At 39.7% G+C, this 57671-nt stretch carries 51 protein-coding genes, 4 tRNA genes and 3 pseudogenes (1 of these 58 running past the window's edge); 32 read left to right on the top strand and 26 right to left on the bottom strand.

The genetic code is table 11. The features are described from left to right. The first annotated feature begins 54 nt into the window (after window positions 1-54). Window positions 55-973 (top strand): annotated as a pseudogene (locus AC5YD2_RS01410) (IS5 family transposase). A gap of 235 nt (window positions 974-1208) precedes the next feature. On the opposite strand, the gene AC5YD2_RS01415 reads toward AC5YD2_RS01410, so the two are convergent. Continuing rightward, window positions 1209-1299, bottom strand: a tRNA-Ser gene (locus tag AC5YD2_RS01415). A gap of 123 nt (window positions 1300-1422) precedes the next feature. Between AC5YD2_RS01415 and AC5YD2_RS01420 the strand changes: the two genes are divergently transcribed. Then, window positions 1423-3303, top strand: a complete 1881-nt coding sequence (locus tag AC5YD2_RS01420; RefSeq protein ID WP_496124606.1) for a potassium transporter Kup — start codon at window positions 1423-1425, stop codon at window positions 3301-3303. A gap of 158 nt (window positions 3304-3461) precedes the next feature. Here the strand turns inward: AC5YD2_RS01420 and AC5YD2_RS01425 are convergent, their stop codons facing one another. Beyond that, on the bottom strand, window positions 3462-3821 hold the full coding sequence (locus tag AC5YD2_RS01425) for a hypothetical protein (protein WP_496124607.1): 360 nt from the start codon (window positions 3819-3821) through the stop codon (window positions 3462-3464). A 403-nt stretch (window positions 3822-4224) separates the two neighbouring features. Between AC5YD2_RS01425 and AC5YD2_RS01430 the strand changes: the two genes are divergently transcribed. Together AC5YD2_RS01430 and AC5YD2_RS01435 are read left to right on the top strand one after the other, a co-directional pair. After that, window positions 4225-5301, top strand: a complete 1077-nt coding sequence (locus AC5YD2_RS01430) for a DNA/RNA non-specific endonuclease (protein ID WP_496124608.1) — start codon at window positions 4225-4227, stop codon at window positions 5299-5301. A 72-nt stretch (window positions 5302-5373) separates the two neighbouring features. Continuing rightward, complete coding sequence (locus tag AC5YD2_RS01435) at window positions 5374-5619, top strand: hypothetical protein (protein WP_496124609.1); 246 nt, start codon at window positions 5374-5376, stop codon at window positions 5617-5619. Window positions 5620-5749: 130 nt separating this feature from the next. Here the strand turns inward: AC5YD2_RS01435 and aqpZ are convergent, their stop codons facing one another. The 4 genes from aqpZ to hisF all read right to left on the bottom strand — a co-directional run bounded on the left by aqpZ (window position 5750) and on the right by hisF (window position 9519). Beyond that, a complete protein-coding gene (aqpZ, locus tag AC5YD2_RS01440) occupies window positions 5750-6442 on the bottom strand; it encodes an aquaporin Z (RefSeq protein ID WP_496124610.1) in 693 nt (230 codons plus the stop codon). Window positions 6443-7272: 830 nt separating this feature from the next. Then, window positions 7273-8073, bottom strand: a complete 801-nt coding sequence (locus AC5YD2_RS01445) for a hypothetical protein (RefSeq protein ID WP_496124611.1) — start codon at window positions 8071-8073, stop codon at window positions 7273-7275. Window positions 8074-8150: 77 nt separating this feature from the next. After that, window positions 8151-8612: a hypothetical protein gene (locus AC5YD2_RS01450; protein WP_496124612.1), complete on the bottom strand. Its 462-nt coding sequence runs from the start codon at window positions 8610-8612 to the stop codon at window positions 8151-8153. 148 nt (window positions 8613-8760) lie between these two features. Continuing rightward, the gene (hisF, locus tag AC5YD2_RS01455; protein WP_496124613.1) at window positions 8761-9519 is read right to left on the bottom strand and encodes an imidazole glycerol phosphate synthase subunit HisF; all 759 of its coding nucleotides are present in this window, start codon (window positions 9517-9519) and stop codon (window positions 8761-8763) included. 113 nt (window positions 9520-9632) lie between these two features. Here hisF and AC5YD2_RS01460 point away from each other — a divergent pair, with 113 nt between their 5' ends. The 4 genes from AC5YD2_RS01460 (at window position 9633) to AC5YD2_RS01475 (ending at window position 12140) form a co-directional block, all read left to right on the top strand. Beyond that, on the top strand, window positions 9633-10583 hold the full coding sequence (locus AC5YD2_RS01460; protein WP_496124614.1) for a homoserine kinase: 951 nt from the start codon (window positions 9633-9635) through the stop codon (window positions 10581-10583). Between the two features lie 37 nt (window positions 10584-10620). After that, window positions 10621-11250: a DUF1294 domain-containing protein gene (locus AC5YD2_RS01465; RefSeq protein WP_496124615.1), complete on the top strand. Its 630-nt coding sequence runs from the start codon at window positions 10621-10623 to the stop codon at window positions 11248-11250. A 123-nt stretch (window positions 11251-11373) separates the two neighbouring features. Next, window positions 11374-11766: a DUF4870 family protein gene (locus tag AC5YD2_RS01470; protein ID WP_496124616.1), complete on the top strand. Its 393-nt coding sequence runs from the start codon at window positions 11374-11376 to the stop codon at window positions 11764-11766. A gap of 56 nt (window positions 11767-11822) precedes the next feature. Next, on the top strand, window positions 11823-12140 hold the full coding sequence (locus AC5YD2_RS01475; protein WP_496124617.1) for an antibiotic biosynthesis monooxygenase family protein: 318 nt from the start codon (window positions 11823-11825) through the stop codon (window positions 12138-12140). A gap of 1 nt (window position 12141) precedes the next feature. Here the strand turns inward: AC5YD2_RS01475 and AC5YD2_RS01480 are convergent, their stop codons facing one another. The 3 genes from AC5YD2_RS01480 to AC5YD2_RS01490 form a co-directional block, all read right to left on the bottom strand. Further along, window positions 12142-13032, bottom strand: coding sequence for a DMT family transporter (locus AC5YD2_RS01480; protein ID WP_496124618.1), 891 nt, complete (start codon window positions 13030-13032; stop codon window positions 12142-12144). A gap of 110 nt (window positions 13033-13142) precedes the next feature. Continuing rightward, window positions 13143-13874 (bottom strand): 1-(5-phosphoribosyl)-5-[(5-phosphoribosylamino)methylideneamino]imidazole-4-carboxamide isomerase, encoded by a 732-nt coding sequence (gene hisA, locus AC5YD2_RS01485; protein WP_496124619.1) that lies wholly within the window; start codon window positions 13872-13874, stop codon window positions 13143-13145. A 68-nt stretch (window positions 13875-13942) separates the two neighbouring features. Then, window positions 13943-14632, bottom strand: coding sequence for a 3'-5' exonuclease (locus tag AC5YD2_RS01490; protein WP_496124620.1), 690 nt, complete (start codon window positions 14630-14632; stop codon window positions 13943-13945). Between the two features lie 98 nt (window positions 14633-14730). On the opposite strand from AC5YD2_RS01490, the gene AC5YD2_RS01495 reads away from it, so the two are divergent. Continuing rightward, window positions 14731-15138: a helix-turn-helix domain-containing protein gene (locus AC5YD2_RS01495; RefSeq protein ID WP_496124621.1), complete on the top strand. Its 408-nt coding sequence runs from the start codon at window positions 14731-14733 to the stop codon at window positions 15136-15138. Window positions 15139-15176: 38 nt separating this feature from the next. Here the strand turns inward: AC5YD2_RS01495 and AC5YD2_RS01500 are convergent, their stop codons facing one another. From AC5YD2_RS01500 to hisB, 4 genes are all read right to left on the bottom strand, one after another. After that, window positions 15177-15698: a DUF805 domain-containing protein gene (locus tag AC5YD2_RS01500; protein WP_496124622.1), complete on the bottom strand. Its 522-nt coding sequence runs from the start codon at window positions 15696-15698 to the stop codon at window positions 15177-15179. A 79-nt stretch (window positions 15699-15777) separates the two neighbouring features. Next, the gene (locus tag AC5YD2_RS01505; RefSeq protein WP_496124623.1) at window positions 15778-16323 is read right to left on the bottom strand and encodes a DUF805 domain-containing protein; all 546 of its coding nucleotides are present in this window, start codon (window positions 16321-16323) and stop codon (window positions 15778-15780) included. Between the two features lie 151 nt (window positions 16324-16474). Further along, the gene (gene hisH / locus AC5YD2_RS01510; RefSeq protein ID WP_496124624.1) at window positions 16475-17092 is read right to left on the bottom strand and encodes an imidazole glycerol phosphate synthase subunit HisH; all 618 of its coding nucleotides are present in this window, start codon (window positions 17090-17092) and stop codon (window positions 16475-16477) included. Beyond that, a complete protein-coding gene (gene hisB / locus AC5YD2_RS01515; RefSeq protein WP_496124625.1) occupies window positions 17092-17685 on the bottom strand; it encodes an imidazoleglycerol-phosphate dehydratase HisB in 594 nt (197 codons plus the stop codon). The genes hisH and hisB overlap by 1 nt, the downstream gene beginning before the upstream one ends. Before the next feature lie 94 nt (window positions 17686-17779). On the opposite strand from hisB, the gene AC5YD2_RS01520 reads away from it, so the two are divergent. The 4 genes from AC5YD2_RS01520 (at window position 17780) to AC5YD2_RS01535 (ending at window position 19706) form a co-directional block, all read left to right on the top strand. Further along, window positions 17780-18157, top strand: a complete 378-nt coding sequence (locus AC5YD2_RS01520) for a GNAT family N-acetyltransferase (protein WP_496124626.1) — start codon at window positions 17780-17782, stop codon at window positions 18155-18157. Between the two features lie 246 nt (window positions 18158-18403). Further along, window positions 18404-18479: transfer RNA gene (locus AC5YD2_RS01525), tRNA-Phe, on the top strand. A gap of 141 nt (window positions 18480-18620) precedes the next feature. Beyond that, a tRNA-Phe gene (locus tag AC5YD2_RS01530) sits at window positions 18621-18696 on the top strand. Between the two features lie 188 nt (window positions 18697-18884). Continuing rightward, complete coding sequence (locus AC5YD2_RS01535; RefSeq protein WP_496124627.1) at window positions 18885-19706, top strand: class I SAM-dependent methyltransferase; 822 nt, start codon at window positions 18885-18887, stop codon at window positions 19704-19706. An 87-nt stretch (window positions 19707-19793) separates the two neighbouring features. On the opposite strand, the gene scpC is transcribed toward AC5YD2_RS01535, so the two are convergent. From scpC to ompR, 3 genes are all read right to left on the bottom strand, one after another. Next, window positions 19794-21311, bottom strand: coding sequence for a succinyl-CoA:acetate CoA-transferase ScpC (gene scpC / locus AC5YD2_RS01540; protein WP_496124628.1), 1518 nt, complete (start codon window positions 21309-21311; stop codon window positions 19794-19796). A gap of 198 nt (window positions 21312-21509) precedes the next feature. After that, on the bottom strand, window positions 21510-22976 hold the full coding sequence (locus AC5YD2_RS01545; RefSeq protein ID WP_496124629.1) for an ATP-binding protein: 1467 nt from the start codon (window positions 22974-22976) through the stop codon (window positions 21510-21512). Between the two features lie 269 nt (window positions 22977-23245). Continuing rightward, window positions 23246-24010 carry an osmolarity response regulator transcription factor OmpR gene (gene ompR / locus AC5YD2_RS01550; protein ID WP_496124630.1) on the bottom strand — a complete coding sequence of 255 codons (765 nt, stop codon included), beginning with the start codon at window positions 24008-24010 and terminating at the stop codon, window positions 23246-23248. Between the two features lie 529 nt (window positions 24011-24539). On the opposite strand from ompR, the gene AC5YD2_RS01555 reads away from it, so the two are divergent. Next, a complete protein-coding gene (locus AC5YD2_RS01555; protein WP_496124631.1) occupies window positions 24540-26903 on the top strand; it encodes a Tex family protein in 2364 nt (787 codons plus the stop codon). A 68-nt stretch (window positions 26904-26971) separates the two neighbouring features. Here AC5YD2_RS01555 and AC5YD2_RS01560 read toward each other — a convergent pair whose 3' ends face one another. Further along, window positions 26972-27286 carry a hypothetical protein gene (locus AC5YD2_RS01560; RefSeq protein ID WP_496124632.1) on the bottom strand — a complete coding sequence of 105 codons (315 nt, stop codon included), beginning with the start codon at window positions 27284-27286 and terminating at the stop codon, window positions 26972-26974. Between the two features lie 334 nt (window positions 27287-27620). Between AC5YD2_RS01560 and AC5YD2_RS01565 the strand changes: the two genes are divergently transcribed. Then, window positions 27621-29804, top strand: a complete 2184-nt coding sequence (locus tag AC5YD2_RS01565; protein ID WP_496124633.1) for a SulP family inorganic anion transporter — start codon at window positions 27621-27623, stop codon at window positions 29802-29804. Window positions 29805-29955: 151 nt separating this feature from the next. Here the strand turns inward: AC5YD2_RS01565 and AC5YD2_RS01570 are convergent, their stop codons facing one another. From AC5YD2_RS01570 to AC5YD2_RS01580, 3 genes are all read right to left on the bottom strand, one after another. Further along, on the bottom strand, window positions 29956-30189 hold the full coding sequence (locus AC5YD2_RS01570; protein WP_496124634.1) for a hypothetical protein: 234 nt from the start codon (window positions 30187-30189) through the stop codon (window positions 29956-29958). Window positions 30190-30324: 135 nt separating this feature from the next. Beyond that, window positions 30325-31212 carry an SDR family NAD(P)-dependent oxidoreductase gene (locus AC5YD2_RS01575; protein ID WP_496124635.1) on the bottom strand — a complete coding sequence of 296 codons (888 nt, stop codon included), beginning with the start codon at window positions 31210-31212 and terminating at the stop codon, window positions 30325-30327. A gap of 282 nt (window positions 31213-31494) precedes the next feature. Next, complete coding sequence (locus tag AC5YD2_RS01580; protein WP_496124636.1) at window positions 31495-32772, bottom strand: O-acetylhomoserine aminocarboxypropyltransferase/cysteine synthase family protein; 1278 nt, start codon at window positions 32770-32772, stop codon at window positions 31495-31497. Between the two features lie 312 nt (window positions 32773-33084). On the opposite strand from AC5YD2_RS01580, the gene ettA reads away from it, so the two are divergent. Beyond that, window positions 33085-34746, top strand: coding sequence for an energy-dependent translational throttle protein EttA (gene ettA, locus AC5YD2_RS01585; protein WP_496124637.1), 1662 nt, complete (start codon window positions 33085-33087; stop codon window positions 34744-34746). 70 nt (window positions 34747-34816) lie between these two features. Here ettA and AC5YD2_RS01590 read toward each other — a convergent pair whose 3' ends face one another. After that, a complete protein-coding gene (locus AC5YD2_RS01590; RefSeq protein WP_496124638.1) occupies window positions 34817-35200 on the bottom strand; it encodes a tetratricopeptide repeat protein in 384 nt (127 codons plus the stop codon). 384 nt (window positions 35201-35584) lie between these two features. On the opposite strand from AC5YD2_RS01590, the pseudogene AC5YD2_RS01595 reads away from it, so the two are divergent. Continuing rightward, window positions 35585-36382, top strand: a pseudogene (locus AC5YD2_RS01595) (cation diffusion facilitator family transporter). Between the two features lie 94 nt (window positions 36383-36476). Here AC5YD2_RS01595 and AC5YD2_RS01600 read toward each other — a convergent pair. The 4 genes from AC5YD2_RS01600 to AC5YD2_RS01615 form a co-directional block, all read right to left on the bottom strand. After that, window positions 36477-36818 carry a zinc-ribbon domain-containing protein gene (locus tag AC5YD2_RS01600; RefSeq protein WP_496124639.1) on the bottom strand — a complete coding sequence of 114 codons (342 nt, stop codon included), beginning with the start codon at window positions 36816-36818 and terminating at the stop codon, window positions 36477-36479. Between the two features lie 103 nt (window positions 36819-36921). Continuing rightward, a tRNA-Glu gene (locus AC5YD2_RS01605) sits at window positions 36922-36997 on the bottom strand. A 112-nt stretch (window positions 36998-37109) separates the two neighbouring features. Further along, window positions 37110-38618: a glutamate--tRNA ligase gene (gltX, locus tag AC5YD2_RS01610; protein ID WP_496124640.1), complete on the bottom strand. Its 1509-nt coding sequence runs from the start codon at window positions 38616-38618 to the stop codon at window positions 37110-37112. Between the two features lie 136 nt (window positions 38619-38754). Continuing rightward, entirely contained in the window at window positions 38755-39072 is a 318-nt protein-coding gene (locus AC5YD2_RS01615; RefSeq protein WP_496124641.1) for a DUF4179 domain-containing protein, read from the bottom strand. Window positions 39073-39722: 650 nt separating this feature from the next. Here AC5YD2_RS01615 and AC5YD2_RS01620 point away from each other — a divergent pair. The 8 genes and pseudogenes from AC5YD2_RS01620 to AC5YD2_RS01655 all read left to right on the top strand — a co-directional run bounded on the left by AC5YD2_RS01620 (window position 39723) and on the right by AC5YD2_RS01655 (window position 49059). Next, a complete protein-coding gene (locus tag AC5YD2_RS01620) occupies window positions 39723-40739 on the top strand; it encodes a sulfate ABC transporter substrate-binding protein (protein ID WP_496124803.1) in 1017 nt (338 codons plus the stop codon). A 288-nt stretch (window positions 40740-41027) separates the two neighbouring features. Beyond that, window positions 41028-41942: a 16S rRNA (cytosine(1402)-N(4))-methyltransferase RsmH gene (rsmH, locus tag AC5YD2_RS01625; RefSeq protein WP_496124642.1), complete on the top strand. Its 915-nt coding sequence runs from the start codon at window positions 41028-41030 to the stop codon at window positions 41940-41942. A gap of 9 nt (window positions 41943-41951) precedes the next feature. Next, window positions 41952-42287, top strand: a complete 336-nt coding sequence (gene ftsL / locus AC5YD2_RS01630; protein ID WP_496124643.1) for a cell division protein FtsL — start codon at window positions 41952-41954, stop codon at window positions 42285-42287. Between the two features lie 9 nt (window positions 42288-42296). Continuing rightward, window positions 42297-44131, top strand: a pseudogene (ftsI, locus tag AC5YD2_RS01635) (penicillin-binding protein PBP3). A gap of 3 nt (window positions 44132-44134) precedes the next feature. Then, entirely contained in the window at window positions 44135-45628 is a 1494-nt protein-coding gene (locus tag AC5YD2_RS01640) for a UDP-N-acetylmuramoyl-L-alanyl-D-glutamate--2,6-diaminopimelate ligase (RefSeq protein ID WP_496124644.1), read from the top strand. 12 nt (window positions 45629-45640) lie between these two features. Beyond that, the gene (locus AC5YD2_RS01645; protein ID WP_496124645.1) at window positions 45641-47050 is read left to right on the top strand and encodes a UDP-N-acetylmuramoyl-tripeptide--D-alanyl-D-alanine ligase; all 1410 of its coding nucleotides are present in this window, start codon (window positions 45641-45643) and stop codon (window positions 47048-47050) included. Further along, window positions 47051-48169 (top strand): phospho-N-acetylmuramoyl-pentapeptide-transferase, encoded by a 1119-nt coding sequence (gene mraY / locus AC5YD2_RS01650; RefSeq protein ID WP_496124646.1) that lies wholly within the window; start codon window positions 47051-47053, stop codon window positions 48167-48169. 74 nt (window positions 48170-48243) lie between these two features. Continuing rightward, window positions 48244-49059: a putative RNA methyltransferase gene (locus tag AC5YD2_RS01655; RefSeq protein ID WP_496124647.1), complete on the top strand. Its 816-nt coding sequence runs from the start codon at window positions 48244-48246 to the stop codon at window positions 49057-49059. Window positions 49060-49142: 83 nt separating this feature from the next. Here the strand turns inward: AC5YD2_RS01655 and ponA are convergent, their stop codons facing one another. After that, window positions 49143-51689: a penicillin-binding protein PBP1a gene (gene ponA, locus AC5YD2_RS01660; RefSeq protein WP_496124648.1), complete on the bottom strand. Its 2547-nt coding sequence runs from the start codon at window positions 51687-51689 to the stop codon at window positions 49143-49145. Between the two features lie 160 nt (window positions 51690-51849). On the opposite strand from ponA, the gene AC5YD2_RS01665 reads away from it, so the two are divergent. The 7 genes in view from AC5YD2_RS01665 to aroB are tightly spaced (at most 36 nt apart) and all read left to right on the top strand, a layout consistent with a single transcriptional unit that may run on beyond the window. Next, the gene (locus AC5YD2_RS01665; RefSeq protein ID WP_496124649.1) at window positions 51850-52908 is read left to right on the top strand and encodes a pilus assembly protein PilM; all 1059 of its coding nucleotides are present in this window, start codon (window positions 51850-51852) and stop codon (window positions 52906-52908) included. Beyond that, window positions 52908-53531, top strand: a complete 624-nt coding sequence (locus AC5YD2_RS01670; protein ID WP_496124650.1) for a PilN domain-containing protein — start codon at window positions 52908-52910, stop codon at window positions 53529-53531. Before AC5YD2_RS01665 ends, AC5YD2_RS01670 begins: the two co-directional genes overlap by 1 nt. Then, the gene (locus AC5YD2_RS01675) at window positions 53528-54265 is read left to right on the top strand and encodes a type IV pilus inner membrane component PilO (RefSeq protein WP_496124651.1); all 738 of its coding nucleotides are present in this window, start codon (window positions 53528-53530) and stop codon (window positions 54263-54265) included. Before AC5YD2_RS01670 ends, AC5YD2_RS01675 begins: the two co-directional genes overlap by 4 nt. Beyond that, the gene (locus tag AC5YD2_RS01680) at window positions 54265-54792 is read left to right on the top strand and encodes a pilus assembly protein PilP (protein WP_496124652.1); all 528 of its coding nucleotides are present in this window, start codon (window positions 54265-54267) and stop codon (window positions 54790-54792) included. Before AC5YD2_RS01675 ends, AC5YD2_RS01680 begins: the two co-directional genes overlap by 1 nt. Before the next feature lie 14 nt (window positions 54793-54806). Continuing rightward, the gene (locus AC5YD2_RS01685; protein ID WP_496124653.1) at window positions 54807-56987 is read left to right on the top strand and encodes a type IV pilus secretin PilQ; all 2181 of its coding nucleotides are present in this window, start codon (window positions 54807-54809) and stop codon (window positions 56985-56987) included. 36 nt (window positions 56988-57023) lie between these two features. Continuing rightward, window positions 57024-57572 (top strand): shikimate kinase AroK, encoded by a 549-nt coding sequence (gene aroK, locus AC5YD2_RS01690; RefSeq protein WP_496124654.1) that lies wholly within the window; start codon window positions 57024-57026, stop codon window positions 57570-57572. 20 nt (window positions 57573-57592) lie between these two features. Further along, window positions 57593-57671, top strand: partial view of a 3-dehydroquinate synthase gene (aroB, locus tag AC5YD2_RS01695; protein WP_496124655.1) — the start only. 1001 nt of this gene lie beyond the right edge of the window; 79 of the gene's 1080 nt are visible here — the first part of the coding sequence; the start codon lies at window positions 57593-57595; the stop codon falls past the right edge of the window.

Raw genomic sequence — 57671 nt, forward strand, 5'->3', positions numbered from 1 at the left:
GGCTTTGTTGCACAAACCTAGCATAGAAGGCTTATTGGGCAATATAATTTCAAAATGAATAAGCCTGTCCCTAAAATTTATCGTACAACCAATTGGTCCTCCTATATGAGCAGTATACTGCGAAGACTGATTAACCGAGGCAATATTTCCATTTGGTTTGATCCAAAGACTCAGTGGTATGCACAGTCACAAGGCAAACAAGGTCGAAATCAAATCTCTATTTCGACTCTCTTTACGTATGGTCACAGGTCTTGTTCAGTGCCTCATTAGACTTAATGGGGTAGATTGGACAGCCCCAGATTACACGACGATTTGTAGAAGACAAAAGCATATTGATATTGCGATTAGCTATCAAGAAAGTCGTGATGGACTTCCTTACGCAGTACACTGCTCATCATGGACTCTACTGGTTTGAAGTTTCTAGGTGAGGGCGAATGGAAGTGTAAGAAACACGGGCCTGAATATCGTCGCCAGTGGCGTAAACTTCATATTGCTATAGATGCTGAAACCCTTCAAATACGTGCTGTACAACTCACCACAAATAATGTCAGTGATTCACAAGTACTCGAAGATTTACTTGCTCAAATTCCACTGGATGAGCAGATTCATTCAGTCTATACAAGCTGGTGCTTATGACACAAAGCACTGCCGACAAGTCATTTTAGATCGAGATGCACATGCGACCATTCCACCAAGAAAGAATGCAAAGCCATGGAAAGATCAGCAACTAAGGTCTATAGAGCGGAATGAGTTATTGAAAACAGTCAAACGTTTAGGAAGATCCCTTTGGAAAAAGTGGTCTGGTTATCATCGTCGAAGTTGGGTGGAAACCAAAATGCATTGCATCAAATTATTGGGCGATACATTAATATCAAAGAGTTTCCCTAGTCAGGTGAACGAGATTCTTGCAGGCGTAGGAGTACTCAACAGATTTACAGAATTAGGTCGCCCTCATACTCAAGTTGTCACTTAAATTTGGCTCACTTAGGTTAGCTCTGCCTTGCAAGCCTTTGTGCAACAAAGCCGTTGTTGGTACAAAATCAGTACTTCTCTGGATTGGTGGTCAAAATTTAGCTGATTTGAACGTATACCGAGAAAGTTGTCGGTATACTACCGTAATCCACCGTATTGTATCGGACGTAAAAAAGGCTTAATCCTTTTAGAATCAAGCCTTTTGCACTACGGTAAACTACTATAAAAATCGAATTTGGCGGTGAAAGAGGGATTCGAACCCTCGAAACGCTATAAACGTTTACACACTTTCCAGGCGTGCTCCTTCAGCCACTCGGACACTTCACCAAGGCGAGCGATAATAACCAATATTTTAGCTTGTGCCAAGCTGAAACAATTGATTTGCAGAAAAAGTTTAATCGCAGTGTTATGATGGCGAAAAAATCCTGTCTAAAATTTGAAGACAACACTATGCAAAGTACTGCAAAAAAAGCGGCCTTACCTGCCATCACACTGGCAGCACTCGGCGTGGTATTCGGTGATATTGGAACCAGTCCACTCTATGCACTCAGACAATGTTTTCTCACAGCACATATTGCGATTACCGATGCGACTGTATTGGGCATCTTGTCACTCATATTTTGGTGCATGATGCTGACCATCAGCTTTAAGTACGTCAGTGTGATTATGCATGCGGATAACAATGGTGAAGGTGGGATCATGTCATTATTGGCATTGAACCTGCGTTCGACCCGCATCGCAGATCAAAAGAAAATTTACCTGATTGCTTTAGGTTTTATTGGTGCGTCACTATTTTTTGGTGACGGGATTATTACACCAGCCATTTCAGTACTTTCTGCAATTGAGGGTTTGAGCATTGCAACGCCAATGTTCAATCAATGGTTAACCCCTTTAGCAATTGGTATTTTAGCAGGGCTATTTTTGGTACAACGCCATGGTACAGGAACGATGGGTAAGCTCTTTGGTCCATTAACTTTGGCATGGTTTCTGTCCATCGGTGTGTTGGGACTTTGGAGCGTGATGCAAACTCCATTTGTATTGGCAATGGTGAGTCCACATTGGGCAATTAACTTTGTCGTACAACAGCCCTATGTTGCATTTTTAACAATGGGTGCTGTGATTCTCACCATTACAGGTGGTGAAGCTTTGTATGCAGATATGGGACATTTTGGACGACTGCCGATTAAATTGGCATGGTTTATTATTGTACTGCCGTGTTTATTGCTGAATTATGCAGGACAGGGGGCATTATTACTGCGTGATCCAGCGGCATTGGAAAACCCCTTTTATTTACTGATACCAGATTGGGCTTTATACCCAATGATTGGTTTGGCCACTGCTGCAGCGGTAATTGCCTCTCAGGCAGTCATTACAGGCGTTTTTTCAATGGTCAATCAAGCCATTCAATTGCGCTATTTACCACGTTTAACGGTTCAACACACCTCGCAGGTTGAGCGTGGGCAGATTTACGTCCCTTTCATTAATTGGGTATTGTTTATTTCCGTTGTGATTCTGATTCTATTGTTTGAAAACAGTGCCAACTTAGCCAGTGCTTATGGGGTCGCAGTGACCATGACCATGCTGTGTGGGACAGTTTTGATCAGTATCTTGGCTTATGGTGTTTGGCGTTGGCCGATGTGGAAAGTCGCATTATTTGCAATTCCATTGTTATTGATCGATTTGATTTTTGTCGCTTCAACCTCGTTAAAAATCATGGATGGTGGATGGGTGCCGATTTTGATTGGCGCTGTGGTATATACCATTTTGATGACATGGAAAGATGGACGCCAAATTGTGTTGAATCGTCTTGAGTCTGATGCATTGCCGATGGATTTATTCATTAAAAGCGTGAGTATGAGTAATGAAACACCCATCGTTCCAGGGGATGCTATTTTCTTAACAGGAACGCCGAATATTGTGCCACATGCGATGTTGCACAATATTAAGCACAATAAAGTTTTGCATGAACGCAATATTATGGTCACGGTAGTGACACGAGATGTTCCTTTTGTATCGGATCAAGAACGGATCAATGTTGAAAAAATGGATGATCGATTCTTTAGAATCTTTGTCTATTATGGCTTTAAAGATCAGCCGAATATTCCGCAAGCGCTACAGCAAGCTTATGAAGATGCAGGTGTCGAATTTAACATGATGCGGATCAGTTTCTTTATTTCGCGGGATCGCCTGATTCATACGGTGGGTGATGGTATGGCGCCGTGGCGGGAAAAATTATTCATTTCGATGCAACGAAATACCAGTCCTGTCAGTGATTTTTACCATATTCCACCGAACCGTGTGGTTGAGATGGGAAGTCAAATTGAGATTTAACCGAGGGGCTTGATTTTAGTCGTGCAGATTTTGATTTAACAGCGCTCAAAAAAGCCAAGGTTTAGAACCTTGGCTTTTTGTTTATTTTTCTATGTATAAAAGTCTAAATGTATTAAACCTGACTCAATACAATCAAAACTGGCACACTATATCTATGTTTAGTTGGTTGGCTCAGCAGGTTGAGGTGCTTCAGCATTTGCATCAGGCTGCGCGACAGCAGGCTCTACAGGCGCGATTTGTCCCTGAGCTTCAGTTGATGCACTCGGTACTTGAGTTGATATTTGATGAGGAGCAGGCTGCGCTACGTTGGCGTTTGGTTGCCCTTCAGCTAACTTAATTTGACCGCTTGATAACAGCTCATTTAAGGAACCCGGTTGACCATTTACAGTCGTGGTCACTTTAGCTTTTGATAAACTTTCAAGTGTTTCACCTGCCTGTACAGGTGGTTCAGCAAATGCTGAGAAACTAGCAGCAGATAAACCCGCTAAAAGACTGAAAGATAAAATTTGAGTACGCATAAGAAAAGACTCCTAAGATGAGAATTCAGATTTTGAAATTACCCATTCGATTTGTTAAATAATAAGTAATTTATTAAGTTAAGTTAAAACTCTGAATATCGATGCAAAAATCACAACTTACCTTGTCATAATGGTTTGTATCTAATCAATAAAAAATACTTAAACCCATCTATTTACCCCAACAAACACATTACAAACACAACAATTGGTTACGTGTGGTGCTGTTAATTTATACAAAAATTGCAGAAGCTTTATTCACTTGAAAATTCACTTGATATACTTGGTGTTGATTGCTTGTTAAGCTGTTTAAAATTGATCATTGACCAAATGTATCGTGCATACATGACTTGTTCATGCATCGAATAAATCATCAACTAAACGTGTTTCTATTGGGTAAAGTCGATTGAGTAATTTCGTGATAAAAGCTGTGTTAGGACTGGTTGCCGCAAGTAGTTTTGCGATTGCATTTGGTCAAGAAAAAATTTCACAATTCATTCCGTTTAGTGGAAGTACCAATAATGCGGCTTGTTTAAATCAATTTTATCGTGAAACGCCACCTTATTTAGTCAAAGAGAGCCTGACAAAAAATAGCTATCCGCTGTGCTATAACGGTTTTAACGTCATGTATTCTGGCGTGTCTAAAACGCCTCTATGGGTGGCAGAAAGCCTCAGCGTCAAAAGATTAAGTAGCAAAATTAAGCGAGAAGATAATTTTCACGAAGAAAGTCGCGTCAGTGCAAAACATCGTGCAACGTTATCAGACTACCGTGGTTCGGGCTATGACCGTGGTCATATGGCGCCGAATGCTGATATGTCGAATAAAGAAGCGCAGTTTCATAGCTTCTCACTGGCCAACATGGTGCCTCAGTCACCTAAAAATAATCAGCAAGTGTGGCGTGAACTGGAAGAAGCGACTCGTGCGATGGTCACTAAACATAAAAATGACGTATACGTGGTCACAGGCCCTGTATTTAGTGGTAAAAAACTCAAGACCATTGGGGATGGTGTGATCGTCCCCACTGCGGTCTATAAAGCGATTTATATTCCGAAAACGGATGTGATCGGCGTTTATTATGCACCCAATGACAACTCTTTAAAGGTGAAGATCATCAGTGTATGTCAATTGGAAGAAGAAACAGGGATCAATCTTTTTCCACAATTAACCGCAGAGCAGAAGCGCAACACCTATCAGTTGCCTTTAAAAGCGACTCAAGTCAAAGCCAATCAAAAAATCGAATATTTGCAGTGGGATGCAGAAAGTCAGTGCGCTGAAGACGTATCGAATGACAATTTAAAAGCATTACAAAAGAAATTTGAACCACCCAAGTCCACGAGCTTAAATGAAACTACATCAACAACAAATAGTTCAAATTCATCAAACCAAAATGAAGCACCAAAAATTGATGAAGACACACAAGATGCAATTGTGAAGCGATTGATCGAAATCGTGATGCAATTTCTTTTACAATTTTTTAAATAAAACACGCCATATTCTGCCTGAATCCATTATATTTTTAGGCAGAATATTGATGAACAATGAGAACAATAGCGTATGTTTAAACCTTTTGAAAATGGTACAGAATCACATTCGATTCACGACTTAACTTTAGAAAATGATTTAGATCGCGTCAATGTCTATGGCAATTTACAGATCGGAAAAGATCAAGCAGGTCTTGAAGCAGCCAAAGTATTACAACGCTATTTAAATGAGATTGTCACGTATTTGGAAAAGCAGACTGATTTACCTGCTCAAATCGAGAATACAGGTGACAACGAAATAGAAAATCCATTTCTTTAATATGTATTGATTCGAATTTAAAAATTAAAAAGCCTGCATTGCAGGCTTTTTAATTTTTGATTCTAAATTTTAACTTCTAGCGCTTAAATCTAATACTTAATTCTAGTATTTAGACTTAGCTTAGTAGATTCTATTGATCTTGATTACCAGCAAAGCCTTTATAGATCAGTGCACCAATCACCGCCCCGATTATTGGAGCAACCCAGAATACCCATAATTGACTTAAAGCAGCAGTTTCAGCAAAGAAAGCCACACCTGTACTACGTGCAGGGTTCACCGAAGTATTGGTCACTGGAATACTGATCAAGTGAATAAGCGTCAATGCAAGACCAATTGCGATTGGCGCAAAGCCTGCAGGTGCACGTTTGTCTGTTGAACCCATAATGATAATTAAGAAGAAAGCGGTTAGTACGATTTCAATTAAAATCACTGAAGTCAGTGCATATTGACCTGGAGAAAGTTCACCAAACCCGTTGGTTGCAAAACCACCCGTACCGACAAAGCCAGCTTGACCTTGAACGATGAGGTAAAGAACGAATGCTGCTGCTGTCGCCCCCACCACTTGAGAGATAATGTAGGGAACGAGATCTTTAGCATCAAAACGACCACCGACCCATAAGCCGATACTGACCGCGGGGTTAAAGTGACCACCTGAAATATGTCCGAGTGCATAAGCTGCTGTGAGTACCGTTAAGCCGAATGCTAGTGATACGCCAGCAAATCCGATGCCGAGTTCAGGGAATGCTGCTGCAAGCACTGCACTACCACAACCACCGAAGACCAGCCAAAACGTACCTAGAAATTCTGCAAAATATTTATTCATGTTATAGAACCTATATGGTTATTAATTTTAAAAATGATTTTTTTATTCATTTTAGTGATCTGGATTTTAATCTACTTTTAACCAAAAAGAAAAAAATAGGATAAATCACCCTAATTCTTGTTTAAACGGTTCATTCGCCATTATTGTAGCGGTAGTCCTATCCATTGTTTAAAGGCATGTTGAAATGCATATGATCATTGTATGCATTCGAATTAGTGATGCAAACAGGTGTGTCACCAAGCCATGGTTTCACTACATACTGGGACAAGTGTGATTTCATCTTCGGATTTACAAGAGCAGAATCTACTTGGCATTTGACTATCTATCAGTGATGAAGTCTACATGGGTAAATCGCTCAGTTCATTCTATTTTTCCTGCAAAATGGGGCGACGGAATCAATTACATTTCTGATTGGGCACGATCGAAAGTGCATAGAACACCCGACTTAACACATTATGAGTCAATTTTCTGGCGCGAATAGTCTATAAATCATTCAGGAATTGTCAGTATTTTTGAAATCTTTGGTGTTATAGTCAATGGGGGGGAGTAAATGAGCAGCTTAGTCAATGAGCAGCTTAGTCAATGAGCAGTTTAGTAATGTTGGATGAAAAGCCGAAGGTTTATTTTTAACTCACTGAATCATCTTGGTTTTTGGAGCTCTCGGGCTCTTTTTTTTGTGCAGAATATTCTATTATTTATCTCGATGATGTATAGCTTAGCGCATGATCATTACACTATTCAGTTAAACGAAAATCTAAGCACTGTACGTGAAAGAGATTAAAGTAGCAGGCTAGTTATACTGTTTCATTCACGTACATAGATGGGCAAACTCATTCAGTACACTCATACTTAATTGTAGCGTACTCAAGTATACTTTCATCTCCTTTATTTAGACCTTCATATTCTGTGACATTATCACTGCCATTCATAAATTGTATTGTTGAATTAATTCGCTCTTGCATATAAATCTTATAAGCTTCTTTAGCAGGAGCTAAACAATCACTTACTTCAATGGCATCTATTTCTTTACTTGTTTTTTGTAAATCTAATATCACAGGAAGTAGCCCAATACGAGGGGTAGAATAAACAACCTCCAATTTACTATCCCACATTTTTACAAATGTGATTAAGGCATCTGCTCCATTTTTATTAGCCTTTTTAATTTCTTCAGGTGTAAATGTAGCTAATTTTAATGGTGGTAAATTAAACGTAAATTGTTCTTTATTATTTTTTAAAGGGAGTTCAAGAGTCATACTATTTGCTTTTTCTAAAGATTTTACCAATGCTCTAGCAACTTCTTTATCCTGAATAAAAGCAGTATTTTTTGAAGATGAAGATAATTTCAGTGTTTGTGGTTCGTTATTATCCACTTTAATTACTGCGTAACAATTTGTATTGCAAGAATACTCATTATTATTAAGGGATAGTTTTACATTTGGTGCTTCTTGAGGTTTTTGCTCTAGTAAAATCTCTATGTCATTATTATTTGATGGAATAGATGCTAAATAAATTTTATTACTTCTAACCTCATCAATTTTCTCAGAATAAGACCATACATTTTCTTTATTACAACCAAATAGACCTATTGTTGAGATTAGAACGCAAGAAAGTAATTTAATATTGGATGGCATTATTTCTTATTCAAAGTTGTTATCGCATAAGTTAATGATATTACTTTATATAAATAAAAACACGTATTATCAAATAACTATGCGTTTTTGATCGGTTTAGACAGTTGAGTGAGGTAGTATCGTCCAGCCCAATCGGTAATATCTTTGGAATAACTAAAACAGAGAGGATCACCTTTTTTAACTTGAGCCAATAAAGGGTAGTAGTGCTGTGTTAAAGCATCCCCGTTGAATTCGATGATTTGGTTCTGATCTGTTTTGAATTGGTAGATGACATTGTCTGTTGGTATCAGTTGATCTAAGGGCAGACGTTGCTGGTAAGTGCCACATTCTTTCATTTGTTGATGTGATTGAAAGGCTGTTAAATTCTTATTGAGTTTGTAATGGTCGATGCCATAGCAATAGATCATCCCCAATAGAATCGTGGATAAGAACATTAAGGCGATCGAAAACTTCAGATCAAATTTGTAGTATCGACACATGATGGCAATAGCGCTAAGGCTCAATACAGCAACAATGAAGAAACTGGTTTCTAGAGTCATTATGATTATAATATCTGATAAAATGAAAGTTTAATGGTCAAAAAAAAGAGTGTGTTACTACACTCTTTTAATCATTCAAAATCGAACTGTCAATCAGATCTTGTCGTATTCAAGTTCAAAGCCTGAAGATAAAGACATTGATTTAGGCTTAGAGACGCATTTCAATCCCTTGATTTGCAAGATAAGCTTTTGCTTCAGGAATGGTGTGCTGACCAAAGTGGAAAATCGAAGCAGCCAATACCGCATCTGCGCCACCGTGAATAATACCGTCGGCTAAATGTTGTAAGTTACCGACTCCGCCAGAGGCAATCGTTGGAATGGTGACACGATCATTGATTTGACGCATGAGGGCTAAGTCATAACCTGCTTTGGTGCCGTCAGCATCCATAGAGGTAATCAGAAGTTCACCTGCACCGAAATCTGCCATTTTCACAGCCCATTCAATTGCATCAATACCTGTTTCTTTACGACCGCCATGGGTAAAGATTTCCCATTTATTGTCACCTGTTTTTTTAGCGTCAATGGCCACCACGATACATTGAGCACCAAAGCGTTGAGAGGCTTCTTGAACAAATTCAGGATTATAGATGGCAGCAGAGTTAATGCTGACTTTATCTGCACCAGCATTGAGTAGTAAACGAATATCTTCAACTTTACGGACACCACCACCGACGGTCAGTGGAACGAATACACTTTCCGCCATACGTTCAACGGTACGGTATGTGGTATCACGACCATTTGAGGTTGCTGTGATATCTAAAAAGGTAATTTCATCTGCGCCTTGTTCGTTATAGCGACGCGCAACCTCAACGGGATCACCAGCATCACGGATATCTAAAAACTGAACACCTTTCACTACTCGACCGTTATCTACGTCAAGACAAGGAATAATTCGTTTAGCAAGCATAATTTTTTCCAAAAATAACAGCCGATTATGAAACTTCCAGCTAGAGGTGCTACACCTTCTCAGTGGGAGAGGTTATTCTATCAAAATTATGTAAGTTTTTTTGCAGGTTTTGTATGTCGGTCTATACCACTTTGACTTTAAAGGAAGTTCAGGATTTTTCAGCGCCTTATGGATTAGAGGTGATTGACCTGATTCCGATTCAAGGAGGTATCCAAAATACAAACTATTTTTTGGTCTGTGACAATGCTCAGCAATATGTTTTAACGATTTTTGAAGAAATGGATCAGCAGGGGGCAGGCGAATTAATCCCTGTACTCGAACATTTAGGTAAAGTGGGTTTAGCGGTTCCAGTACCTCTCAGTCATAGCGGCCGTTCGATCCAAATCTTAAAAGATAAACCTGCACAAATCGCACCGCGTATGTTGGGTCAACATCCCATGCCATCGACCATTGGACAAGTCGCTGAAATTGGTCGTGCTCAGGCGCAAATCCATGTGGCGTTAAAAGATTTCCCATTGGAGCGTGCTGAATATCGTAATCATGCGTATTGGCGTAGTGTTGCTCGAGAGATCAAGCCGACGTTGAGCCCAGCAGATACAGTGCTTCTGAATAATGTATTGGGTTTATACGATGTGTTAACAGCGATGTATCCGAACCGCCCAACTGGTTTTATTCATTCGGATTTGTTCCGCGATAATACTTTATTTGAAGATGATCAATTGACCGGTATTTTAGATTTTTATGAGTTGAATAAAGACGAATGGTTATTTGATATTGCCATTAGCATCAATGACTTCTGTACCAATTATCCTAATGTCGATTTAAATGAAGCCAAGGCTCAAGCTTTCCTTGAAGCCTATGAAACAGTTCGTCCGCTGACTTCAGATGAAAAGTCTTGTTTAGAGCTGTATTTGGCGATGGCGGCAGGACGTTTTTGGATGATGCGTTTACAAGTGGCTCAAAAAAATGCAGCACTTGGGCGTACAGGTGAGGATATTTTGCAGAAAAATCCTTTAGAAATGCGTGATATGCTGGTTGAACGCTTAAAATTTGTTACTGCTTAATGGTTTAAACTGCTTTAAAATAGGAATAGAAAACACAATGCGCGATCAAGGTCGGTTAGTAGAATGGTTTGATGATAAAGGCTATGGTTTTATTCAACCGAATGATTTATCCAAAGATCGCGTGTTTTTACATATCAAAGATTTTGCCCGTCAAGGTCCACGTCCGATTACAGGATGTGCCTTGGAGTATGTGGTGCAATTGGATGGTCAAGGGCGTTATAAAGCCAAACAAGTAACGTATTTGAAAGCATCGCAAACGCAAAAGAAAAGTCATCAACAATCAAAGCCTCAAAAAAATAAATCAGCAAATAATCTACAACCGATGCAAATCGCCTGCATCACTTACATCGTAATCATTGCCTTAATGACCATATCAGGTGCGTTGAACAGTATGGTGTTGCTCTTCATCAGTATCATTAATGCACTTACCTACTGGATGTATGCGCAAGATAAGGAGGCTGCACAGTCGGGGAATCGCCGTGTGCCTGAAAATACATTGCATATTTTGGCATTTTTAGGTGGCTGGCCAACGGCATGGTTGGCACAACAGCGGTTACGCCACAAAACACAAAAACAACCGTTTCGTAAAATCTATTTCTGTACCATAGCCTTTAACATACTGTTGATTGGATGGTTGATTTCACCATTCAATACTTTGAATTTCTAATCAATCGATCTACCTCCTATCTACAAATTTTAAGATCGTTGATATTTAGAATGAGTTAAATTTTGGGAAACAGCATACGTTCAAAACGAACTCAGAATGCACATAAAATAATCAGGATAAATGATGAATTATTCAGTTGATCAAGATTCAAATCGAACGTTAACTATTGCTTTATATATTCTTTATATTGTTGCGATTTTCTCAGCAGGTATTTTGGCGATTGTGGCTTTGGTGATTAACTATATTAAAAGAGGTTCAGTCCAAGGCTCAATTTTTGAAAGTCACTTTACTTGGCAAATTCGAACATTTTGGTGGTATCTCATTTGGAACATTATTGCATTTGTTCCGTTTATTTTCTTATTCTTTACCAGTGATAACCCCAATGCATTCGCTGGTGTGGCTTTAGGTGCAACGACATTCTGTATTGCGGTGATTGGTTTATCTTGGCTTTGGATTGTCTATCGTGCAATACGAGGCATTATTAAGGTCAACGATAATAAGCCGATGTATCGTTAAAATGTATCTATAAAATAAAACTGAGTTTATAGAATAATTAAGATCAGGACATAAAAATGATTATTGAGCATGTTCATTTAAAGATTAAAGTGGGTCAAAGTGCTGATTTTGAGCTTGCTTTTCAGCAGGCAAAACAAATTATTGCGCCTATGCACGGATTGAATGCTGTTCAATTGATTAAACATATTCACGATAAACATCGCTATATTTTGATGATCTTTTGGGATCGTTTAGAGGATCATACAGAAGGTTTTAGACAGTCAGAAGCTTATCAGCAATGGAAAGCATTATTGCATCCTTTTTATGATCCGCATCCTGAGATTGAGTATTATCAACCGTGCATGATGTTGAAGAAAAAAGAGCGCCCAGACTAAATCAGGGTTTCTTTAAAAACTTGGGGCGCCACTCACTTAAGATCACACTGAGCACAATCAAAAATCCTCCGACTAAGGCTAAAGCGGGTAATCGCTCACCTGCCAAACGTCCAAACAGTGCTGCCCAAATGGGTTCACCTGCATAAATGATCGCAGCTTGTGAAGGATCAACAACGCGTTGAGCCCAATTCATTGCCAATTGAATACAGGCACTGGCGATACCCAAAGCAACTAAAATTCCAATCAATTGCCCATTAAATTGAGGCATTGTTGTCTCGCCGAGTAGGGGAGCCATAATAAAACAAATGAGTGACGCGAAGATCAGTTGCAGTGCCGTAACTCGACGGATATTCACTCGACCTGCAAAATGACTGATGAGGATGATTTCAAAAGCAATCGCTATCGAACCTAACAGTGTGAGTACTTGTCCATAGTTGAGTTGGATTGCACCAAAGCCACTGCCAGTGAGAAAGACCAATCCAACAAAGGCCAACCCAGCACCTAACCACGTCATGATATGTGGTTTATTTTTAAAAATGAGCCACATGATGATTGGAACAAGTGGAACATACAGTGCTGTCAAAAATGCAGACTCGCTACTGGTAATGGTTTTCAATCCAACGGTTTGAGTTCCATAACCAATCGCAATCACCAGTCCAATGAAAAAGCCCGCTATCCAATCTAAACGCGTAAAATCATGTAGAGAGCGATAAGAAATCAGGCTCACGGCGATTGCAGCGGCGGCAAAGCGTAAAGCCACAAATAAAACGGGACTGCTAAAATTCAAGCCATATTGAACAGTGATAAATGATCCACCCCAAATCATAGTGATGAAAATCAAGACCAGTTGTGGAGCTTTAGATTGAATCCAAGGAGAGATAGAAGAGTGCATGAACGTTGTGTTGTAAAAGTTAGAATGAGATAAGTCAAAGATAATAAAAACAAAAAAGAGGTCTTTTGACCTCTTTTGAGCACTAGCTAGAGACTATTAAAGTATAGCCCTTAGAAAGAACGATCATCCCACAAAGCTTGAGCTTCACGAAGATTTAAAGTGCCTTCATAGATCGCACGACCTGTAATCGCACCTAAAATACCTGGCTGACCTTTTAAGTTACGTACGTCATCAAGATTGGTCACACCGCCAGAAGCAATCACAGGTAGACCTGAATAAGTTGCTAAATTCACAGTTTGCTCGATGTTGACACCTTGCATCATACCATCACGCGCAATGTCAGTATAAACGATGCTAGAAACACCAGCATCGGCAAAACGCTTCGCTAGGTCAGTTGCTTTAACGTCAGTGACATTTGCCCAACCGTCAGTCGCGACCATACCATTCATGGCATCAATACCCACAATGATATGACCTGCAAATTTCTTACAGGCTTCTTCAACAAAGGCAGGGTCTTGAACAGCTTTAGTGCCAATGATGACAAAAGTCACACCCGCTTCTAAGTAATGCTCAATGGTTTCTAGCGAGCGAATACCGCCACCGATTTGAATCGGTAAATCTGGTTGTGCTTTAGCAATCGCTTCAACCACAGGCTTATGAATTGGCGTACCTGCGAAAGCACCATTTAAATCAACTAAATGTAAACGACGCGCGCCTTCATTGACCCAATGTTGTGCGGTTGCTACTGGGTTATCAGAAAAAACGGTATCGTCTTCCATGCGACCTTGTTTGAGACGGACACATTTACCATCTTTCAGGTCAATTGCAGGGATGATCAGCATGCTTTCGCTCCTGGCCTTAATTTCATTGAATTTGTTGTGTGTCATCTTAACAAAGTATTGTTAAAACGCTAAGCGTCGAATTCATGCTTTATTTTATCGGGTCGTATTCTTAGTTTTAATGAAGTGTTGGGAATATGCTTAGGCAGATGTCCTAATCTTAATAATTCTTCAAACACTAAAACCGGTGCATAAGCGTCGGCAGCAGCATAATCAATTTGGTCAGGACTTAAAACTTTCTTAGCCCAATTGGATGTACTGACTTTTTTACTTTTTTGAAAATGCACCTTAAAAAGCAGTGCCATGGCATTTTTGAGTCCGACTGGATTACTCAAGCCAAAAGCACTAAAGCATTTTGAAAGTTCAATGACACTATTGAGTTCAATCCCTTTTTTTCTAAAAAGATGAGCATCATTTTTCAATCCAAAACCAACTTTGATTTGATCACGACTCTCTAATATAGGCTTAAGAAATGAAAGTATTTCATCATTGACATGAAATAAATAAGCCTGTTCAGCGCTTGCAAGTTGGATAAGATGAGGGCCAGTCGAAGCTTCACCTTTGACAAAGGTGGGTTTCGACTCGCTATCAAATCCTAAAATGGCACAGGCGCTCAATTCATTTTTGATCTCTAAACATTGATCAAATGAATGGATGACCGTTATTTGATCTGCATCAAGATTTTTGAAACGTGGTAAACATTTAATTTGTTCAGACGTTGGAAGGACACCTTCTTTTGAATCCACATGATTTTGATGCATGGTCGATATTAAATTGATAGAGAATATTATTTATAGCAATATTTCATCCTATAATGGAAGGCATCATGCAGCTAATGTGCAGAGTTGAGGAAAATAATATGAATAGTCCCGATGATGATTTATTTAGTGAAGGTGCTAAACGGATTAAGCAGTTGATCAAAGAAAAAAATATTAAGCCAACCGATATTGTTAATGCGCTAGGGGTGTCTAAAGAGGCAGTGTCAAAGTGGGTGCAAGATTCAGCGACTCCGAATGCGCAGAATTTAATTGAGCTTGCAAAGCTACTCAGTGTGACTGAGCGTTGGATTGCAGAGACAAAAGATACTAAAAAATCAGAATCATTTGATCAATCGAAGCAAGGAATTTCGCTTAAAGAGGCTTCAGCAGATCAACTGATTCACGAGCTGAAATCACGTTATGCGGAATTAAATCTCAAAGCTGAAATTAAAGTAAGTGTGGAACCTATTGAAGGGGGATTTGTCTCTAAAGAGGGATTCGAAGATTAAAACAGCCCACAAAAGTGAGCTGATATGCATCTAGGTTTTTACTCTTGTTGGTGTTGTTGAATCTGTTGATATTGTTGCATTTGGGCACGTTCTACATAGTTTTGATAGCTTGGAATAAAAATTGCTGCAAGTAAACCTAAAGGGAATATTGCAATGTAGAGCCAAGCAAGAATCTTTTCCCAAGTTGCTGTTGAACGAGGTGCTCCATAATTGTTACGACCTGCATCACCTTTGGCAAAGATTAGATAAAGTATAAGAATAAGATTAGCAACTGGGACGAGTACTAATAGCGATAGCCAGCCTGAATGATTGCGATCATGTAAACGGCGGATTGCAAATACAAAAGTAACGTAGAAAGCCCCAATATAAATAATGATAACTGGAATGAACGCTACTAGAGAGATATTTTCAGGCTGTAGAGATGTTCCAAAAATCATGGCTGTGATGCCAAGAAGCATTAAAATAATAATCGAGCTGAGCATGGTCCATCCTAAATAAGATAAACGACCAAAACGTCCTGATGCACTCAGGGGATTATCATTGGAATTATTGTGATTCATTTTTATCTTCCCAGTTGTAGAAGTGTTTTAAGAAAAGTGAATGGTTAAATTTATAATCAAGCTAAGGCTTTACCGATGCCTATCTCAGTAATAAAGGTAAAACTGTAAAGCTGAAGTTAATAATAACAAACGAAGCCAGAATAAGATAAATGGAAGCTAAAATGGATTCCCAAAGTTTAGTCTCTCGTTTATGTCCATATTGATTAGGGTGTAAACTGCCTGGAGCAAGTATCAAATAAAGTCCTACGGCGATATTGATAAGAGGAATGAGGATTAATATAGACCACCAACCCGAATGATCGCGATCATGGAAGCGTTTGATACTAAAAAGTAGAAAAGGAATGATCCAAATAAGATTCAAAAACGTCCCTAGTGAAAAGAAATCAGTGAGATAAGCATCACTGTCCAGATCTTCAAGTGTCATTGGCGTTAAAGTGGCTATTAATATGACGATTGCGATATAAATAAGACCAAATAAGATTGACGAAGCCAAATAGTTAAAGCGACCAAATCGACCTTCTAGACTCCAAATAGAGGGTTGAGGGGTTGAGTGTTGTTCTAAAACTATCACATCTGAAAATGGTGGTGGGGTTTGTGATGGATTATCAATTTTATGATCTTTCATTTAGGTGCCTATTTATTGTATGGAAATAAAATTTATATTTAGAAAGCAAAATTTTTTATTAGTATGAAAAATTAAATAACACGAAATAATTTCTAGAGAACTTCACAGGTCAATACATAAAAGTGACCTGTGAAGCTCAATAGCTAAGAGATTAAATCTTCCATTCCACAAAGTTTTTTAACAGTTGTAAGCCCGCTGTATGACTTTTCTCAGGGTGGAACTGCGTTGCGAACAAGTTTTCTTTGTGAATCGCTGTACAGAAATCGATGCCATAGTTACATGTCGCAGCAACGATGCCTGATTGTTTTGGTTCTACATAGAAACTATGCACGAAATAGAAACGCGCATCCTGATCAATGTTATTCCACATCGGATGGCTTGGATCTACTTGATGCACTTGATTCCAGCCCATATGTGGCACTTTCAAACCGTCTAAATCTGGAAAACGTTTAACCACACCTTCAAAAATACCGAGTGCATCAGCACCGCCATTTTCTTCAGAGTGTTGCATCAATGCTTGCATACCCACACAGATCGCAAGAACAGGCTTATTGAAAGCAGCATGACGTACGACTTCATCAATCCCTGCTTCATGCATGCCTTGTATACAGTCACGCATAGCACCGACACCAGGGAATACAATTTTATCTGCTTGTGCAATTAACTTTGGGTCATTGGTCACATCAACAGTTGCTCCAACGTGTTCTAACGCTTTGGCTGCTGAGTGAAGATTTCCCATGCCATAGTCAAGAAGGGCAATACGGGTCATTACAACGTACCTTTAGTTGAAGCGACAGTGTTTTCAGCACGTGGATCAACTTCACATGCCATACGTAGTGCGCGTGCAAACGCTTTAAATACGCTTTCAATTTGGTGATGGCTATTTTTGCCTTTTAGGTTGTCAATGTGAACTGTCATCAATGAATGGTTCACGAAACCTTGGAAAAACTCAGAGAATAAGTCCACATCAAAACGACCAATCATGGCACGTGTAAATGGAATATCCATAAACAACCCTGGGCGACCAGATAAATCAACAACAACGCGGCTTAAAGACTCATCTAAGGGCGCATAGAAGTGACCATAACGGCGTAAACCTTTTTTATCACCCAATGCTTTGGCAAAAGCTTGACCGAGCGTGATACCACAGTCTTCTACCGTATGATGATCATCAATTTCTAAGTCACCGTCGCAATGGATATCAATATCAAAAAGGCCATGGCGCTTGATTTGATCGATCATATGGTCTAAAAAAGGAATACCTGTATTGAGGGTGCCTTGACCCGTACCATCAAGATTCACGCGAACACTAATTTTGGTTTCGTTTGTGTTTCTTACCACTTCACTGATACGTTGCGTCATAGACACGTTCCTCAAAAACGTTAAAAATGATGAATGTAGATACTTCGCTGGAACGAAAGTCCCAGCATATTAGATTGCTCAGGAGGGTTAATCAATGCCTATAACAGTACATGCAAAAACTTCACTGGATAATCAGGAAGTTCGTGAACAGCTTGAGCGCTTATATGACACCAGTCCAGAATTTAGTGATGGTCAGGATGCCGTTGAACAACTTGAGCAAAACCTCACACAGTATACAATACTTTACACCGCAGAATTTAATACAAAAATAATCGGTGCTGTATGGGTCACAGGACAAGGTGAAAGCCGAACGATCGAAAATATCGTGGTACATCCAGCCAACCGTGGTCGTGGTGTAGCTGAACGCTTAATCAGTGAAGTGTGCCGATTTGAAGAAGAAAAGGGGGTTCAAAAATTCGAGCCAGGCTGTGGAGCAATTCACCGTTGTTTGATGAGTCTAGAAAAAATTTAATTGATGGCATGCAATAGTTTTAAATTATCTGTTTTCGTTTTAGAGTTTCATTTAAGCGAATGAGCTAGAGACATGTTCATCTGGCCCTACTATTTTGAAAGGCAAAATTGATAGATTTGAATCTGATGGAAATTTAAGCGTTCTGACTGAGTTTGAGTAATATTTGTTTTAAAAGTAGCCACTTAAAAGGTTTTTTGCAAATCAGACTTGACGCTAACTCGCTGAAACTGTTTAATACGCGTCATCGGCGTGATAGCTCAGTAGGTAGAGCAACGGATTGAAAATCCGTGTGTCCCCAGTTCGATCCTGGGTCTCGCCACCATATTTAAAAAATCTCTGATAAATTCAGAGATTTTTTTTGCCTATAATTCGTGTATTGTTTGCCTAAATAGTATGCGAACGAATAAAATAACGCTGAATTATATTGACTAATGTGCCGAGTTACGGCTTAATACACGGCATCGGCGTGATAGCTCAGTAGGTAGAGCAACGGATTGAAAATCCGTGTGTCCCCAGTTCGATCCTGGGTCTCGCCACCATATTTAAAAAATCTCTGACAAGTTCAGAGATTTTTTTTGCTTAAAATTAACTCATTTAATGGATTTAAAGTGATTTCATTGTTGAGTCTTGGATTTTATTGAAATAAATTTTAAAGTTGTTAGACACTTTTTTATCGCAGTCGATTGCTAAGGTGTAAAGTAAGCGAAAACAATAAGAAATATATAAAATGAAAGATCTATTTTCCAGCGACAGCGTGCTGTACCGCCAAGCTAGACCGACTTATCCGAATGAGGTCATAGCAGGAATACTGAAATATGTTCCAAATACTCAATTCGCTTGGGATTGTGGAGCAGGGTCAGGGCAATTCACTCAATTAATAGCTCCTTATTTTGAACAAGTGGTTGCAACGGATCTCAGCGCACAACAATTACAGCAAGCTCCTTATTTTGATAATGTCAGCTATCAAGTCCAATCTGCTGAAAAAACTGTTTTTGCAGATCAAAGTTTTGATTTGATTACTGTGGCACAAGCTATTCATTGGTTTAACTTTGATGCATTTTATCAAGAAGTGAAGCGTACGCTTAAAAAAGATGGCGTATTAGCGGTGATTGGTTACGGCACACCGCATTTGAAGCAAATTGAGCTACAAACTGAGCTGAGTGCCTTGTATCACCATACCTTAAGTGGTTATTGGGATATGGAACGCCGTTATATTGATGAGGAATACAAAACCATTCCTTTTCCTTTTGAAGTTCTAGCAGATCAGCAGTTCACGATGCAATTTAACTGGACCAAATCGCAATTCATCAGCTATTTAAATACATGGTCTGCAATTAAGCATTACCGAGAGCAAAATCAGGCAAAAAGACAATCTGACCTTTTAAGTTTATTTATGCAGGGCATCCATGAGGACGAACAAATAGTTGTGGAATTTCCTATTTTTTTGAAAGTTGGCAAAATCAAAAAAGAATTAAAAACAAAAAAATCGAATATTACTCAAGCGCACCTTCAGAAAATTTTTACTCGACAAATGCTTAAGTTTTGTTAACTTAAATAGATTCTTTATTTCTTTCAAGATGTTTAGAAACGAAAAAAACGCCCAATTGGGCGTTTTTTTATGGTCTAGAATCTGAAATTAAGCAGATTTAGCTTCAGCAGCTGCAATCAGCATCTGACCTTTTTCTTCGAAGTTGGAGTGCCAAGAAAGTGCTTCACGAAGAATGTGAGGAGTTTGACCACCACGTTCGCATGCACGGTTGAAGTAATCGTTCAATGCATCTTTATACATCGGGTGTACACAGTTGTCGATAATTGCGCGAGCACGTTCACGAGGTGCTAAACCACGTAAGTCTGCTAAACCTTGTTCTGTTACCAATACGTCTACATCATGGCCTGTGTGGTCAATGTGAGAAGCAAATGGAACAACAGAAGAGATGTCGCCACCTTTTGCAATTGATTTGGTGACGAAAATTGCAATGTGAGCATTACGTGCGAAGTCACCTGAACCACCGATACCATTCATCATTTTCGTACCACATACGTGAGTTGAGTTTACGTTACCGTAAATATCAAACTCTAATGCAGTGTTGATGCCGATAATACCTAAACGACGAACCAATTCAGGGTGGTTTGAAATTTCTTGAGGACGCAACACAAGTTTGTCTTTGTATGCTTCAAGGTTGTTAAATACTTTTTCGCCATATTTAGCAGAAAGCGTAATTGAAGAACCTGATGCGAATTTCATCTTACCCGCGTCAATCAATTCAAACGTACAGTCTTGTAGTACTTCAGAGTACATAATCAAGTCTTCGAAGTTTGAATCTTTAAGACCAGTCAATACCGCATTGGCAATCGAACCGATACCTGCTTGTAAAGGACCTAAGTTTTTCGGTAAACGCTCTTCCGCCACTTCTTTTTCGAAGAATGCGATCAAGTGGTTTGCAATCCCTTGAGTTTCATCATCTGGTTCAGTCACAGTTGATGGTGAGTCATGATATTCGTTATTGATCACGATACCGACAATTTTAGATGGATCGATATTAATTGCTTGAGTACCAATACGCTCATCCACTTTAGTCAATGGAATTGGCTGACGAGTTGGACGGTATGATGGAATATAAATATCGTGTAAGCCTTCAAAAGCAGGGCTTAAGTTGGTGTTGATTTCAACAATCACTTTTTCAGCAAAAATTGCAAAACTTGCAGAGTTACCTACTGAAGTTGTTGGAATGATGCCACCATCCTCAGTAATCGCAATCGCTTCAATAATCGCAATATCTGGTTTTTTCAATTGCTTGTTACGCATCTGTTCAACCGTTTCAGACAAATGCTGATCGATGAACATCACTTCGCCTTTGTTGATGGCTTTACGTAATGTGTTATCCACTTGGAATGGAAGACGACGCGCAAGTACACCCGCTTCAGTCAACTGTTTGTCTAAATCGTTACCTAAAGATGCACCTGTAATTAAAGTGATTTTAAGTGGATCAACTTTAGCACGTTTAACCAACGCCAAAGGAACAGCTTTAGCTTCACCTGCGCGTGTGAAACCACTCATACCTACAGTCATACCATCTTGGATAAATGCAGCAGCTTGTTCAGCGTTCATGACTTTGTCATGAAGGGAAGCTAATCGAATACGATCTAAAGACATAGTTTAAGCTCAATTCTTGTTCAAAACTAGACGGATTGTACCGTCCCAAAACAAGATTGTGCATGGCTGTTAGGCTAAGGTCTAATTTTTTCAGGAAATGGAGGTATAAATTTTGGTAATGATTTTTAAGTGGTTGAAATTCATTGTAATTATATAATTATAATATAAGTGTTTAAATATCAACCGTTTAAAAATTAATCACTCTGTAAAATGTTGACCTAAACTTTGTTTGATTTTTTGTAAAGGCGTGATTTGTTCGATCTCATCTTCATTTATGCTTTGCAATGGCAGTGAGATGATTGTCTCCAAACCGCCTTCAAGACGGTTTCGAATAATCAATTCGCCTTGATGAATATCGACAATTCTTTTCACGATAGCAAGACCCAATCCGCTGCCCTGAATAGTTCGTGCTGCATCACCTCGAACGAAGGGTTGCATCAGTTCTTCGATCTGATCTTCAGGGATTCCTTCACCCTGATCAGCCACTCGAATATGAACTTTTTCATTTTCAAAATGAGCTGAAATTTGAATGGGTTCAGAGCCATAGCGTTTAGAATTATTGATTAAATTACCAATTAATCGTTTGAGCGATAGACTTCGGGCTTCAATGGTGGGTAATTCTTGTGGCTTAAACTCGATTTTTAAAGGTTTGAACTGCTTTACTAATTCATTGAGTAGCGCATTGACATCGGTATCTTGAAGTTCTTCATCTGACCCGTCGCGCATATAAGAGATGAATTGATTCAAAATCGCATCCATATCTTCAACATCATAGATTAAGCCTTCTTTGAGAAAATCTTCATCAGGCATCATTTCTGCGCTTAAACGAATGCGTGTCAGTGGGGTTCGGAGGTCATGAGAAATACCTGCCAACATGATTTGACGATCACGCTCGGTTTGCTCAAGGGTGTAAATCATATGGTTGAATGCTTGGTTCACTTGGCGAATTTCAAGCGGTCCATGATTGGTTTCTAAATACGGTGCTTTACCTGTTTTACTATAATTATTGGCTGCATTCTGCAAACGACGTAGTGGACGATTCAACTGTCGAACCAGCGTTAAAATAATAATGGCTGAAATCAGTGGTACACCTAATAGCCAAGCGAGAATCAGTTCAGGGCTGTAGTTGGCATAGGTCTTAAGAGGCTCTTGCACCCAATTGCCATTCATTTCTGGAGTTTGTATCCAGATACGCGGACTTGGTTTAAATTGGAAATACACCGTGACATTCGGCACATCCAGCTCTTTTGCGAGCTTCTGCTCAATTTGATTGGTGAAAAACTCCGCAATAAATTTTTCTCTCAAATTTGGATATTTGGCTGGATCAGTAACATATTCAATCCCCACACGTTTTTTTAACCATTCATCAGTGTCAAGCTCTTGATTACCATGAAAGATCTTAAGTTCAGGGTTATTAATAATCTCAAGTTCAACCGCTAAATAGCGTGCATGTTGTTGGATTTCAGGCAGGTACAGTGTTTTCCAAAAGAACCACAGTGACATAAATAGGCTGAAAAATACGACAAACAGTACCAAGACTGTGGTACGCATGGCCGCAGAGCGGGGTTTGATTTTGTCTAGAAAGCGTTCCCACTTGGTCCGTTTCCTTTCGGAGTAGGTTTCAAAGTCATTGAATTTTTGTGGGTCAACCGGTTCTAGTTTCACACCAAATCCTATTTGTATCGTAATTATGGACTTCATCCAAATGGCATTGGATACGCGTTAAAGTCATACGCAACTGTCCGAGGCAGGAAATATTTATTCAGTCTTGTTTCTGCGACTTAGAATGAAAGGTACAGAAATACGCCGAGTTTTGCGTATGACAATGGTTTTGCTTACTTTTGCCTAAACAAAAGTAAGGCCAACCGCAGGTTAAACGTTAATTCAAAGCTTGAATGATAAGACACCGATGTGCAAACCATTTTCTAAGTGAATTACTCAGCACCATCTGGAACGAAGACATAACCCACGCCCCAAACGGTTTGGATATAGCGTGCACGCGCTGGGTTTTCTTCAATCAAACGACGTAGGCGAGACACTTGAACGTCAATTGAACGCTCCATCGCGCCCCATTCACGTCCACGTGCTAAGTTCATCAGTTTATCGCGGGTCAATGGTTCACGTGGATGTTGAACCAAGGCCTTAAGTACTGCAAATTCACCTGTGGTTAAAGTCACGACCTGACCTTCACGGGTCAATGTGCGAGTCGATAAATCAAGTGACCACGGTCCAAAGCTGACCACTTCCATATGCTGACTTGGTGCACCCGGTACTTCACGGACTTGGCGACGGAGTACTGCACGGATACGCGCTAATAACTCATTTGGATTGAATGGTTTTGGCAAATAATCATCGGCACCAGCTTCAAGCCCTGCAATTCGATCTGAGTCACTACCACGTGCCGTCAACATGATGATGGGTGTATCGATATTTGATTGGCGTAAACGACGACAAATACTTAAACCGTCTTCCACTGGAAGCATAAAATCAAGAACGATTAAAGAAAATAATTCACGTTGTAACAAACGATCCATTTGTGTTGCGTCATGTGCCGTTTTTACAACAAAGCCTTTGTCTTCTAAAAAACGCTGTAAAAGGGTACGTAAACGTACATCATCATCGACAACTAAAATGCGTTCGACGCGGTCGGTTTCATTGTGTACAACATCTGTGTTTTCAGCAGGTACAACCAAACTCATGATGCACTCCCTTAAAGTTGTATTTATAAATATTTGTTAATCTCAGTATACTGCTTAAGTTCTTGTTAAGACTATGTATCAAATTGCTCAAAATTACAATTTTAAGGCGTTTTTGAAACCAAATAACAACATCAAAAAAACTGAGGAATCATATCTAAAGTTATAGACAACAACGTCTCATGTAGCAATGGATAAATGATGGAGAATTTGAATAAGCGATTGTTTATGCATCATTATTCTGTTTTTTAGGCGGTTATTTTAAGTTTGCTACGTAAATTAAAACAATCTAAATCAAAAGCAGAATATTACAGATACAAAATGAACCATGATGAAAGGTTCTTATTTTGTAATTTTCATTCAATTGATCGCATATTTTGTGATGCAATTTATTTTTAATCGTCAAAAAAAAGCTGAAATTTAAAGTTTAATTAAAATTTCCATTGTAAATATTCAAAACAATTGTGGATTTTATAGTCTTGGTCTTTATAATCACTAACTTTTAGTCCTTATCCTTGTGGAATTTAACACGATGACTGACTTAGTTCAGCAGTTGGCAAAAGAAATTGCCGTACGTCCAAACCAAGTAGAAGCTGCCATTAAGCTGATAGATGAAGGTTCGAGTGTTCCATTTATCGCACGTTACCGTAAAGAAGTAACCCAAGGCTTAGACGATACGCAACTCCGTCAACTCGATACGCGCTTAACGTATTTACGTGATTTATTTGAACGTCGTGAAAAAGTCATTGAATCACTGAAAGAACAAAATAAATTGACTGACGATTTACTTGCTCGAGTAAACGCAGTTGAAACTAAAAATGCATTAGAAGAAATTTACGCGCCGTACCGCCCAAAACGTACCAGTAAATCATTTAAAGCCAAAGAAGCTGGCTTAGGTCCAATTGCGACAAAAATTCTGTCTGAAAATATTGATCCTGCAGAAGCTTTATCAGGCTTTAGCCATGAAGATTATGCTGACCTTGAAAGCCAATTGGATGCGATTCAACACATCATTATTGATGAATGGGCGCAAAATATTGGATTAACCACCGAATTAAAATCAACATTTGCTAAAACCGCTGTACTTAAAAGTTTAGTGGCAAGTGAAGAGAAAAAAGAAGTCGGCAAGAAATTCCGTGATTACTTCGATTTCTCTGAAAATCTGAATAAAGTACCCTCACATCGTCTGTTAGCGATGTTGCGTGGTCGTCAAGAAAACGTATTGGGTTTAAAAGTGGATGGTCAAGATGATCTTCCATTGGCTCGCATTGAAACTGAATACGATCTTGAGTCTGTTCAACCTCAAGCCCGTCAAGACTTCCTAAAACAAACGGCAAAATTGTTCTGGTTAGGTAAAACACGCCCAGCGATTGAACACTCTCTATTAACAGAAAAACGTCTTGCTGCTGAAACTGAAGCAATGGATGTATTTGCTGAAAACTTACGTCATTTATTGTTGTCTGCACCTGCGGGCGCTCGTACAACGTTAGGCGTAGATCCTGGTATTCGTACAGGTGTGAAATTGGCTGTTGTGAATGCATCAGGTGATGTTCTTGCACATAGCACGATTTATCCATTTGCACCAAAAGAAGATAAAGCAGGTTCATTGGCTGAACTTGAACGTCTTTGCCGTGAATTCAATGTTGATTTGATCGCGATTGGTAATGGTACAGCAAGTCGTGAAACAGAAGCGGTTGTTGCTGAGATGATGGCAGCGAATCCTGATCTTAAATTGACACGTGTTTCTGTTTCAGAAGCGGGTGCATCGGTTTATTCAGCGTCTGAGTTGGCTGCGGCTGAACTTCCTGAATTGGATGTGACGATTCGTGGTGCAGTGTCTATTGCACGTCGTTTACAAGACCCATTGGCTGAGCTTGTGAAGATTGATCCTAAATCAATTGGTGTGGGTCAGTATCAACATGACGTGAACCAAACTGGATTGGCGAAAACACTTGAAGCTGTGGTTGAAGACTGTGTGAACTCTGTGGGTGTAGATGTTAATACAGCATCATCTGCAATCTTGGGTTATATCGCAGGTTTGAATAAATCAATCGCACAGCAAATCGTAGATTTCCGTAAAGAAAATGGTCGTTTTGACAACCGTCAAGCATTGAAAAATGTACCACGTTTAGGCGAGCGTACATTTGAACAAGCGGCTGGTTTCTTGCGTATTCAAGATGGATCAGAGCCATTAGATGCATCTGCAGTTCACCCAGAATCATATGCATTGGTGAGTAAAATTGCTGCAGCAAAAGCAACGACTGTAAAAGACATCGTTGGCAATACTGAAATCATTCGTCAAATTGATGCTGAAGCATTTGTTGATGACAAATTTGGTTTACCGACAATCAAAGATGTACTTTCAGAGCTTGAAAAACCAGGTCGTGATCCACGTCCAGAATTCCGTACTGCGAAATTCCGTGAAGACATTACCGATGTTAAGCAATTGACTGAAGGCTTACAGCTTGAAGGTGTTGTCACCAATGTAACGAACTTCGGTGCATTTGTGGATGTTGGTGTTCATCAAGACGGTCTAGTGCATATTTCTGAACTTGCCAATGAATTTGTTGCTGATCCACATAAAATCGTGAAGCCAGGTCAGATCGTTCAAGTGCGTGTATTACAAGTGGATGCTGAGCGTAATCGTGTGAACTTGTCTATGCGTCCTGAAGGTTCTGAAGCACCTGCAAAAGCACCGCGTCAACCGCGTCGTGAAGCGCCAGCGGGTGAGCAACGTACTGAACGTAAACCTCAAGCGAAACGTCCTCAACAAGCACGTCCACAAGGTGATCGTCCGCAACAGAATAAGAAGCCACAATCGGCTAAACCTCAAGAAGCAAAAATTGGTGGTTTAGGTGCATTGTTACTTCAAGCAGGGATTAAAGGTTCGAAGTAATCTTTAACTCCTCAATAAAGAACCTCCCAATCGGGAGGTTTTTTGATGCTTTAAAATTCAAGCCAAAATTAATTGATCATTGGCACAATCCAACTGGTAATAATCAGCAAAATACCAAAGTGACCGAGCTTACGAGACACTTTGACAAAAGTGGGAACAGGCTGTTCAAGCTTATGGGCATAATCTTGCAGATTTTGTGCATTGGTACTACGGCTATGCCATAGGAAAATTGCCAAGTCGATACAGATTAAAAGTGTGCCTACATCGGCAACCAAATCCATCACGACAAAATCTTGTGTATACAGCGCTATACCTAGTTGATAACAAATAAAAACCGCAAAGGCGATCGCTGCATACTGTAAAAATAAAGTGAGAGTGCGCATACCAAATGAAAGATGAAAAGTTTGTAGTTTTATAACACAAAAGTAATTTTTTATATAAATTCATGTGAATGTTCTATTAGTATGCTTACATGAACAAACCATTTAATTTTAAAAGGTTTTTTCAACGATGATTTATTTAAAAAAAATATCTTATTCATTTGTCGAACAATTTATTAAAAAAATAGAAATAATTCCGATACTAATATTGTCAAAAAAGCGGCTTTAAAATAAAGTAAAAGCTCTAAAAATGTGAATTGCGTCACATAATTTTATTTTCATATTTTTAGAATAATTACAAGCAAAATCAACTATATATATTTTGAGAAAAACAATAATGTCCCATTCAATCCCCAAGAGAGGGTTTCATTCTAATGATCTGCTTTCAGGTCTCGTCGTATTCCTCGTTGCTTTACCACTATGTTTAGGTATTGCGAGCGCCTCCGGAGCACCTTTAATTTCAGGTGTGATCGCGGGTGTAATCGGTGGAATCGTGGTTGGATTTTTAAGTGGCTCACATATCAGTGTATCAGGACCTGCAGCAGGCTTAGCTGCGATTGTACTGTCTTTACTTAGTCAACTGGGTGGGAACTATCAAGCTTTCTTGCTGTGTCTGGTCTTAGCAGGTGTCATTCAGGTGGCATTTGGTCTATTCAAACTTGGTTCATTTTCAAACTTCATTCCAACCAACGTGATTTTAGGTCTTTTGGCTGCGATTGGTATTATTTTAATTTTGAATCAAATCCCTTATTTAATGGGGATTAAAATAGACTTATTCAAAATGCATTGGCAAAGTGGTTGGTCTGCATTAATGCCTCATTTTGACTATGGTGCAGCACTGATCGGTATCTTAAGTGTGATCATTATTTTAGCTTGGGATAAAACACCGTTAAAGAAAACGCCACTCCCTTCAGCGCTGGTGGCTGTCGTTTTTGCAGGTGTCCTAAATTATATCTTTATTCAAACAAATTCGAATTTGGCTGTTCGTGAAGAACATTTAATTCGCCTACCGAATGTCTTTTCAGCCAATGAAACGATTTTCAGTTTTCCAGATTTTAGCTTTTGGAATAACGCGATTATTTATACCGGTGCGATTACATTAGCAGTCGTGGCTTCTATTGAGACTTTACTCAACCTAGAAGCGGCCGACAAAATGGACCCGCAAAAAAGAGCATCACCGCCGAACCGCGAATTATTTGCACAAGGCGTGGGGAATACATTCTCAGGTTTGATTGGTGGCATGCCGATTACTTCCGTGATTGTACGAAGTTCAGTGAATGCGACCAGTGGTTCTAAAACGAAATTTTCTGCTATTTTTCATGGTGTATTGTTGGCGGTAGCGCTGATCTTACTTACGCCATTGATTAATGTAGTGCCACTTTCAGCATTAGCGGCAATTTTGATTTTAACCGGAATCAAGCTGGCAAGTCCTGCACTGTTTAAGCGTCTTTATAGTGAAGGCTGGAAACAGTTTCTGCCATTTATCGTGACTGTAGTTGCGATTATTGCCACAGATTTGTTGAAAGGTATCATGATCGGCTTGGTGGTGAGTCTGATCATTATTCTGAAAAATAATTTAAAACGTGGTGTGCGTGTGATTCATGAGGCACATTTACATGGCAAAATTACACGGATTGAATTGGCTCCAAACGTATCGTTTTTAAACCGTGCAGCATTGGTTTCAGCATTGGAAAAACTAAAATCGGGTGAAACCGCGGTGATTGATGCTTCCAATACCTATTATATCGACCCCGATGTTTATAATGTAATTAAAGACTTTAAGGATGGCACGGCTCAAACCAATCACATTGAGCTGAAGTTGATTGGCTTTAAAGCGCATTATCCAGAAAGCGTAGAAGATGAATTGGATGTGAATGTCAGCACTAAAGAAGTTCAGCGTCATTTAACGCCTAAACAAGTCTTGGAATTATTAAAAGAAGGCAATCATCGCTTCGTGAATCATGAGCGCTTACATCACAATATTGCACGTCAGATTCAAGTGACCTCTCAGGCGGGGCAGCATCCTTTTGCTGTTGTTTTAGGTTGTATGGATTCTAGAGCGCCGACTGAACGTATTTTTGATGTGGGGATTGGTGATTTATTCAGCCTACGTATCGCAGGTAATATTGCGGGGCAGAAAGTCTTAGGTTCACTTGAGTTTGCTTGTAAGAGTAAGGGTTCAAAGTTAATTGTGGTGTTAGGGCATACAGACTGTGGTGCTGTGACTTCAGCATGTCAACTTTATGAGCAAAACCAAGACATTACTAAATTGACTGAAACTCCGAATGTGCAACACTTCTTAAAGCCCATTATGGAAGCGGCACATACAGTAAAAAATGAACAGCCAAGCTACCAGTTAACCAGTAATTTTGTGCATGCAGTAACGGTATTAAATGTTCAAAATAATATTCGATATATTCTTAAAAATAGCCATGTACTTAAGCAAATGGTCGATGATGGTGAGATCTGTATTGTGGGTGCGATTTATGATGTGCGCACAGGTAAAGTTGATTTTATCTAATTGCTAGATTCTTAAATCAAGTGATGAAAAACCTCCATTCGTGGAGGTTTTTTTATATTTAAGTTCAAGATACAAATAGCCGAACAAAATAACAGATCATGAGAGTACGTATGCTGATCTCAGATATAAGTACAAGTCGAGGGAAGTTCGCCTACTTTAAGGGATTTTGAATTTGAATCATGAGTTGTTTTGCATCGGTATTTGAAAATGATTTTCTCTTTGGAAATTTCAACTGTACAAAGAAACCCACGCAAATGATCCATAAACTCAGTTGTGCGAAGAAATCTAAGGATACGATTTGATGTGGAATAAGTTCAAAAATATTTACACTGACTAATAACGTACACACGAAGAAGAACAGTTTGAATAATAAAATTTTTAGCATCACGGTTACTCATGATTTCTAATCCATTTCAGTATAAAAAAGTTTTATTAAACCAAAATTAAAAAAGACCCATCATGTTGGTGATGAGTCTTCAATCATACGAATTTTATAGTTATGAACTTTTTATGATGGCGATTACCAATGTTCACCCGGAAACAAACGCGCATAAGCACGTTGCACAAAGTTTAGTTTTTCAGTTTGACCAACCGATGCTGATGAACTCGGAAATAGGTTGTAACCAATCGACATGAGTTTATTGTTGATATCAGGCGCAATGGCATAGGTAATCGAAGCCAAACGTCCAAGATGAGTCGCCACTTTCTTCGGGCGCTTCACGATCGCATATGCAATTAAATCTGCTGCTTGCTCCGGAGAAAGAGCTGGTACATATTTGTAGATCTTGGTTGGGGCGATCATGGGTGTGCGCACTAGTGGCATATAGATCGAGGTAATCGCAATCTTATGAGAATCAACCTCTGCTGATAAACAGCGACTAAAAGCATCTAGGGCTGCTTTGGATGCTACGTAAGCGGAAAAGCGAGTCGCATTTGCCAAGACACCAATTGAGCTAATATTAATGATCTGTCCTTGGCGACGACTCATCATTTGCGGCAGGATATTTAGAATTAAACGGACCGCACCGAAGTAATTCAGTTGAATCGTACGTTCAAAGTCATGAAAACGATCAGTCGATTCGTGTACAGCACGACGAATAGAGCGACCTGCGTTATTAATTAAAATATCGATATGATCGACAGAATCTAAGATTTGTTTAGATAAGTCGTCAATGGCATGCATGTCATTTAGATCACAAGGGAAAATACTGGCTTGTCCACCTTTGGCTTCAATTTCTTTTTGCGCATCAATCAGTGCATCTACCGTACGAGCAACCAATAAAACATGTGCTCCAGCATCTGCAAGTTTGTGAGCCGCAGTCAAACCAATGCCACTAGATGCACCTGTAATGAGGATCACTTTTCCATGGACTTTACGTTTAAAAAGCTGCTCTAGTTTTTTATTCATTGCACTATCCTTGTTCGATCCGAATTCAAATTCTGGTGATATATTTTTTAATCTAGGGCTGAGATTTTTTTGAAAAAAACTAAATTTTGTCTACAGAAGATGATAGCTTAGAAGATGAAAAATTATCAATAAGCATATGAAATAGAAAAATATTTTAGAGTAATTGCTCTAATTTGGTGTTCTGATGGATTTGGGTTATATCATAAAAAATAATGCATAAAATGAAATAATCATCTTATGCATTTCTAGGCTTAAATTGATCTTTTTGCTGATTTTATTCAATTAAACTTGCGTGAGTGCTTGCTCCAAATCAGCAATTAAATCATCCGCATGTTCAATGCCAATCGACAAACGAACCATATCAATGCTGACGCCTGCAGCTTTTAATTCAGCTTCATTAAGTTGGCGATGTGTGGTTGTAGCAGGGTGACATGCCAAACTTTTCGCATCACCAATATTCACCAAACGGGTGAAGAGTTGTAGCGCATCAATAAAGCGTGTACCACCTGCAAGACCATCTTGAACCCCAAAAGAGAGGATGGCAGAAGGTTTCCCTTTGACATATTTCTGTGCCAAAGCATATTGAGGATGGTCTTTTAAACCTGCGTAATTGACCCATTTTACTTTTGGATGTGCCTTTAAGTATTCAGCAACTTTGAGCGCATTTTCAGTATGACGTTCCATCCGAAGGCTCAGGGTTTCTAAGCCTTGTAGAATTAAGAACACGTTGTGTGGGCTAATTGCTGCGCCAGTATTACGTAATGGTACAACGCGCGCACGTGCAATATATGCAGCTTCACCCAATGCTTCGACATAATTCACGCCGTGATAACTCGGGTCTGGTGTATTCAGTACTTTAAAGCGTTCAGGGTATTTGCCCCAAGGGAATTTACCACTGTCGACAATAATCCCACCAATCGAGTTACCGTGACCGCCAATATATTTGGTGAGTGAGTGAACAATAATGTCTGCACCAAAATCGAAAGATTTTTGCAGGACTGGGGTTGCAACTGTGTTGTCAACGACAACAGGAATGCCATATTCATGCGCGATTTTAGAAATTGCTTCAAGATCAATAATATTGCCTAGCGGGTTGCCAATTGATTCTACAAAAACCAATTTGGTTTTTTCATCAATCAAACCACGTAAAGCCTCGGGATCTTGATAATCAAAGAAACGAACCTCGATGCCTTGCTTGGGTAAAGTGTGTGCAAATAAATTATATGTACCGCCATACAAGGTTGATACGGAGGCAATATTATCACCTGCCTCTGCAATGGTTTGAATGGCATAGGTAATGGCTGCCATACCAGATGCTAAAGCAAGTGCACCTATACCTCCTTCAAGCGCAGCGATACGCTGTTCTAATACCGCAGTCGTTGGATTCATAATGCGGGTATAGATATTACCCTGAACTTTTAAATCAAATAAATCAGCACCATGCTGGGTATTATCAAACGAATATGAGGTGGTTTGATAAATCGGCACAGCAACAGCCTTAGTGGTTGCCTCTGGGGTGTAGCCTGCATGAATGGCGAGAGTTTCGTCCTTGTATGTCATTTTAATTTCATCTTGGTGAGTTAGTTTTGAACGATATTAGCATTTATGTTGAGCAATTAAAGTCCTTATTTATTGAAATCTTTATGTTTAAAGTTGATAAGGCTGAAATATTTTTAAGTGAAAATACATGAAATTCAACATTGACGTATTTGTTCAATTTGTGAGCGAAAAGTTTTTTACAACAAAGTGATCAACTTAATTAACATGCCTTATTTTTTTGGTGTATTCATCGTATAATACCCGATTATTTTTTCGCTCATTTGAGCCGGGGCGCTTCATCCCCGAAATTGGTTTTCTATTGAGGAGTCCTACGTGGCCCAATATATTTACACGATGAACCGTGTGTCGAAAATGGTTCCGCCTAAACGCGAAATCTTAAAAGACATCTCTTTATCATTTTTCCCAGGCGCTAAAATTGGTGTTCTTGGTTTAAACGGTGCGGGTAAATCTACCTTGCTTCGTATTATGGCGGGCGTAGACAAAGATTTCTCTGGTGAAGCTCGTGCACAACCCGGTATTAAAATCGGTTATCTTGAGCAAGAACCACCTTTAGATGAAACTAAAGATGTTCGTGGTAACGTTGAAGATGGTTTACGTGAACCACTTGATGCGTTAGCACGTTTAGACGAAGTTTTCGCTGAATATGCAGCTGAAGATGCTGACTTTGATGCGCTTGCAAAAGAGCAAGAGAAGTTAGAAGCAATTATCCATGCTTGGGATGCACATAACTTAGGCAACCAAATGGATCAAGCAGCTGCTGCGTTAAACCTTCCAGCTTGGGATGCAGACGTTAAATTGCTTTCAGGTGGTGAACGCCGTCGTGTTGCACTTTGCCGTTTATTGCTTTCTAAGCCTGACATGTTGCTTCTGGATGAACCAACGAACCATTTAGATGCATCATCTGTATCTTGGTTAGAGCGTTTCTTGAAAGACTTCCCTGGTACTATTGTTGCGATTACGCATGACCGTTATTTCTTAGATAACGTTGCTGAATGGATTCTTGAGCTTGACCGTGGCATGGGTATTCCTTATCAAGGTAACTACTCTTCTTGGTTAGAGCAGAAAAATGCGCGCTTAGAACAAGAGAACAAGCAAGAAGAATCTTTTGCTAAAGCATTGAAAAAAGAACTTGAATGGGTTCGTTCAAATGCCAAAGGTCAGCAAAAGAAAAACAAAGCGCGTATGGAGCGTTTTGAAGAGCTTAACTCGCGTGAATTCCAACAGCGCAATGAAACTTCAGAAATCTACATTCCACCTGGCCCACGTTTAGGCAACAAGGTTGTAGAAGTTGAAGGTATCAGTAAGTCATTTGGTGACAAGTTGTTGTACAAAGATTTGTCATTCGTTGTACCACCAGCTGCAATTGTGGGTATTGTAGGTGAGAACGGTGCGGGTAAAACGACACTATTCCGTATGATGACTGGCGAACTAGAACCAGATACCGGTTCTGTGGTGCTTGGTGAGTCGGTTAAAGTGGCTTATGTGGGTCAGATCCGTGACACATTAGATAATGATAAAACGGTTTGGGAAGAAGTTTCTGGCGGTTTAGATATCTTGAAGATTGGCGAATATGAAATTGCGTCTCGTGCGTACATTGGTCGCTTCAACTTTAAGGGTCAAGATCAGCAAAAGCGCGTAGGTCAATTGTCAGGTGGTGAGCGTAACCGTTTACAACTTGCCAAAATCCTACAACTGGGCGCAAACGTGATCTTACTCGATGAACCATCAAACGATTTGGATATCGAAACCTTACGTGCGCTTGAGGATGCAATTTTAGTATTCCCAGGTACTGTAATGGTAATCTCGCATGACCGTTGGTTCCTTGACCGTATTGCAACGCATATCTTGTCATTTGAAGGTGAAACACCTGAATTCTTCCAAGGCAACTATGCCGAGTTTGAAGAATATCGCCGTAAACGTGATGGTGATGACTTAGTTGCTAAGCGTCAAAAATATCGCAAAATCGGGAGTTAATTTACTTTCCGATTGATAAAAAAACCAGCCTAAGGGCTGGTTCTTTTTTAAGTGCATAGGTTGTAATAATTTAGGAAATAACCAAGTTACTCAAGGCTTTTTCAAGGATATTTTTAGCATCACGATGACCTTGGCTGGCTGCTTGATCAAGCCATTTTTCAGCCTGCGTATAGCTTCGATCTAGTCCAAGTTGCCCATTTAAATAGCTCAGCCCCATTTTATACTGTGCTTCTTTATCGCCCCTTAATGCTGCTCGTAAGTAAAACCAAACAGCGTTACGTGCGTCATCTCCATTGCAGTAAGTCGCTTCATGATGACTGATACATCGATTAAAGCGCTCTTCATAATCATGTGCTTTAATTAATTCAGACATGGTTTCTGAGCTACTGTTTAAATGATTTGAGAAAATATTCTGAATATAATCTCGAATACGTTTAGAAAGAGTTGAAATCATCTATACCTCCTCGCATTCCGTGCATGGCTGGATTTTGATTGTTTATTTTTATAACTACACAGTAGTTTTAACCTAATCCATATTTTTAAACAATAAAAACTTATTAAAAATACGAGTATTTTGTAATTTAATCTTTTGGAAATAAAAACTTAAAGATTTAATCACGACTTAATTTTTGATCCTAATCCAATATTTATTATTCGAAAAGTATATATGAAGTTATTTAAATGGAAATATTTGTAATAAGTATATCAAGCTATTCTCATCAGTATGTAAGATTAACTTTCAAATGAAAAATTATAAATGGGTATAGAGTCGATGATGGATACACATTAAGGTCATGATCATAGCCATGCCGTTGTCACTGAAAATAATGCACAAAAACTGACATTCGCTTTAATTCTCACCTCAACCTTTTTAGTCATTGAAATTATTGCTGGTTTTGTCACGCAAAGTCTGGCACTACATCTCTGATGTGGCGGATATGTTTAGCGATGCTGCTGCATTAGCTATTGCACTTGTTGCAATCAAAATTGCTAAATTACCTGCGGATAGTAAACGCACTTTTGGCTATTAGCATTTTGAGATTCTAGCAACTCTTTTTAATGTCTTGATGTTGTTTGTGGTGTCGATTTATATTCTATATGAAGCTTACCAGCAATTTAATCATCCGCCAGAGATTCAAAGCTTAGCCATGATAGGGGTGGCAGTGATTTGGCTTGTGATCAGTCTCATTTCAATGAAAATATGATTCTTAAGTTCCTGAGAAAGTTTAAATATGAAAAGCGCTTATCTATTTCACAGGTTGGATTTGGGTTGATATGCTTATAGCAGTGCTCATCAGTTTTTGGGTGATTCCAAGAACTTAGATTCTATTGAAACAGAGTATTTATATTTTATTGGAAGGTGTACCCGAAGAAATCGATATAAAACATCTGCGAAATGATTTATTAAATTTAAAAGATGTTCAAAGTATTCATTAACTTAAAGTCTAGGAAATTATCTCTAAAAAATATACATCTCACTATACTTTCTTGGCGTCCCATACGAATAAAAAATGAATTTTATGCTGAAGCATCAGAAATGCTGACGTATCAACATGTCATTACAGAAATGACTTTACAGATAGAAGATGATGAATGTATTGCACAGTCACATCATCATAATGATTTGCGTAGGTGATAAGGACAACCCTTACATCAACACTAATCTGTGTATTTAAAAAATAAACTTGAGTACCTTGTGAGGTACTCAATTATTCACACGCAAAACTCAATTAATTTTCCCATTCATGATGACAATCGCGACACTTCCATTTTTTTTGCGATTGCATAAATGCTTGCATTGATATTTTGAAATCAGGAAGATCACGCCAAAACAGAGCACCAGCTACGATCCCCACCACAAAAACCACAACCGTTGCGATTTGTAGTGTTTGACCTGCACCATCACCAAAAATCATCATCACTAAACTGCTGACGATCAGTAGTAATAAGATGAAGATCGTAGGAATAAGTACGATTAGGCTTTTAGGTACATTGGGTCGTACAGCAGGACTGTTCGCACTTGCAAGAGGCATGATCTTGCGACTTTGGCATTTAGGGCATTGGTATTGCATGATGACTCCACAATTCTTTTGATCAATTCTATAACATTGCAGCAAAATCTAAAACTTAGAGATAAAAAAAAGCCACTGATGAGTCAGTGGCTTTTTCAGAATTTGGCGTCCCTACGGGGATTCGAACCCCGGTTACCGCCGTGAAAGGGCGATGTCCTAGGCCTCTAGACGATAGGGACAATATCGAGGCAACACCACTTCATCTTTTGGATTGAAGTACTAAGTTATTCGCTTAGCTGGTGTGAGCGCTATATTAGGGATATCGCGCTCTTCCGTCAACACTAAATTCAGTTAAGCTTCATCAACTGCATCATTTTTCGGCAGTTTTAAGCTTTCATTGAGTTTTTCCCAAACTTTTGCTTCTTTTTTGCTCGGGCCGCCAACAATCTCTAAAGCATGACGTAAACGTGCGAACGTTAAATCGGGACCAATCGTCACCATGGATTGCATGACAGGTGTCGAGGAGGTTGAACCTGCAATTGCAATAAAAAACGCTGGCATGAAATCACGAAGTTTGATGTCCATTTGATTCGCTAAATCCATAAGCGTTTGGCTGACAGTGTCGTTGTTCCAAGTGAACAGACTTTCTAAACGCCAAATCGCAAATTGTAAGCTTTGACGAACTTGTTCTTCTGACAATTTTTTGCTTTCAAACTGTTCTTTATTCAGTGTTGGGAACTGATTGAAATAGAAACCTGCCCAATTTACAGCTTCAGACAATAGATTGATGCGGGGTTGAATCGCAGCCGCAATCTGCTCTAAAGTCTGACGGTCAGACTTCCAAGCCAATAGCGTGTCTAACAACTGACCCGGCGTTAATGCTTTGATCCATTGACCATTAAGCCAATTCAATTTTTCTACATCAAAAATTGGACCGCCGAGCGAGACACGATTGATGTCAAAGTGTTCAATCATTTCAGCCAAAGTGAATTTTTCACTTTCGTCTGGCATTGACCAACCCATACGCCCAAGGTAGTTCAATAGCGCTTCTGGCAACACACCGATGTCTTTGTAGTAGTTAATCGACGTTGGGTTTTTACGTTTAGACAATTTTGATTTGTCTGGATTACGCAGTAAAGGCATATGGCAAAGTACAGGCATATCCCATCCGAAGTATTGATATAACAACTGATGTTTTGGTGCAGAAGGAATCCATTCTTCACCACGGATCACATGGGTGATTTGCATTAAATGGTCATCAACCACGTTTGCCAAGTGGTAAGTCGGCAACCCATCGGTTTTGAGTAGAATTTGCATGTCGACTTGTGCCCATGGAATTTCAACTTCACCACGAAGCATATCGTTAAATTTACAAATACCTTCCGTTGGTACTTTCATACGTATCACATGCGGTTCGCCCGCTGCTAGACGCGTTTTTACTTCGTCTTGAGATAAAAGAAGACCACGTCCATCGTAACGAGGTGATTCTCCACGGGCTTGCTGTTCAGCACGCATTTGGTCTAATTCTTCAGCTGTGGCGAAACAGTAGAAAGCATGGCCTTGTTCAACAAGGTCGACTGCGTATTGCTTGTAAATACCCATACGTTCAGATTGACGGTAAGGTGCATGAGGACCACCGATATCTGGGCCTTCTGACCAATTCAAACCTAACCAACGCAGTGAATCTAAAATCATTTTTTCAGATTCAGGTGTTGAACGTAGCTGATCTGTATCTTCTATACGAAGAATAAACTCACCGCCATGTTGTTTTGCAAAACAGAGGTTAAACAAGGCGATATAAGCAGTACCGACATGAGGAAAGCCAGTAGGAGAGGGTGCAATACGAGTACGAACGGTCATAATCGAAAATTATTCAAAATATAAATTAGAACTATTATAACGAAAAAGCCCTATCACTTTATGATTTATTCATCAATAAAGGACAGGGCGGATAAAAAACTTTTTGGGGGAAAAGTTTTCTAAACGTTACGCTTTATTACGAGCTTTGTTGAGGGAAAATAGCCTGCACAAAACGTGAAAAACGTTGATGTTGATTCGCTAAAAAATTCTGTGTAGGTGCGGATTTTAAATTGGTTAGTGCTTTAATTTGATCGTTCTCATTTAAACTTTTATTCGCAGAGCGATCGCGCTTTTGCTGAGAAAGTGCTTTTTCAATCGGCGAGAGTTGTTTCTCAAAGCTTAAAGGAACTTCAACAGACTTTGCTGTTTTTTTTATGGCAGCAGCTTGAGTACCTTGTGTTCCAACCATACATAATGCGCTTAAGCAAACGGCTGTAAAAACTTTTAATTTCATTTCCAATCAATCCCCTAATTTGTATTGTTGTAAAATTTATACTTTATGGTATCCATTCTACTCATTAATGCAAGAAAAGTACAAATAGTTCACACAAATTTACAAATGATAATCATTATTAAAGATATTTAAGAGCTCATTGCATTATTAAATTACACTTGCGCTATTCTGCATAAAAAAGATGGAGATAAAATGAAGATACAATCTTGACGCAAATTTAGATGGACCTTGAATAACGAAAATAAGAATGATTGAAAACGGATATCTGAATATTTTACAAAAACTCATTTAGCTTTTAACTGTTTGAATTTAAATTTGAAAATACAAAATAGTGCAGTTCAATCGAAATAATTCAGGAGACTTATTTTGTGAATGAGTAATCTCTAATGAATTGCTGATTGAAACTGAATAGGAATGATTGAATAGATCGGAATAAAAAGTTTATGAAGGTCTTTATCCTTTTCATTCATATTCAAATCATAAAATCGTATAAGTTATATAAAGTATTAAAAAAGCATAAAGTAATTTAAAAACAATAATTTAATTTCATTGATTTATTTGGCTATATTCCAGACTGTGTGAGTAATTGCAGTTCAATATGTAATTCCATATATTGGCTCTAATTTATGAAGATTACAGATTGTGTTGCTATGAAACTTCAAATCAAAACTATTTTCTCCTCATTATGTCTGGCACTAAGTTTGTCAGGCGTTGCGGCATCGACTCAAGCAGCAGAACGCGAATTTTTAAACGTGTCTTACGATGCCACACGTGAATTTTATGATGAGTTTAATGATTCTTTTGGTCAGTATTGGAAATCACGTACTGGACAAAGGGTTAATTTTAAACAGTCACATGGCGGTTCTGGTAAACAAGCGCGTTCCGTTGTGGATGGTTTAAAAGGCGATGTTGTAACACTCGCTTTAGCCAATGATATTGAAGAGATTGTAAAATCTGGTCAAATTAAGGCAGGCTGGCAAAAAGAATTCCCGCATAATTCTGCGCCATATACTTCAACGATCGTATTCATGGTGCGTAAGGGTAATCCTAAACACATTAAAGATTGGAGTGATTTAACCAAACCCGGCGTAGAAATTATTACGCCAAACCCAAAAACGGGTGGTTTGCCACGTTGGGTATACCTGTCTGCATGGGGCTATGCACTGAAACAACCTGGTGGTAATGAAGCTAAAGCCAAAGACTTGGTGACTAAACTATATCGCAATGTCAAAGTGATGGATTCTGCTGCACGTGCTTCAATGACAACATTTGCAGAACGTAAAATTGGTGATGTATTACTGACTTGGGAAAATGAGGCTTTGGTTACACAGAAAGCTTTAGGGAAAGATAAGTTTGATATTGTTTATCCTTCCATGTCGATTTTGACAGAGCCATCTGTGGCAATTGTTGATAGAACGGTTGAGCGTAATGGCAATAAATGGTTAGCTACGGGCTACATTAATTATTTGTATTCGCCACTCGGTCAAGAAATGGCAGCAAAACATTTCTATCGTCCACGCAATGCACAAGTATTAGCAAAATATAAACATCAGTTCCCAACGATTAAAACATTTACGATTGATGACGTGTTTGGTGGTTGGGCGAAAGCACAACAAACCCACTTTGTGAATGGAGCCACCTTCGATCAAATTTATAATAAGCGCTAATTCAGCCCTTAATTTTATGTTCTTAAAAGCCAATCATTCGTGATTGGCTTTTTTTATTAAAATTGATCGAGCTGTTTATTTTTCTCAATTTTAGGTTTTAAGCGTAGAGAAATTTTTCAATATTAGGATCGAAATTTAAGATGACCCATCATTTTGTGCAAAAGTAGTGTCATGAGAAACGGTTTTGCCTATAGAAAGTAATATTTTCCTACAAAAAGACGTTTGGAGCTTTTCTAAAACAAGGTAATAATGTGCAGTTACATTTTTCATGGTTTTGAATAAACAATTATGTCGCATATTTCTGTATTACTTCACGAAACTGTTGATGCCCTCGTGGCGGATCGCAATACAGGAATTTTTGTAGATGGTACTTTCGGACGTGGTGGTCATACGCGTTTATTACTGTCTAAATTAGATGAAAATGCGCGTGTTTATGCATTCGATAAAGATCCACAAGCACTTGCTGTTGCAGCAGAACTTGAACAAGAAGATCCACGTTTTACGATTATTCATGCCAGTTTTGCAGATTTGAAAAATGAAATGAATCAACGGGGTATCGAAGAAGTTGACGGTGTGATGGCGGATTTGGGGGTATCATCACCACAACTGGATCAAGCTGAACGTGGTTTTAGCTTCATGAAAGATGGTCCACTCGATATGCGTATGGATAACTCGCAAGGTGTAACAGCAGCAGATTGGTTAGTTGAAGTGTCTGAAGAACACTTGGCCAATGTGATTTTTCAATATGGCGAGGAACGTTATAGTCGTCGTATTGCAAAAGCCATCAAAGCTGCAGGTTATATTGATACCACAGCCAAATTGGCTGAAATTGTTAAAGTTGCCCATCCGAAATGGGAAAAAAATAAGCATGCTGCAACGCGTACTTTCCAAGCGATTCGTATTGAAATTAACAAAGAGCTGGACGATGTACATGAGTTTTTACCGCAAGCGCTAGATTTGTTAAAATCTGATGGACGTTTGGCTGTGATTAGCTTCCATTCTTTGGAAGATCGAATTATTAAACAATTTATTCAAAAAGAATCGACCTTAGCAGAAGATACGGGTTGGGGAATGCCTCAAAAAATTGAAGAGACACGTCGTTTGAAAAAAATTGACCGTGTGCGTGCCAGTGAAGCGGAAGTGAAACAAAATCCGCGTTCACGTAGTGCATGGCTCCGTGTCGCGGAACGTATCAATAAATAAAGGTCAATCATGAAAGCTGAAATATTAGAAGAACAAGATACAAATACTTTGGCAAGAAAAAAAGTATTGGTTTACATCATCTTGACCTCGCTAATTTTAGTGAGTGCATTTATGGTGGTGTATCAGGTGTATTTGTATCGTCATGATTTTCGTGAATTGAACACCCATATGCGTGAACGTGAAGACATTAACGCAGAGTGGGGGCGTTTGCTGATTGAACAGCAAACTTTTGGTGCAACTGCACAAATTGGTACGCGTGCTGTCACGCAACTTCGTATGTATTCACCGCCGACTGCACAAACGGTGGTGATTTCTTTACCCACAAAACCAGAGCAAAATAAATAGGCATGCTGAATGGTCGATAAACGGACAACAAAACAACCACGCAAAAAACAGCAGTCGATTTCAGAAAAACCAACGATTGCAGTGGATATGTGGCGTTTTTATTTAATGTGGGGCGTCGTATTATTTTGCTTCGTCATGTTGGTTGCGCGTGCTTTTTATGTACAAGTGATTAATAAGGATTTTTTGCAAAATAAAGCCAATGCCAAGATTTTAAGAACAGAAAAAATGAAAGCCATGCGCGGTGTGATTAGCGACCGTAATGGCATTCCTTTGGCGATCAGCACCCCGATTATGAAGGTGGTGATTGATCCACAAAATTATTATGAAACCAAAGATACCTTTGATCAAATCACTGCAGAATTAAAGAAAACACCTGACAGTCGAAAGCTTAAAAATCAGTTGCCGAAAGAAAATCTAAACTTAGATGAACTTGCTGATGCCGTGGGTATTGATCGTGCCGATTTAAAGAAACGTGTGAAAGAACGTTCGCGTTCACGTTATTTAGTTCTGAAAAAAGAAGTACCACCGCCTCAAGCAGATTTATTAGTACAGCGTAATTTTGCTGGTGTTTATGCTGAAAAGTCATATAAGCGTTACTACCCACAACCACAACCCAATGCTCAAATTATTGGTCTAACCAATACCGAGGGTACAGGCATTGAAGGTTTGGAAATGCAGCTCAATAAGCGCCTAGCAGGTGTGGATGGCGAGCAAAAACTGGTTCGTGATAAACATGGTAACCGTGTGCGAACGCCTGAAGTGATTAAAGAGGTTGAAGCAGGCGAAAACATTACCCTCAGTATCGACTCACGCTTGCAATACATTATGTATCGCGAATTGACGGCTGTAGGCGTAGCAAATAATGCACGCTCTGCTACAGCAATTGCTGTGGATGTAAAAACGGGTGAAATTTTGGCGATGACCAGTTGGCCGTCGTATAACCCGAATGATAAAAATAGTCTTTCCAATAAAGATGCGATGCGTAACCGTGGTGCTGTGGATTCATTTGAACCGGGTTCAACCATGAAGCCGTTGACCGTGGCGATGGCACTTGAAAGTGGGAAATATAAACCGAATTCTGTTGTGAATACCACACCAGGTTCAATGCGTGTGGGCAATCATACCATTCGTGATACGCATAACTATGGTGCGTTGACACTGGGCGGCATTATTCAAAAGTCATCAAACGTCGGTGTTGCGAAGATTGCACTATCACTGCCATATCCAACTCTTCCAACCTTCTACAAGCGTTTAGGTTTTGGTCAGCGTTCAGCAGTGAAATTTCCAGGCGAAAGTCCAGGTCTGATTTTGCCTCCAAGTAAGTGGAATGTCTCTGAAGTCGCAACGATGTCTTATGGTTATGGTCTGAATGCCACGGTATTACAGTTGGTTGATGCCTATGCGATGTTGGCGAATAAAGGTGTAAAAATGCCTTTAAGTCTTTACAAATTAGATGCTCAGCCAAAGGGTGAGCAGATGATTGAGCCTAAAATTGCAGATGATGTTTTATTGATGATGGAAACTGCAACTTTGCCGGGCGGTACAGCAACCCGAGCAGCGATTCCAGGTTATCGTGTTGCAGGTAAAACAGGTACGGCGCACAAGTTACGTGCAGACCGTAAAGGCTACTCAACCAATGAATATCGTGCCTTATTTGCAGGGGTTGCGCCTGTCAGTGATCCACGCTTAGCCATGATTATGGTCGTTGAAAATCCGAAAGGAAGTTATTTCGGTGGTACGGTATCCGCACCTGTATTTGCGAAGGTGATGCAAGAGTCGTTAAGACTGTTAAATGTGCCTTTAGATAAACCTTTAGATACTCCAAAAATCCAGTAAATAGGTGATGAATGTCCATTACATTTCAAGATCTTTACACCGTTGAACAAGCGCCTGAATGGATGAAATCATCCTTTCAGGGCTTTAGTCTGGATAGTCGAAAAATTACTTCAGGGCAAATTTTCATTGCCCTGACTTCATTTTCACAACCTGAAAAAACGGCAGAATTTGCACAAAAAGCACTGGATAATGGTGCATTAGCCGTGATTTCAGAAACTGAACTAGCGCTTCAACCAAGTTTAGTTGTTCCCAATCTTCGTCATGTGATGGGGCAATGGCAAAAACAATATTTACAGGCGACTGATCCTGTTCAAGCGACTCGAATTATTGCGGTGACGGGAACCAATGGCAAAACCACGATTTCACGTCTTATTGCTGAATTATTGATGTTGCAAGGTCAGAAATGTGCCGTGATGGGAACGACAGGCAACGGAATTTTACCTGAGCTTGAGTCTTCTTCGCATACCACATTAGATGCTTTACATTTACAAACAGCTTTACATGATTATGCGCAACAAGGCGCTGAGTTTGCTTCAATTGAGGCAAGCTCACATGGTTTGGAGCAGGGGCGTTTAAATGGCTGTGATATTGAAATTGCAGCATATTCCAATTTAAGCCGTGATCATTTGGATTATCACGGAACGCTTCAAGTTTATGCGGAAGCAAAAGCTGCGTTATTTAAATTTGAATCTTTAAAAGTTGCGATTATTAATATTGATGATCAGCATGCACATATTATGCTCAACGCTGCTCAGCAAAATCCGTCAAAACCACGAATTTTGACTTATTCAACGACGCAAACTGCGGATTACCAAGTTCAAAATATTCAATATAGTCTGAGTGGTGTGAACTTTAAATTGGTCACAGCACAAGGCGAATTTGACGTACATAGTCCATTGCTCGGTCATTTTAATATTGAAAATATTGTGGCCAGCCTAATTGCAGCGGAGCAGGCTGGTTTTGATCTCTGTACATTAATTGAAGTCGCACCTCAATTGAAAGGCGCACCAGGTCGTATGCAAGTGCTACGTGATGGTGAAAAGCTATTTGTGGTTGATTATGCGCACACTCCTGATGCATTAATTCAAGTGTTGATTACCTTGAAACGTCATGCTTCAAACGATTTGTGGGCAGTCTATGGGTGCGGTGGTGATCGAGATCGTGGTAAACGTCCACTGATGACACAAGCGGCTTTAGATTATAGCGATGTGGTTCTGATGACCTCAGACAATCCAAGAACAGAAGACCCTGAGCAAATTTTTGCAGATATGAAAGTAGGGATTGACTTGAATAGTCGTACCGTACATGAAATTCATGATCGCCGTGAAGCCATCAAATTTGCTGTCAAAAATGCCAAAGATGGCGACATTGTGGTGATCGCAGGTAAGGGGCATGAAAACTACCAAGACATAGATGGGGTGCGTCATTGGTTTGATGATGTCGTGGAAGTTCAATCTGCGATTGATGCTCAGCCTCACGATACACATTCAGCATATCCAGCGTAATAAGGAATCCATATGCATACTTCAACAACCAGCACGGCGACATTAGTCCCTTGGACAGCAGAACAATTAAAAGATGCAACTCAAGGGCAATGGCATAACGATAAAGTGCCTTCTGGTGAGATTAAACGGATTTTGACTGATTCACGTGATGCAGAACATGGAGATGCATTCTTAGCACTCAAAGGTGAACGCTTTGATGCGCATGATTTTATTGCACAAGTTGCAATACAGGGTTGTGAAATTGCGATTGTCAGCCAACCGATTGATGCGGATATTTGCCAGTTGGTGGTTGAGGATACGCGCTTAGCACTCGGTCACTTGGGGGCTTATCGTCGCCAAAAAAATCCGCAGTTGAAAGTGATCGCACTCACAGGCAGTAGTGGTAAGACCACCACTAAAGAAATGTTGGGCAGTATTTTAAATCGAATTGCCCCGACCTTAATCACGCGTGGCAATCTCAATAATGATTTGGGTGTCCCGATGATGCTGTTGGAGCTTCGCCCAGAGCATCAATATGCGGTCATAGAGTTGGGTGCAAGTCATCAGGGTGAGATTGATTACACCTCAAATCTGGTTCAGCCTCATGTTGCAGGGATTATTAATATTGGGACTGCACATTTAGGTGAGTTTGGCGGCCGTGATGGAATTTGTCGTGCGAAGTCTGAAATTTATGCGCATATTGCTGAGACAGGCACATCCATTGTTCCTCGTGCAGATGACTTTGCTGAAACGATTTTAAAATCCGTGGTGACAGATCAAAAGATGAGTTTCGGTCAAGGTGGGGATGTGTATGCAACTGAAATTCAACTTCATCCTCAATCTGCGACTTTTACATTGAATACACCAAATGGATCACGCCAAGTCGATTTGCCATTTGCAGGTGAGCACAATGTCCAAAATGCAACAGCAGCAACTGCCTTTGCATTGGCTATAGGAATATCTCTAGAGGATGTCGTTGCAGGTTTGGAAACTGCGACAGGCGCTAAAGGTCGTCTGAACTTTATTCAAAAAGATAAATACTTATTTATTGATGATACCTATAATGCCAACCCCACTTCGATGCGCGCGGCGGGTGAAGTCCTTGCTCAACAAGAAGGTATTCGTGTCATGGTGACAGGTGATATTGGAGAGCTTGGATCTGCTGCTGCGCGAGAACACTATATGCTCGGTCGCGATTTAGTTTCGCTTAAAGGTTTGAACTTTGTTGTCGCTGTCGGAGAATTTGCCCCTGCAGCACAAGAGGGTGCGCGTAGTACGCAATATGGTAAAAAAATGCAGGCTTTCTTAAATCAAGAGCAAGCTTTGCCATTTTTAGTTGATTTAATTAAAACACATCAGCCTCAGTCCATGAGTTTCCTATTTAAAGGTTCTCGTTATACCCATATGGAAACGTTGATGACTGAATTGATGGAGAAGATCTAAATGCTGTTATGGTTATTTGAGCAACTGGCGGGCTATCACAGCTCGTTTAACGTGGTTCGCTATTTAACGTTACGTTCATTGCTGAGTGTCTTGACAGCATTGGCGATTGGATTGGCGCTTGGACCCATGATGATTCGTAAGCTTCAAGCATTGAAGTATGGTCAAGCGGTCAGCTCTTATGCCCCTGAAGGTCATGCCAAGAAAATGGGTACACCAACGATGGGCGGGATTTTGATTCTCCTCTCCATCGGAATCTCAACATTATTGTGGGCTGATTTATCCAACCCCTATGTTTGGATCGTTCTAGCCGTGATGGTGATTTTTGGTGCTGTGGGCTGGGCGGATGACTGGATTAAAGTTCGTTATAAAGACAATGCGGGTTTACCTGCAAAGAAAAAATTCTTTTGGACTTCAGTGGGTGCACTCGGCGCAGGCATCGCGTTGTATATTATCGCCCAGCAAGAAACAAATCCTGTCAATACCGCAAATATGTTGGATCTGCTGATTCCATTCTTAAAAGATTTCAGTATTCCGTTGTCGGCAATTCCATTGGGTATTGGCTTTATTATCTTTACTTTCTTGGTGATTAACGGTGCGTCTAATGCTGTGAATTTAACCGATGGTTTGGATGGTTTAGCAATCATGCCTATTGTACTGGTTGCTGCAGGATTGGGTGTATTTGCGTATCTAGCAGGTGATGTACGTTTTGCTAATTATTTACATATTCCTTATGTGAGAAATGCATCGGAACTTGTGGTGATTTGTGCTGCCATGATTGGTGCAGGTTTGGCTTTCCTTTGGTATAACGCACATCCAGCTCAAGTATTTATGGGTGATGTCGGTGCATTATCCTTGGGTGCAATGCTCGGTACCATTGCGGTGATGGTACGCCAAGAAATCGTATTCGCGATTATGGGTGGTGTATTTGTAGTAGAAGCCATTTCAGTTTTCTTACAGATCGGTTCATTGCGTATGCGCCAAAAGCGTGTGTTCTTGATGGCGCCATTGCATCATCACTATGAGAAAAAAGGCTGGCGCGAGACACAAGTGGTGATTCGTTTCTGGATTATTACAATTATGCTAGTAGTTTTAGGTCTAATGACTTTAAAATTACGCTAAGCCTCAATACTTGAAAAAGTCGGCAATTGCCGGCTTTTTTATTGCCACATAAAGCCAATGCTTTGGAGAAAAAGATGAATCTGCTGATGTGTCCTGTATGTCGTAAGGCATTAGTGCTCAATGACAAAACGTGGCGCTGTGAAAGCAATCATAGTTATGATGTTGCCAAACAAGGTTATGTGAATCTGCATGTTGTGCAACATAAGCACAGTAAAAATCCAGGGGACACGCCTGAATCTGTGCAAGCACGCCGTGATTTTTTAAGTGCTGGATTTTATGCGCCATTGCAAAAAGCAGTGGTTAAGAAAATTCATCAACTTAAAATTGAGAATCTGCTCGATATTGGTTGTGGTGAGGGGTATTACACCCATGCAATGCAAGCTGAGGCGATCCAAGTGGTGGGTGTAGATATTGCAAAAAATGCGGTGCAAATCGCTGCTAAATTAAATAAAGAAGTCACTTGGGTGGTGGGTACTGGCGCAATTTTACCTGTGCTCGATCAATCTATAGATCTATGTACCAGTTTATTTAGCCCTATTCCAGAACAAGAAATATTGCGTGTCTTAAAAACGGATGGCCATCTCATCGTGGTCACACCAGCACCTCAGCATTTATATGCGATGCGTGAAGCCTTATTTGAAGAGGTCAATCCACATGAACCACATAAATTTGTACAGCAATTAAAAGATCATTTTGATTTAGTGGACGATATCGTTATTGATGCACCCTTTGAATTAAATCAGCAAGGTTTAAAAAACTTAATTGCAATGACACCATACGCTTACAAGGCTAAACCTGAATTACGTAAAGCTTTAGAAGAAAAGCAACATTTTGCATTAGCAGCACAATTTCAAATCTTTGTATTTAAAAAGAAGCCAATTGAAGCATAAAGAACTTAAAAATAAAAAAGCCCTCATTGAGAGCTTTTTTATTGAACTTAGGATCACTGTACTTAAGATCACTGTACTTAGGATTATTGGACTTCGTTAATTAAATTTTCCAACGAATCCTGTTTTGGCGCTTCTTTTTTCGGTGTTTGGTTTAAAGCAGGCGGTGCTGTTTTAATAGGTTCCAAATCTTGTTCTTCACCTGGTAGATCATCAAAGTCACGAGTTTCATTGCGTGTTGGCGTTACAGGCGTCGGGCGATAGATCGGGCGAGCCAGAGGAGGGGATGCCGGACTTGAATCTTTTTCTACTACAGTGGCTGTAGGACTATGACGCTGATCACGAGTTAAAGGTGCTTTGGCATTTTTATCTAAAGCGACCCAAGCATGTGGTGTTCCTGCAAGTGCCTTGCTCATGAAATTGCTCCAAATAGGAAGCGCTGCAATACCACCATATTCTCGACGACCTAAAGTTGAAGGTTGATCAAATCCAACCCAAGCAACAGTTACTAATTTTCCATTAAAGCCAGCAAACCAAGCATCTTTTGCATCATTGGTTGTTCCCGTTTTACCACCAATATCACTTCGACCTATTTTTAACGCCGCACGACCTGTACCATGCTGAATCACATCTTTCAAAATATTCGACATGTCAAAAGCAGAACTTGACTTTAAAATACGTTGCGCTTGACGGTATTGGCTTTTTTCTTCTTTAGTGAGAGCTGGTAGTTTTTCTTCCTGTTCTAAAGTTTGGTTGTTCACTTCAATCACTTCATCATCAGGCGTTGCCTCTTGTTCATCAGTATTTTCCTTCGCAGGTTTAATACATGAGATACATGCATATTCAGGTTTTGCTTGATAAATCACTTTACCGTAAGCATCTTCAATACGACTGATGAAATGAGGTTGGATACGAAAACCACCGTTGGCAATGGCTGAGTAACCTGTTGCCATTTGAACAGGAAGTACTTGAGGCGTCCCTAAAGCAATGGTGTAATTACGTGGAATTTGATCTTCTTGCAGGCCAAAGTCCATAAACAACTGACGGGTTCTTTCAATACCCACAGATTGTAATAAACGAACTGAAACTGTATTACGTGATAAATAAAGCGCACGACGTAATGGGATCATTCCCAAATAACGCCCATCCGAGTTACGCGGTGACCATTTTCCAATGGTGATCGGGTTGTCACTGACCATGCTGTGAGGGGTCATACCACGCTCTAAAGCCAAGGCATAAACAAATGGTTTAATAATTGAACCCGGTTGACGCCAGCCTTGTAAGGCGCGGTTAAATTTAGATTGATAAAAATTATAACCACCGACAATCGCAATGATTGCACCATCATTTGGATTCATCGCGATCAATTGACCCTGTACTTTAGGCAATTGCACCAGTGCCCATGAAGTCTTTGCTTCATTTGGACGAAGTCGAACAATATCTTTTACTTTCACAATCTGAGAAGCGCGACTGGGCGCACCACCTACACTATTTGCATTGCGATAGGGGCGTGCCCAAGACATGCCCGACCATGGCACAGTGACCGTTTTTCCATCTTGCATTAATGCTTCGAAGGAATTGGAATTGACCTTGGTGACTTCAACAGGGTAAGTGTTTGCAAATGCCATGAAATTTTTCAAGGGTTCGTCATGCGCTTCTGCACCACGCCAACCATGGCGACGGTCATAGTCCTCTAAGCCACGTTGAACCGAATCTTCAGCATATTGTTGACGTTTAGAGTCAATAGTCGTATAGACCTTGTAGCCTGAATCAACTGCAAGATCACCAAACTTACTCACTAACTCAGAGCGTACCATTTCACCGACATAGGGGAATTTATTACTTAATCCTCGATCGGGCATATTCAAGACTACAGGTTCTGCCACAGCAACTTTATATTGATTTTGATTGATATAGCCGAGTTGCAACATACGTCCTAAAATCCAGTTGCGACGTTCCAAAGCACGCTCTGGATTGGCAACAGGATTATATTTTGAAGGGGCTTTCGGTAAGCCAGCAATCATTGCCATTTGAGCAATAGATAAATCAGCTAAGCTTTTGTCATAGTAAATTTTAGCTGCGGCAGCAATACCGTAGGCATTTTTGCCTAAGAAAATTTTATTCACGTAAAGCGTTAAAATATCTTCTTTGCTTAAGTTTTGTTCTATTTTTCGAGCCAAGAAGATTTCAGTCAGTTTACGCTTAAGTGTTCTTTCAGGCGTTAAGTAATAGTTCTTTGCAACCTGCATCGTGATTGTTGAGCCACCTGTTTGCACATCTGAGCCAGTTACGGTTTCGCTCAATGCACGCCCTAGACCTTTAAAACTAATTCCACTATGTTCAAAGAAAGACGAATCTTCAGCAGCCAGAAAAGCATGAATAAATTCTTCAGGTATTTGATTATATTCAACAGGAACAGAAAGTTTTCCGCCATATTCAGAAATAAGTTGATTATCTGCTGTATAAACTTGTAATGGCTTTAACAAAGGTGCTTTTTTTAATGAACTCATTTCTGGTAGCGATGGAGCGATGTACAAGTACATACCGTAAAAACCCATTGGTACGGTCAATAAAATTATAATAATCAGCAAAAAAAATGGATGAATGTTTCCACAACAAGATAGCTTTTTCATAACAAGTAAGTTTTAATAGGTGCTAAAGGCAAACTAATTGATGGTCAGTATAACTTCTCATTTAACGGAATGTTAGTTGAGTTTTATATCCGTAAAAAAATTAGACCGTGAGTCTTTAGTTTGTATAGTTGTTGGGGAAAAAAATAATAGGAATTGCATCGTGCTTAGACTTTATCGTAAGCCAAATAAGGGGTTAATGGGAGTAGATATTAGTTCTACTTCTGTAAAGTTATTGGAACTGTCTGTTAAAAATGGTCGCTATTGGGTAGAAAGCTACGGCTTAAGCCCGCTGATCGATGGCAGTGTGGTCGAAAAAAATATCTTAAATGTTGAAAACGTTGCGGATGCTTTAGAGCGCGCAATGAATATTGCAAATCCACAATCATCGAATGCAGCCATTGCAGTCCCAACCTCTATGGTCATTCATAAAGTGATTGAGATGGATGCTGACATGACGGACGATGAACGTGAAGTTCAAATTCGTATGGATGCTGAGCAATATATTCCTTTCCCATTGGATGAAGTCAGTCTTGATTTTGAGGTGTTGCCTGACAAACTGAGCTCATCAAGCCGTGTCAATGTCTTGTTGGTTGCGACGCGAACTGAAAATGTGGATTCTCGTGTAGAAGTTCTTGATTTAGTTGGTGTTACACCCAAAATTGTGGACGTTGAAAGTTATGCTTTAGAGCGTAGTTTTGAAGTGTTCTCTGATACTTTGCCGATTGGTGTAAATCTAGTGGGTATTTTAGATATCGGTCATACCATGACAACACTATCGGTGATGCAAAACGGTAAAATCATCTATACACGTGAGCAAGTTTTTGGCGGTAAGCAACTGACTCAAGACGTTCAAAATCGTTATGGCTTATCGTTTGATGAAGCGGGTCGTGCTAAAAAAGATCGTACTTTGCCAGACGATTACGAGTCTGAAGTATTGATGCCATTCCTAGATGCAGTTGTTCAGCAAGCTGCACGTTCTTTGCAATTCTTTTTCTCCTCTTCGCAATTTAATGAAATTGACCATATTTTGTTGGCTGGTGGTAATGCAAATATCCCAGGTCTACAAAAGTTAATGCAGCAAAAGCTCGGTTATCGAGTCACAGTTGCAAATCCATTTTTACAAATGGGTTTTTCTCCTCAAATTGATCTTCGAAAAATTGAAAATGATGCTCCATCACTCTTGGTGGCGTGCGGATTGGCATTGAGGAGTTTTGATTAATGGCTAAAATTAACTTACTCCCTTGGCGCGATGAGCTAAGAGAACAACGAAAAAAACAATTTATCACTGTTTGTATCGCTGTTGCGTTATTGGCAATTGCGACCATCTTAGCGACATGGTTCTATCTTGATCAAAAATTGAATGATCAAGAGCAAGCGAATCAATTGGTGGTCAGTACCAATCAAAATCTCGATACACAGTTGAAATCACTTGATGGTCTGCAAGAGCGCCGTAATACCGTAATTGAGCGAATGAAATTGATTCAAGGTCTTGAAGGACAAAGACCTGTAACGGTTCGATTGGTAGATGAACTCGTTCGTATTATGCCAACGACTGTGTACGTGACTAAATTTACGCGTACAGGGGATAAATTTACAATTGAAGGAAAAGCTGAGAGTCCAAATGCAGTTGCAGAATTACTTCGTGGCTTAGAAGCTTCGCCATGGTATCGCAATGCATTCATGAACTCATTTTTAGCGGCAGCAGAAAATAAAGAGAAAGTTGCTACTTCTGTTGTGCCTCGTGTGGAAGAGTCTTATGGCACATTTGTTGTCACTGCAGATTTGGGTGAAATCGCTTTGCCAGCTCAAGATAACTCAGCGAATAAGGGGGCTGCACCATGAGTCGTGATGATTTAGATGAACTAGATTCAACATTAGATGCTCCCAAAAAGAAGCCGATGAGTGTCGATAAATTTTTTCAGCAATTCAATACGCTAGACACCAATAATTTTGGTGGTTGGCCAATGTCCGTCAAGATCACCTGCTGGATATTTTTGTTCTTTTTGGTCTGTGCAATTGGCTATTTTTTAGCAATTAAGCCCAAAATGGATGCGATAGATCGAGCGAATGCTCAGGAACAAAATTTGTTGAATGAGTTTAAAGAAAAAGATTCCAAGCTGAGAAATTTACAACAGTATCAGGCTCAGCTACAGCAGATGGAAGCCAGTTTCACTCAACAATTGCAACAATTACCGAAAGATACTGAAATTCCAAGTTTGGTTGAAGATATCAATAGAAAAGGGGTTGAAGCGGGTCTGAAGTTTAAAAATATTCGTCTTGAAAATGAAGTGACGCAAGAATTCTTTATCGAACAGCCGATCTCTATTGAAGCAACTGGTGATTATCATTCATTTGGTAATTTTGTCAGTGGTATTGCAACCTTACCTCGAATTGTGACCTTACATGATTTTGAATTAAGTGCTTCTGCATCGAAAGAAAATAAATCAGATATTCCGACTGTAGATTACAAAATTCAGGCGAAGACTTACCGTTATGTTGCTACAGCGAATGATCTACCTGCTGCTCCAGCTTCAGCGGAAGCACCAGTTGCACAGACGACAGAGGAGCCGAAGTGATGAAAACATTAAAAAGTTCGTTATGTCTAATGACCTTGGCTTTGATGGTTGGATGTGATTCTAGAATTGATGCTGTTAATCAAGAAATGGCCAATATTCGTAGTCAGCCGCCATTGCCGATTGAGCCTGCACCTGTATTTAATCCTGTGCCTGTTTTTCAATATTCAGCACAACAGTTACGTAGTCCAGTATTACCGAATTCATTGGCAAATGAGTTGAAGGTGATGTCAGGTAAACGTGTTTATCCTAACTTTTCAAGACCACCTCAGCCTTTAGAAAGCTATCCATTAGAAACGCTAAGTTTTAAAGGGAGTCTGGTCGGTAAAAATGGTCAAATTATTGCGTTAATTAATTCGCCTGACGGTGAGATTGAAAAAGTTCAACGCGGCAATTACATGGGCGTCAATCAAGGGCGTATTACACAGATTACGCCGACTCGAATTGACTTATTAGAAATCGTACCAGACGGCCGTGATGGATTTATCGAGAGACCAAGAAGCTTGGTTTTACTTGGTCCAGTCGATTAAGATAAGGAATAAAAATGAAAAATAGTGAGCATAATTTTTTGGGTGGGGAAGGTTTTTTCATGAGTTCAAAACTTCGTCAATTTGCATTGGCAACAATCAGTATTGCAATTACACAAGTTGCTACGGCACAAGTCACCATGACCAATGTCGTACCCATGCAAGTGCCTGGACAAGGGACTGAAATTCGTGTGATGTTTAATGGGTTACCACCTCAGCCACAAGCTTATCAGGTAGAAAATCCAGCTCGTTTGATTTTGGATTTTAATCAGGCGAAACAAACCTTAAGTAAAACGAGCATCCCTGTTTCAACCAATGAAGCAAGCTCAGTGGATATTGCATCTGATGATCAACGTGCACGTCTCACTGTAAATTTGAAACAGACAGGTCAATATACAACGCGTGTTGAAGGGAATACTTTCATTCTTAAGATTAATAATGACAGTGCTCCATTAGCAACTCCTGTTTTAGCTCCAGTACAACAGCAACCCACTCATGGATTGGCTGACATTGGTTTCCAGCGTGGTGGAACAGGTGAAGGACAAGTGATTTTGAATCTTCAGAGTGCTAATACACCTGTAGATGTCAAACAACAAGGAAGCAAAGTTGTTGTACGCTTCTTAGGGAATAAAATTCCAGCGCATTTAATTCGTCGACTTAATGTAAATGATTTTGCGACGCCTGTTTCTACAGTTGATGCCTATAATGATGGCTCAAATGGTGTGATTACGATTCAAGCATCGGGTAGCTATGAATATATGGCTTTTCAGGCTGAAGATAAGCTTACGATTAGTTTGAAACGACCTGAGGAGAAAAAAGGGGTTGTGAGTTCTCAAAAAACCACAAACTATGTAGGTAATAAAATCTCTCTTGATTTCCAAGACATTGAAGTAAGACGTGTTCTGCAATTGTTGGCTGATTTCACTGGAATCAACATGGTCGCGGCAGATACTGTGCAAGGAAATATCACACTTCGCTTAAAAGATGTACCTTGGGATCAAGCACTTGATATTATTCTAAAAACTAAGAATCTCGATAAACGTCGTAACGGTAGTGTGATTTGGATTGCGCCTGTTTCTGAGCTGATTAAAGCCGAAGAAGATGAGGCGAAAGCGATTGCACAAAGCGTAAAGTTGGCACCCCTTCAAACTGAATATATTCAGCTGAATTATGCCAAAGTCGCTGATATTGAAAAGTTGATTACCCAAGGTAGAAATAGCTCCAATAGTGGTAGTACAAATAATACAGGTGGCGGAAATGATCCGCTTGGGGATAGTGTTGGATCACTTTTAAGTCCGCGTGGGACGGTTTCAGTTGATCCACGTACCAATACTTTAATTGTGAATGATACAGCTCAAAAAATTGATCAGATTCGTAAGATGATTGATCTACTTGATGTATCTGTGAAACAAGTGATGATTGAGGCTCGTATTGTTCGTGCAACCACCGACTTTTCAAAAGATATGGGTGTGAAGTGGGGGGTGGCTACGACAGATCGTGTTGGTAACAATGACATTATTATTGGTGGTAGTGATAATACGATTTGGAATATCAAAACGCCAGATGATGATGGCAAAGTGACTATTGATCGTCCTAGTAATCTAAACGTAGATCTTGGTGTCGCAAATGCTGCAGGTAAAATTGCCTTTGGTTTGATCAATATGTCTGATTTCATGTTGGATCTTGAGTTGTCAGCATTACAAGCTGATGGTTATGGTGAAGTGATTTCAACACCGAAAGTCTTAACTGCAGATAAACAGCAAGCTAAAGTGGCATCGGGTTCTCAAATCCCATATCAATCTGCTGAAGGCGGTGGGCAAAATGCAGTGTCTACAACTGAGTTTATTGATGCGACATTGAGCTTAGATGTCACCCCAAGTATTACCCCTGATGGTAAAGTTCAAATGAAATTGAACATTACCAGTGATACTCCAGGAGCACCAACGCCAACGGGTCAGTTGACGATCAACAAAAATGCAATAGAAACCAATGTGCTTGTTGATAATGGTGAGACCGTGGTATTGGGTGGTATTTTTGAACAAGAATCACGTTCTGTACAAACTAAAGTACCATTCTTAGGTGATTTGCCTGCGATTGGACGTTTATTCCGTCGTGATTCTAAATCTGATAGCAAACGTGAGCTGTTAATCTTTGTGACACCAAGAATTGTTAATGACAGTCAATCTAGAAATCATTAATATACTTTCAATGAAAGCAATTCAATAGGTGACTCCTTGCAAAGCAAAGAGTTTGAATCCCTACCGAATATCTATTTGGTAGGGCCCATGGGAGCAGGAAAAACAACTGTTGGTCGACATCTGGCAGATCTACTTCATCGAGAATTCGTTGACAGTGATCATGAAATAGAAAGAAAGACTGGAGCGACCATCCCATGGATATTTGAAAAAGAGGGTGAGCAAGGATTCCGTTCAAGAGAATCTTTAGTCATTGATGACTTAACATCTAAAAATAATTTGGTTGTTGCAACGGGTGGTGGTGCTGTTACACAGGCGATAAACCGTAAAAACTTAAACCAACGTGGTATCGTGATTTATCTATATACCCCTGTAGAAATCCAATTACAACGCACATACCGTGACAAAAATCGTCCTTTGTTACAGGTGGAAAACCCTGAACAAAAGTTACGTGATCTCCTTAATGTTCGTGATCCTTTGTACCGTGAAGTTGCTCATCATATTATTGAGACCAATCAAGGTGCTGCACGAGATTTGGCTCAAAAAATTTTACAATTGATTATTTCTAAAGAAATTTCAACTATTTAAAAGCGACTGGTATTTTTATCATGCAAACCCTTTTTGTTGAATTAGGCGACAGACGTTATCCTATTTTCATTGGCAGTCATTTAAATCCCAAAGAATTAC

This window comes from Acinetobacter sp. CY73, from assembly GCF_059515865.1.

Excerpts from the sequence above, each read along its gene's own strand:
- AC5YD2_RS01420 (WP_496124606.1), top strand. The coding sequence starts at position 1,423 with ATGCAAAGTACTGCAAAAAAAGCGGCCTTACCTGCCATCACACTGGCA.
- AC5YD2_RS01425 (WP_496124607.1), bottom strand. The coding sequence starts at position 3,821 with ATGCGTACTCAAATTTTATCTTTCAGTCTTTTAGCGGGTTTATCTGCT.
- AC5YD2_RS01435 (WP_496124609.1), top strand. The coding sequence starts at position 5,374 with ATGTTTAAACCTTTTGAAAATGGTACAGAATCACATTCGATTCACGAC.
- aqpZ (WP_496124610.1), bottom strand. The coding sequence starts at position 6,442 with ATGAATAAATATTTTGCAGAATTTCTAGGTACGTTTTGGCTGGTCTTC.
- AC5YD2_RS01445 (WP_496124611.1), bottom strand. The coding sequence starts at position 8,073 with ATGCCATCCAATATTAAATTACTTTCTTGCGTTCTAATCTCAACAATA.
- AC5YD2_RS01450 (WP_496124612.1), bottom strand. The coding sequence starts at position 8,612 with ATGACTCTAGAAACCAGTTTCTTCATTGTTGCTGTATTGAGCCTTAGC.
- hisF (WP_496124613.1), bottom strand. The coding sequence starts at position 9,519 with ATGCTTGCTAAACGAATTATTCCTTGTCTTGACGTAGATAACGGTCGA.
- AC5YD2_RS01460 (WP_496124614.1), top strand. The coding sequence starts at position 9,633 with ATGTCGGTCTATACCACTTTGACTTTAAAGGAAGTTCAGGATTTTTCA.
- AC5YD2_RS01465 (WP_496124615.1), top strand. The coding sequence starts at position 10,621 with ATGCGCGATCAAGGTCGGTTAGTAGAATGGTTTGATGATAAAGGCTAT.
- AC5YD2_RS01470 (WP_496124616.1), top strand. The coding sequence starts at position 11,374 with ATGAATTATTCAGTTGATCAAGATTCAAATCGAACGTTAACTATTGCT.
- AC5YD2_RS01475 (WP_496124617.1), top strand. The coding sequence starts at position 11,823 with ATGATTATTGAGCATGTTCATTTAAAGATTAAAGTGGGTCAAAGTGCT.
- AC5YD2_RS01480 (WP_496124618.1), bottom strand. The coding sequence starts at position 13,032 with ATGCACTCTTCTATCTCTCCTTGGATTCAATCTAAAGCTCCACAACTG.
- hisA (WP_496124619.1), bottom strand. The coding sequence starts at position 13,874 with ATGCTGATCATCCCTGCAATTGACCTGAAAGATGGTAAATGTGTCCGT.
- AC5YD2_RS01490 (WP_496124620.1), bottom strand. The coding sequence starts at position 14,632 with ATGCATCAAAATCATGTGGATTCAAAAGAAGGTGTCCTTCCAACGTCT.
- AC5YD2_RS01495 (WP_496124621.1), top strand. The coding sequence starts at position 14,731 with ATGAATAGTCCCGATGATGATTTATTTAGTGAAGGTGCTAAACGGATT.
- AC5YD2_RS01500 (WP_496124622.1), bottom strand. The coding sequence starts at position 15,698 with ATGAATCACAATAATTCCAATGATAATCCCCTGAGTGCATCAGGACGT.
- AC5YD2_RS01505 (WP_496124623.1), bottom strand. The coding sequence starts at position 16,323 with ATGAAAGATCATAAAATTGATAATCCATCACAAACCCCACCACCATTT.
- hisH (WP_496124624.1), bottom strand. The coding sequence starts at position 17,092 with ATGACCCGTATTGCCCTTCTTGACTATGGCATGGGAAATCTTCACTCA.
- hisB (WP_496124625.1), bottom strand. The coding sequence starts at position 17,685 with ATGACGCAACGTATCAGTGAAGTGGTAAGAAACACAAACGAAACCAAA.
- AC5YD2_RS01520 (WP_496124626.1), top strand. The coding sequence starts at position 17,780 with ATGCCTATAACAGTACATGCAAAAACTTCACTGGATAATCAGGAAGTT.
- AC5YD2_RS01535 (WP_496124627.1), top strand. The coding sequence starts at position 18,885 with ATGAAAGATCTATTTTCCAGCGACAGCGTGCTGTACCGCCAAGCTAGA.
- scpC (WP_496124628.1), bottom strand. The coding sequence starts at position 21,311 with ATGTCTTTAGATCGTATTCGATTAGCTTCCCTTCATGACAAAGTCATG.
- ompR (WP_496124630.1), bottom strand. The coding sequence starts at position 24,010 with ATGAGTTTGGTTGTACCTGCTGAAAACACAGATGTTGTACACAATGAA.
- AC5YD2_RS01555 (WP_496124631.1), top strand. The coding sequence starts at position 24,540 with ATGACTGACTTAGTTCAGCAGTTGGCAAAAGAAATTGCCGTACGTCCA.
- AC5YD2_RS01560 (WP_496124632.1), bottom strand. The coding sequence starts at position 27,286 with ATGCGCACTCTCACTTTATTTTTACAGTATGCAGCGATCGCCTTTGCG.
- AC5YD2_RS01565 (WP_496124633.1), top strand. The coding sequence starts at position 27,621 with ATGTCCCATTCAATCCCCAAGAGAGGGTTTCATTCTAATGATCTGCTT.
- AC5YD2_RS01570 (WP_496124634.1), bottom strand. The coding sequence starts at position 30,189 with ATGCTAAAAATTTTATTATTCAAACTGTTCTTCTTCGTGTGTACGTTA.
- AC5YD2_RS01575 (WP_496124635.1), bottom strand. The coding sequence starts at position 31,212 with ATGAATAAAAAACTAGAGCAGCTTTTTAAACGTAAAGTCCATGGAAAA.
- AC5YD2_RS01580 (WP_496124636.1), bottom strand. The coding sequence starts at position 32,772 with ATGACATACAAGGACGAAACTCTCGCCATTCATGCAGGCTACACCCCA.
- AC5YD2_RS01590 (WP_496124638.1), bottom strand. The coding sequence starts at position 35,200 with ATGATTTCAACTCTTTCTAAACGTATTCGAGATTATATTCAGAATATT.
- AC5YD2_RS01600 (WP_496124639.1), bottom strand. The coding sequence starts at position 36,818 with ATGCAATACCAATGCCCTAAATGCCAAAGTCGCAAGATCATGCCTCTT.
- gltX (WP_496124640.1), bottom strand. The coding sequence starts at position 38,618 with ATGACCGTTCGTACTCGTATTGCACCCTCTCCTACTGGCTTTCCTCAT.
- AC5YD2_RS01615 (WP_496124641.1), bottom strand. The coding sequence starts at position 39,072 with ATGAAATTAAAAGTTTTTACAGCCGTTTGCTTAAGCGCATTATGTATG.
- AC5YD2_RS01620 (WP_496124803.1), top strand. The coding sequence starts at position 39,723 with ATGAAACTTCAAATCAAAACTATTTTCTCCTCATTATGTCTGGCACTA.
- rsmH (WP_496124642.1), top strand. The coding sequence starts at position 41,028 with ATGTCGCATATTTCTGTATTACTTCACGAAACTGTTGATGCCCTCGTG.
- ftsL (WP_496124643.1), top strand. The coding sequence starts at position 41,952 with ATGAAAGCTGAAATATTAGAAGAACAAGATACAAATACTTTGGCAAGA.
- AC5YD2_RS01640 (WP_496124644.1), top strand. The coding sequence starts at position 44,135 with ATGTCCATTACATTTCAAGATCTTTACACCGTTGAACAAGCGCCTGAA.
- AC5YD2_RS01645 (WP_496124645.1), top strand. The coding sequence starts at position 45,641 with ATGCATACTTCAACAACCAGCACGGCGACATTAGTCCCTTGGACAGCA.
- mraY (WP_496124646.1), top strand. The coding sequence starts at position 47,051 with ATGCTGTTATGGTTATTTGAGCAACTGGCGGGCTATCACAGCTCGTTT.
- AC5YD2_RS01655 (WP_496124647.1), top strand. The coding sequence starts at position 48,244 with ATGAATCTGCTGATGTGTCCTGTATGTCGTAAGGCATTAGTGCTCAAT.
- ponA (WP_496124648.1), bottom strand. The coding sequence starts at position 51,689 with ATGAAAAAGCTATCTTGTTGTGGAAACATTCATCCATTTTTTTTGCTG.
- AC5YD2_RS01670 (WP_496124650.1), top strand. The coding sequence starts at position 52,908 with ATGGCTAAAATTAACTTACTCCCTTGGCGCGATGAGCTAAGAGAACAA.
- AC5YD2_RS01675 (WP_496124651.1), top strand. The coding sequence starts at position 53,528 with ATGAGTCGTGATGATTTAGATGAACTAGATTCAACATTAGATGCTCCC.
- AC5YD2_RS01680 (WP_496124652.1), top strand. The coding sequence starts at position 54,265 with ATGAAAACATTAAAAAGTTCGTTATGTCTAATGACCTTGGCTTTGATG.
- AC5YD2_RS01685 (WP_496124653.1), top strand. The coding sequence starts at position 54,807 with ATGAAAAATAGTGAGCATAATTTTTTGGGTGGGGAAGGTTTTTTCATG.